The following is a 57,671-nucleotide window of genomic DNA, read 5'->3' as shown; positions in this document are numbered from 1 at the left end:
AACTGCAGTAGCAATCACTTTATTGTTTTTCACAATGGAGATTTTTGCACCGTTTGCATTTGATTTTACTATAATTTTACCGTTTTTAAGGTAAGCACCATTATATTTAAAATTGGTTCCTGTTTTAAGTTTTTTATCTACACTCTGTTTGAGGGTAATTTTTGCATTGTATGTTTTGGTGTTGAAGTTGGATGTTACTTTTTTAGTGATAACTGGGGTTTTTCCTTCTGGATATGATTTAACGGTACTTTTTGCGGGGTTTACGCCAGATGTCACTTTGACAGTGTTTTTGATGATTTGGCCTGCATATGTAGCGGTTAATGTGTAAGTTCCACTCTTAAGGCTGTCAGGTATTGTTAGAACAGCATAGCCGTCACTGTCTGTTTTTACATCATAAGTTTTTCCATTCAGTCTGATGGATACGGTCTCGTCTGCACCTACTGGATTTCCGTCATCCCCATGCACGAGAACTTTAAAGCTTGACCCGTCGCCTTGGCGCATGTTCACATCTGAATTTTCGCTAAATCTTGAAACTACGTTAATTATGATGAATGTTTCTTCAAGGGTATCCGGATTTTCTAAAAATAGAGCATGCTCTCCGATGGATAAATCTGACAGGTCAAGGGAGAGGATTCCTTTGTTGTCAGTAGTTCCAGAGAAAGATTCTCCATCAAGTTCATATATTACGGTAGTGTTGGATAATTCATCCTCAAACATGTCAAGGAATTCAGCTTCAATAGGGGTTTGCACATTAAATCCTATTGTAATGTAGTCATCAAGTTCAATGGAATCCAATATTTCAAACCATTCCAGAATGTCGTCATCATCGTCATATGGAGTATCAACGCTGTAGGTTCCGGGTTCCAAATCCAAATCGAATATTGCTTCACCATTAGTTACGGTTGCACTGCCAAGTATTTTATTGTCCTTGACAATTGAAATTATTTTTCCGTTGGCATTTGATTTGACGGTCACTTTGTTGTTTTTTGTATTATAGTGTGCTTTTGTTTTTCCAGGATTTGGGTTTGTAAAGGTGTATGCCTTAATACATGCTGTGATGCCTGAAGGTCCCAAATCTTCATAGCCGCCGTCGATATAGTAGGCAACACTTTTTTCTTTTTCGAAATGAATTCTGGTGTCTTCAAGTAATGGCATGGCCTTTGCTTTTATTTCCACTGAAAATTCATGGTCTTGGTTAACCGCAATCTGCTTGTTCAGGTCGATTGTTGAAAATCCTCCATGTGTGGATTTTCCGCTTTGGCTGTAAACTGTTTTTCCGTCAACATAAATAGTTATCTTGTATTTTTCATTGGCTTTTTCAAAGTAGGTTCCTATGGCTGATATAATTTCGTTGTCAATTGCAGTATAGGTATTGACGAAGCGGATATCATCGCCAGTTTTTTCCGCATAGTAGCGTGTCATTCTGCCAATGTCATATTGATATGCTCTCTCATATGATTCGGTGTTGTTGATTATATAACCCACGGAGGTGGTTTTCATCGCAAAAGTGGTATCGTAGTAGGATACATAGAAGTATCCGTCTTCACCCCATTCGCTTCCCCAGCTGTTTTTACAAATCCATGCACCGTTTCCCTTAGGAGTTATGATGAAATTCTTTTTAGAATAATTGTCATCCCAGCCCACTAATGTAACAAAGTGGTTTCCTGGACTTTTGCCGTTATAATATTGTGCATGTGTGTTCTCATTATAATACTCATTATTCGCTGATGCTCCATAGAGATGAACAGTCAGTCCGCCATATTTTATCAGCGCATCTTTTAATTTTGCATTGTCAAGAGCATTTGCACGTTCAGGTATTATGATGGTATCCTGGATGTGATAGGAATCCTCTGCGAAAGCGGTTAATGTTATTTTACCAAGCTCATCATAAGTGTCATAATTTACAGGCAGGGTTCCTAACCAGGCCAGGAAAAGGCCCATTGCAGAAGTTGAATATCCTGATTCGAAAATACTGTCAGTACCGAAGGTTCCATAGTGTAATGCTGAATTCTGAATGTTGTTTTCTGAGATATCCAGCAGGATTCCTGTTGCTTTTAGGAATGCGGATTCAAGTGCTCCGGTTGCGGCAAATGCCCAGCATGATCCGTCGAAGCCCTGATCTTTTACAACTCCGGCCAAATTATATTTACGCAAATCAAATTTGGAACTTTTTGCAGTTTCTTTAACTTTTACAGGGTCTAAAATGATTTTTTCACCGGCATAGTCAACTACTGAGGTGTATTCAACCTGATTTAATAATGTTTTTCCTCCGTTCATTTCATTATTTTTTAAGGATGATCCCTTTCTGTCAAAATAACTCACAATAACATTATAATTGTTCTTTGCAAAATTTGAGTTTTTGATTTCATATTGACTGGAATAGAGGTAAACTCCGCTTCCTTCGGTTCCTACAATATTGTTGAGAACATCACAGGAAGCAATTATGACTTTACTGTCATCAATGTATGCTGCCCCTCCATAAAATTGATTTGCCTTATTTCTGTTAAGTTCTGCATTGCTGATTGTTGCGGTTGTATTTGAAAGGTATATGGCTCCTCCGGAATATTCGGCCACATTCTTTTTAAAATTAGTATCAATAATTTTTAACTGTCCTCCTAACTGAACGTATGCTCCGCCAAATTCGGAAGAGCATTTTTCAAACAGGGAATTTTTCACAGTCACGCCATATTTATAATTAACGTTATCCTCGTTAATGTCGGCATAAACTGCACCTCCGTTTTTACCTGAGGAAACATTAACGAATCTGCAGCCATCAATATTTACTGAAAGAGTGCTTTTAACTCCGATAGCTCCTGCGGTGTTTTTTGCAAATAGATTAATGAATCTGGAGTTTAAAACGTTAAGTTTGTTTTCTTGACAGAATATTGCAGTGGCATATTTTGAGGTCATGTTTGCAAAAACGGTATTTTTCACTGTTGTAATGGAATTTTTTGTATAAATTAAACCCCATTGGAGTTCTTTAGCATTGACAAATGTGGAACGGTCAATTTCAACTATACTGTTTTGGCCAAATATTGATGCTCCCATTTTAGCGTCATTGTTGATGAATTTGTCTTTTGTGCTGTAGTAATTGCTGCCGTATGAATATACTGCAGCACCTCCTTCTGAATCATAATTGTTTTCAAATGTCACATTCTTTGTGTATAATATGCAGTTGTTTAAAATTATTGAAGAGCGGTCAGCGTTAATCAGTTTAAGGTTGTTGATATAGACAGTCCCGTTGGTAAATTTAAAAATGCCTGCCTGATTGTTTGCATTGATTACATGATTGTGTCCTTCGATTATATATTCCGAATTGTCCTCAACGGTTAAAGATATTCCATTCTTTAAATTTTCATCCTTAGTAGGGTTGAATTTATAGTCTGATTGGACGTTGAACCCTGTTTCGGGTGATTTTGAAATATCATTTAACAGACCGGTATATGATTTGACTGTGCCGGCAGAGAGGATATCCGAATCAGAAATTTCCAAATTATCTTCTGTCTGATTAATTTCTTCAGCATGCACTGCACTGATACCTATTATTAAAAATAGCAGTACAGTAATTGCAAATATTTTCTTGTTCAAAACTTTTTCCTCCAATTTCTATAACAATAATAATTCTTTTTTTAATTATTATTAAAGTATATCATTTTTTACATAGGGAAGATTAATCATCATCAGTACATATTAGTCTTGATATTAAAAGGAGATAAATCGTTGCTCTGATTAACTTTCATTGAATATCTTAATATACAATTAACTTAAATATAATTATTAATAACAAAAATGAGGTATTTAACATGAAAAAATTTTTAAGCATTAATGATATTGAAATTTGCGTGGATGATACAGAACATGGTGAAAATTCATTATTATTGATTCATGGGCTGACCGGAGATAAATCAACAATGTATCCAATAAGAGACATGTTTAAAGATGAGTATCGTGTAATTACAGTTGATACAAGAGGGCATGGTGAATCAACACGTCCTGAAAATTATACTCTTGACGATCATGCAATTGATATACATGGAATCATTCAGGAACTGAATCTGGAAAAGGCTGACATTCTCGGATATTCCATGGGCTCATACATTGCCCTTAGGGCGGCTGAAGTTAAATGTGATGATATTAACAATCTTATTTTGGTCTGCACAAAGCCGAATGGCAAAACTTCATCAGTTGCAAGGATTCTAAAGGAGGCAAATCTTGACATAACCCAGGTAACACAGGAGGAAATGATGGGAGTTATATTAAAAGCCAGCGTTGCCCCTCAATCATTTGAAAAGATAGTCAGTGGTGAACTGGATGTTGAGGGATTGCTAAAAGGGGATGGTCAGGAATTAAGTGAAGAGGAAAAGGCTGCAGAAGATGCATCCCTTGCCAACTTTGACAATTCAAAAGATTATGATAATGTGGCCTGTTCCACATTGGTTATAGGCGCGGAATATGATGGCATTAATCCGCCGGAATTGGGCCGTGAAGTGGCTGATGGGATAAAAGATGCTAAATTTGAATTGATTAAAGATGCGGGACATCTGGCAGTTATAGAGAAGCCTGATGAATTTCAAAATATTGTCAGAGACTTCTTAAATGATTGATCGAGTTAAAAAATCTCAGCTATTTGATTTAAAACAAAAAAAGCAATTTTGAACTTCACTTGGACATTGGGGCGTATTGTCAATTTCTAAATATTTTTGATTTCGATGAGCCCCACATATTACTCAAAGCATCCTCTCTTCTAAAAACTTTATATCGCAGTTCTTTCGAAAACGGTATTCTGTGTCCCGTTCTTTAAGTGAAATAGCACAGAACGTGCAAATCTGTGCTTCTTTATTTTTTTCTTTTAAACTTTACAACATGGGGGCAATGCTTTTTCCATTTTAGCCATACGCCCTATAATCTTTGCTTAATTCCATATTATCCAAATCAATGTCATATACTGCAGTCTTACCATCGCCCATATCAAAACGAGCAATAACAGATATTTCATCATTAAATATGAAATCAAATCTGTTGGCGTCTAATTGCGCTCCGTAGCCTCCATCACATTCTTTAAATGTAAATCCGGTTTGGTTTTCTGTGTCTTTAATTAATTTTTTGAATGATTCATTCATAAGCAATTTATCATGGTTGTGTGTTATTCCAAAATCTTCAAAGATTCTTGCAGAACCCAGAACATACTCACAGATATATCTTGTTTTAAAGTATTTGTGTTCTTTTTCAAATATGAAATCAATACCGTAAGTGCTTTCATTAATTTCAACTAATCTGCAATCGTTTGATTCCATTAATAATATTGATCTATAAACTAATTTATCTATTTCAGATTCATCGTAAATTTTATTGCTTAAAAAATTGGAGAGTTCTTCTGCGAGTTCATCTGCTGATTTGCGGGCAGGTTCCGTTAATGGATTTCCACATTTGATGCAGCAATTATAATCAGTAGGATATACGCAATCGCAATCCTCGCATATTTTTACTGAATAGCTGTTGTTTATGATAAATTGAGTGGCTTCCTGATAATATTTGCCATGGTTGTTTATTAGCTTACAGCATAGCTCAGTAATCCAGTTCTGATTAAATGGATTGTTCCTTACTTGTGATTTTTCAAAATTATTCATCTTTCCATAAATCCTGAAAGAGGAATCAAGAAAAGGGAATGCAGTTTCATAGTTGTTCATATTATAAAAGTCCCGTGCATTGTTTATGTTGTATTTGAAATCATCAACAATATCTTCTTGGGATGATTCGTCATCATCTTTTAAATAATCCATATAGGGGATATCCGGAACACCAATATCATTTCCGTCCCCAACCGGGTCGCCTACTTGCCATTCCCTCATGTCATTTGCCTTCTTTTACATCTGATTTTTTTTTGATTAAATGTTTGTAGTAACAGGTTTATCTAATTAATGCAGAAATGCCCGGAATTCAACTAGTCAGGTTGAATTGCACAAAAATGTGAATTCCAAAAAATTAATTAAGTATTCAAAATATATTAACATTATAGAAAAAGTTGAGGGTATATCGATAAGAATATTATCTTTTCGGTAGGATAAAATGATTCTTAAGGTAAAAAATATTTCAGACATAGGCGGTGAGGTAAAAGCACCTCCTTCTAAAAGCTATTCGCACAGAGCCATTATTTTAGCCAGTTTAGCTAGGGGAACTTCCAAATTATATGACATGCTGTATTCAGAGGATACCTTGGCATCAATAAGGGTTTGTGAATCTTTAGGTGCTCAAATCAATAGGGATGATGATTATCTGGAGGTTATTGGAACTGGTGGAAAGCTCCATAATTCATGTGAAAATCCGATTGATTTGGCTAATTCCGGAACTACCTTGAGACTGATGACATCAGTTTCTGCTTTAAGCGATAATGAGGTTATTTTAACCGGTGATGAATCATTGCAGACCAGGCCTATGGGCTTATTGATGGATGCCTTAAAGCCTTTGGGCATTGAAACGGAATCATTAAATGACAATGAAAAGGCACCGATATTAATCCGGCCGGGTTATGTTGGTGGCGAAACCAATATCTACGGCAATGTCAGTTCACAATTCATTTCATCAATTGTGTTGTCTTCACCTCTATCCGAAAGGGGCGTTACATTGTATGTATTGCCGGAATTCAAGTCAAAACCTTATGTTAACATGACCTTGGACATTATGAGGAAATTCGGAGTCAAGGTTTTAAAAGGATATTATTTGAAGCATGAAACCTGCAATCAGGAACATCAAAGTTGCAGAATTGATGAGTTTAAAGTGAAAAAACAGGATTATATTGCTTGTGATTATACTGTTGAAGGGGATTATTCATCAGCATCTTATCTGCTGGCACTGATAGCCATTAATGGCGGTAAAGCCAAAATTAAAAATTTATTCAGAGATTCAAAGCAGGGTGACAAATTTATTCTGGATATACTCCAGAAAATGGGAGCGACTATTGTCAGGGGTGAAGATTATGTTGAGATTGCTTCGGAAGGTAAACTTACAGCTATTGATGTTGATTTATCCAACGCTCCTGATTTACTGATTACTGTTGCGGTTTTGGCCGCAATGGCTGAAGGAACAACAAATATTTCAGGAGTCGCCCATGCAAGGGTAAAGGAAACTGACAGGATTGATACAACCTGTCGTGAACTTGAAAAATTAGGATGCAAGCTGACTGAAAGGGAAGACGGAATGAGCATAACTGGTGGTGTCACATCAGGCGTTGTTGATTCTCATGGAGACCACAGACTTGCAATGGCATTTTCACTGATTGGCCTAAAACATGATATTGAAATAACAAATGGGGAGGTCTTTGACGTATCGTTCCCGAATTTCATTGAAGCTATGGCAGAACTTGGATTTGAATTGGAGTTGGTATGATGGATAAGGAAGAAAGAGTCATTGAATTGATAAATCAGCTGGAAAACACTTTTGAGATAAGGACATTTCTCGACCATGATCCATACAAGGTACTGGTTAGAACAATTTTATCTCAAAGGACTCGTGATGAAAATACTGACCAGGCCACTGATAATCTATTTGCCAAATATAAGGACATATATGAAGTTGTTGATGCTCCGATTGATGATGTAAAGGAACTGATTAAGCCTGCAGGCTTTTATAATGTCAAGGCGGCCAGGATTCAGGAAGTTTCACAGATTTTAATAGACCAATATGGTGGTGAAGTTCCGGATACTGTTGAAGAGCTTGTCAAGCTTCCGGGTGTTGGTCGTAAGACTGCCAATTGCGTAATGGTTTTTGCTTTTGAGCTTCCGGCAATTCCGGTTGATACTCATGTGCACAGGATTTCAAATAGGTTGGGTTTGGTTGATACCAAAGACCCTGAAGATACTGAGGTTGAATTGTGCAAAATCGCTCCAGAGGAGTTATGGATTAAATTAAATGATTTGATGGTTCAATTCGGTCAGAATATCTGCAAACCGATTTCTCCTCAATGTGAAATTTGTCCATGCACTGAGATTTGCGACTATTTTAGGGGTAATGTTTAATTTTTAGTTATACCAAAACATTTATAAGCTAAAACATTGTTATATAACAATAGTTATAATAACACATGTTATAACTTTAAAAATAATTTTTAATATCAAAATAGAAATATAATTTAGGAGATAAAAATATGGCAAATATACCAGAATTAAAAAGAGGGGTATTGGACAGCATTACAGATGCTATAGGAAATACTCCGATTGTAAGATTAAATAATTTAACAGAAGGACTAGAAGCTGAAGTTGATGTAAAAATAGAATCATTCAATCCTACTGGCAGTGTAAAAGACCGTGTTGCAGTAGCAATGATTGAAGATGCGGAAGAAAAGGGTTTGTTAAAGCCGGGCGCAACCATCATTGAACCAACAAGTGGAAACACAGGAATCGGTCTTGCATTTGCGGCTGCCGCTAAAGGTTATAAATTAATTTTAACCATGCCTGACACCATGTCTATTGAAAGAAGAAAGTTCTTAAGTGTTCTTGGTGCGGAATTGGTATTGACTCCGGGAGCTAACGGAATGGGCGGAGCTATTGCAAAAGCCAAAGAGCTTAATGAAGAAACTCCAGGATCCATTATTTTAGGTCAGTTTGATAACCCTGCCAATGTGGAGATTCATGCCAAAACCACTGCTCAGGAAATTTTAAGAGACACTGAAGGCAATGTTGACATTGTTATTGCAGGTGTCGGAACAGGGGGAACTATTACCGGAATAGGTAAAGTCCTAAAAGAGGAAGTTCCAGGTGTTAAAATTGTGGCGGTAGAGCCAAAAGACTCCCAGACTTTAGGTAAAGGTGAAAAAGGACCTCATAAAATCCAAGGTATTGGTGCAGGTTTTGTTCCGTCAATATATGATGATAGTGTAATCGATGAAATTGTTCCGGTAGAAAATGAGGATGCTGGAAAGACTTTAATCGCACTTGCTAAAAAAGAAGGTATCTTTTCAGGCATTTCATCAGGAGCAGCAACTTGGGCAGCATTAGAATTTGCTAAAAAAGAAGAAAACAAAGGTAAAAGAATAATTGCTATCTTACCTGATAATGGTGAAAGATATCTCTCCGTAGAATGGTTATTTGATTAAGATAAACTATTTATACTATATGTTATATTATATTAATGTATAGTAACCTTGGAGATTTTAAATGTTTGATAGTTTGAAAAGTGAGATTAACACTTTTAAAGAAAAAGACCCTGCGATGCGTTCATCTATTGAGATATTCCTTTGCTATCCGGGGTTTTATGCATTGGTTTTCCATAGAATCAGTCACTGGTTTTGGAATCATTCTTTAAAATTGTTAGCTCGTATTTTATCAACTATCTCTCGTTTTCTCACAGGTATTGAAATCCACCCTGGTGCACAGTTTGGTAAGAGAGTTTTTATAGATCACGGAATGGGAATTGTTGTTGGTGAAACAACTATTGTCGGGGATGATGTATTGATTTATCAGGGTGTTGTGCTTGGTGGTACTACAACCAGTAAGGGTAAAAGGCACCCAACTATTGAAAATGGTGTTATCATTGGTGCTGGTGCAAAAGTGATGGGTAACATTACTATCGGGGAATACGCCAAAATTGGTACAGGTGCTGTAGTTCTTAAAGATGTTCCTCCGGAATCAACCTGTGTCGGTGTTCCTGGCAGAATAGTCAAATGTAGAAACACTAGTCATGTTGTTGATTTGGAACATAATAAATTGCCGGACCCTGTTGCAGCAGCAATAAGATCATTAGAAAAGCAAATTGAAGAAAATGAGAAGCTTATTCAAATTTTACTGGATAAGAATGGAATTTGCTTGACAGATGAAAAATCCAATGATAAAATCGAATTTGGAGACTTATTTAAAGAGAATAGTGATTAAAATGAAACCCCCTTGTGAAATCGTTGTATGGTATGTAATACCAGCTATTAGGTCTGAATTGGCTAAAGAACTTTTAAATCTAGGTATGAAGCAGAAAGATGTTTCTGAACTTATGGATATCACTCAACCAGCCGTATCCCAGTACATTACCGATAAACGTGGTAGCGGCATTAAGCTTGACGATGATGTTCGAGAAGGAATTAAAGAATTTGCCCGTGAGTTGTCCGATGGTAAAGCAACCAAGGCGGATTTAATTTCAAGAACATGCAAGATTTGCCATAATGTGGAGATATCTGATGTGCTGGAACAACTCAACATTGATAAGTCTGAACTTGGTGATGATTGTCAATCTTGTTTAGGTTCTGAAGCAAATTAATGAAATATTGGAAATAATAGTAAAGTATTTAAACTATCAATAACCAATATTTTATTATACTTTAATATTAAGTGGCAAGTTTACCGAGTGGCTTAGGTGTGTGGCTGCAGACCATAATACGGGGGTTCAAATCCCTCACTTGCCTTTTAAATTACTATTTTTCTGAGGTTATTTTTATGGACGTCTATTCAACTTTAACTCGCAGTAAAGAGAATTTTGTGACTATTAATAAAAATAGAGTTAACTTATTTGTTTGCGGTCCAACTGTTTATGATGATGCTCATATTGGACATGGAAGGACTTACATCTCTTTTGATACAATAAAAAGATATTTGGAATTCAAGGGATATGCTGTATTTTATATCCAAAATATCACTGACATTGATGACAAGATTATTAACCGATCAAAAGAGAGTGGAATTCCTGCAGGAGAGTTAGCTCGCAAGTTTGAGAAAAGATATATTGAAGACATGAATAAATTAAATGTTAATGGAGTTAACTTATTTGCAAGAGCAACTGATCATGTTGATGAAATTTTAGACCAGATTCAAAGATTGATTGATAAGGGTTTTGCTTATGAAACCGAGGATGGGGTTTACTTTGAAATAGATAAATTCCCTGAATTCGGTAAATTGTCCAACAGAAATGTTGAAGAACTGGAATCTCATAGGGATTTGGCTGATACAACCAAGAAAAATCCGCAGGACTTTGCCTTATGGAAAAAACGTGAAGGCGTTGATGAACCAACATGGCCATCCCCATGGGGAGACGGAAGACCTGGCTGGCACATTGAGGATACTGCAATTACAGAATACTACTTCGGCCCGCAATATGACGCTCACGGAGGAGGTCTTGATTTGATTTTCCCACACCACGAAGCGGAAATCACTCAAATGGAAGCTGTAAGTGGAAAGGCTCCAATGGTAAAATTCTGGTTGCACACTGGATTTTTAAACGTTAATGGAGAGAAAATGTCAAAATCCTTAAATAACTTTATCACAATCCGTGATTTGCTTAAGGATTATGAGGCAGAAACTTTCAGGTTCTTTGTTTTGTCAACCCACTACAGAAGTCCGATTGACTTTTCCAAGGATTCACTTCACCAGTCCGCTAAAAGTTTAGACAGAATCAGAAAGTACTATGAACTTTTAGATGTTGAAGTTACAGAAGAATTTGAATCTGACTATGAAGTGTTGGATAAATGGAAGAAGGAATTCTTTGACAGTATGGATGATGACTTCAACACTCCAAAGGCTATTGCAGCTATTTTTGGATTAATTAATGATTCCAAAAATGAATTGGATAATTTAAGTGCTGAAGATAAGATAGCTATTAAAGCATTCCTTGATGATGCTGCTCATATATTCGGCGTTAGCTTTGAAGTTGAAGAGGTCAATGCAGGTTCTGATGATTTACTTGACTTGATTTCTGAAGTAAGATCTGAACTTAGAGCTAACAAACAGTATGATTTGTCAGATAAGATTCGAGATAACCTGCAAGCTTTAGGTTACGAAATTAATGATTAGGGAGATTTCCCTCTTTTCTTTTTTTTTTACTTTCTTTTTAATTTTTGAATTTTAAATTTTGCTTTGTGTTTTTGATATTTGTGTGTTTTTCAATAGAGGATAGTTTAATACTTTGGCATATTATTAATTAGATGATTATTTATACTAAATAAATTTGATTAAGATTTCGAGTAATAAGGTTGGATAAGTTTAGTAAGAAAAGAAAGAACCTCTATTTTATAAAATAGAAAGTTATTTAAATATTAGTTTAGATATTGTTAAATAAATTTTACTTTGTATTGCTGGAGGTTTTTTTTTCAATGGATGCATATAAGTTTTCTGTTCTTGTAGCGTTTTTATTTTTTTTAGTTTTAGGTTCTGTTTCTGCAGCTGATGATAACTCTAGTTTTGAACCTTTAAATGATAGTTTTCTCAATAATGAGTTTGAAGTTATAGATGAATATTCATCTAATTTTAATAATATTTCAGACGATGACTTTAATTATTCTGCAGAAGATTTAAAAAATGATAGTGAGTATTTGAATTCATCATTGGATGACAGGGGAGGGGGTGATTCTCCATTATCCCTTATCCAAACTACTATTACTGCTTTTGATTTGGAAATGTATTATCGTGATGGTTCTGTTGTATATGCTACTTTAAAAGATAGCAACGATAATCCCTTAGTTAATAAGACTGTGATTTATATTTTTGCTGGTCAAAATTATATTCGCATTACGAATGGTATTGGTCGTGTTGCAATGGGAATTTATGCAAGACCAGGCAATTATACAGTTAACATCACATTCCAGGAAACAGGATATGCTTCTTCAAGTAAAACGGTGTATGTAACGGTTAATGAGATGCCTACTGGTTTGTTTGCTAGTGATTTGGTTATGTTTTATCGTGATGGTTCTGCTTTGGCGGTTGATTTGAGGGATGTGTATAATAGTCCTTTGGTTAATAAGACTATTGTTTTTAATTTGGTTGGGCATGATTATACTCGTGTTTCTAATAGTAATGGTCGTGTGGGTTTTGGTATTTTTGCAAGGCCTGGTAATTATACGATTTATATTACATTTGAGGGTATTGGTTATGTTTCTTCAAGTAAAACGGTGTATGTAACGGTTAATGAGATGCCTACTGGTTTGTTTGCTAGTGATTTGGTTATGTTTTATCGTGATGGTTCTGCTTTGGCGGTTGATTTGAGGGATGTGTATAATAGTCCTTTGGTTAATAAGACTATTGTTTTTAATTTGGTTGGGCATGATTATACTCGTGTTTCTAATAGTAATGGTCGTGTGGGTTTTGGTATTTTTGCAAGGCCTGGTAATTATACGATTTATATTACATTTGAGGGTATTGGTTATGTTTCTTCAAGTAAAACGGTTTTTGTTGTGGTTAATGAGATGCCTACTACCATTGTTGCAAGCAACCTTATTATGGAATATGGAGATAACTTTGGGTTATATGCTTACTTAAAAGACATAAACGATAATCCTTTAGTTAATAAAACCATGGATTTCAACATTAACGGACAAAATTGTTCTCGAATTAGTAATGGTGATGGTAGTGCAAATGTTGAAATCAACCTTTGGCCGGGTTTATATAATGCAACAATATCATTCACACAAATAGGATACATTCCATCAGTTGAAACGGTACAAATAACTGTAACTATAAATGGAATTTTACCGCCTACTATTAATCTTTTTAGTGGTTTTTATGATAGTGATTATTTATTAGTTAATTTTAGTGGGTATGCACAGGATTATATTATTTATTATAGTTTTGATGGGGGTATTCATTGGGCTTATGATAATAATTATGTTTGCTTTAACTTAACAAGTGGAAATTGGTCTATCAAATATTTTTCTTCTTATCAAAATCAAAATAGTAGTATATTAACTGTTAACTATTTAATTGATGGGTCTGCTCCGATATGTTGGGCGAGTCATGGATCAGGAATATACTCAGAAGATATAACTGTGAATTTAACAAGTGTTGATTTTTTCGATGAAAATCCTATGATATATTACACAACTGATGGGGAGAATCCTACATTAAATAGTGAAATTTATCAAAATCCAATTTTCATTCAGGATAACACTAATCTGCGTTTTTTTGCTAGAGATTCTTTTAATCATATTAGTGAAGTAATTAGCATTTATTATTTCATTGGTGAAAATGTTTGTAATTTAAATAATGGTAAAACATATTCTAGGATATCTGATGCAATTAGTGATCCTTTAACGATACAGGATGATGTAATTGAAGTTTCAGATGGGGTTTTTGAGGAAAATTTGACAATAAACAAGACTATCACATTGATTGGAAACAATAACTCACAGATTAAAGGTAATATATTTGTTTTAGAAAATAATGTTTCTATTTATAGCTGTAATCTAAATTCCATATTAGTGATTGTTGGGGATAATTTCAATTTGATTAATTCAAATTTAACTGCATTAAATGGTTCAATCTTGAATATTGCTGGAAGTAACTCTGTAATAACATGGTGCAATTTAAGAAATACTGGGGGTTCTGTATTTCATATAACCAATACAGCAGGTATTCTTTTTTCAGATTGTATGATTAATTCAACATCAGGTAATTATTTGTTTAATTCTACTAATTGTGTATTTTTGAATAATAGTTTTTTAAAGAATAATTATACTATCAGAGGTGAAAATAAGTTTTATCTCATTGATAGTTTTAATAATACTTTTTATGGAAATAATATTAGTTGCGGTTTGGTTTTAAATAATTCTGGTGATAATCTATTTTATAGTAATTGGATTAGTGATAATCTAAATTTTTATTTAGTTTATATTGATTCTCCTTACTTATCTAATACTTTTTATTTGAATTATATTTATAATGGTGTTTGGAAGAATAATAAACTTCAAGGTGTTTTTGTATCTAGATATAGTCATGTTGATTTATCTAATAATTGGTGGGGTTCTAGAGTTCCTAGGATTAACATTATGTATACGAGACAGTTGGATATTGTTTTAGAAGGTTTCATCACTATTAACACTTATATTGGTTCTTATCATGTGGAAAACGGTATTATCTATTCAGTTGAAGTTATTGCTGATTTGACATGTAATATACGTGGTGAAGATTTGTCTAATATTGGTTTTGTGCCTGATGGGATTTCAGTGAATTTTTACAGTGATTTTGAAAGTTTTAATTCAACAATTGTTAATGGTAAATCAAAATACATGATGAGTGTGAATTTGGATGAGAATTGCACAACCTTTTTCACCCGTTTTGCTTTGGACAGCAATAGTGTACGTGTGAATAAGATTGCTGAGGTTAATTTGCATGTTGTGAGCACTGCTTTGTGTAATGGCAGTGGTTTAGACTTTAGTTATAATTTTCCTTTAAATGGGTCTGTTAGTTGGTTTAGTTTAATTTATCGGTCATTAGATAATTTCACTTCACAAATAAACTTAGTTGTTGATGGGGAGATTGTGAAGCGGTTTGAAGTTATGAGTTCATATTATGTTTATTGTAAAAAAAGTGGTGTTTGTGATAATGTTTTAAATGCGGTTCATATGTATAATGATTGTTTGTATAATGAGTATTCTAAGATTCGTTCTGATATTGATGTGTGTAATGCGTTGGATTTTGATATTTTTGATTTGGATCAGCTTCATAGTCAGTTTAGTGAGGGTATTTATGTTCCTATGGTTTTTAGTCATGTTTTGGATTATTTTAATGTTAGTAAAGAGGATGTTTTGCTTGAGTTAATTGGTAATTATTTTAATTTGTCTATGGGTGAGTTGAATTTTGTTAGAGATTGTCATGATTTGTTTCAAGATATGTTGATGCTTAATTTTGATTATCCTGGTGATGTTGCCAAACGTTATAATGTTGATGATTTTGAACTGGAATTCATGGGAAATAACATTTATGCTTATACAGATATAACTTATATCAATGGAGCTTATACTCATTTAGATGAAACTGTTTCAAACTATAATGTTACTTGTTTCCAATATGCTCAGAATAATATCACTTATGCTGATGGATTTAATAGGGGACATCTTGTTAATTCCGATTATGACGGTTTTTTAACATTCACTTTCGTTTGTGATAAATTAAGTGATGAAGATTTAGTTTATTGGTTAAATGAAAAAAATAAAACATATACTAATGGAAGTTTGGTTTATGATGGTTTTATGAAGGCTTGTTATGGTAGTTTTTTAAATGGTTTTTTAACTTATTATTGTATTGATAAAGTTGCGGATATTTCTGCTGATAAGTTTAATGTTAGCTGGGATAGGTCAAGCCCTATTTGTGTTAGTGTTTATGATAATTGTAATGTTACTGTTTTAAGTGGTAGGTCTGATTTTCGTTTTGGTATGGATGTTTATGGTGATGATGTGGATGTTCGTGCTTTTAGGTTTGTTGTGACTTCAATGTTTTCTCAAATTGAATATTGGGTGATGAAATCTTTATTCCCAGATAATAGTCCTTATGGTTCTGTTACTATGGGTTTGGCTAATCTTTTGTTAGATGGTCCTGGGTTAGAGTTCTTTTTAGAGGATAATTTGTTGGTTATTCGGGAAAATGGTACTAATAGAAGAGTGTTAGTGTTTGAGTTGGATACTGGTATTTTTAGTGATCTTATGTTTAATGTGGGGCAAGGTTCTTATTGTTATTATGATCAGCAAACAGAATGGGCTTATTCATTAGGCTTATTTTTAGGGGTTTTTGATGATTGTTTTAATATGTTTTTTGAGGAATTTATGGAAAGTTTTGTTGATTTTTTAAATGGTAGTTCAAATTTTATTGATAGTATTGAGGATGGTATTAATAGAGGTCTTAATGATACTTTTGGTTTTTTAGATGGTGTTGATGATTTTAGTTTAGGTTTGATTGGTAGTACTGCTGTTACTGTTGGTGTGGGTTTGTTATTAGTTTCTAATCCTATAGGGTGGGGGATAGGAATTGGTGCTGGATTGTTAATAGGTGCTGGAATTGTTACTACTTATTTTGCTGATGATTTAAACAGAGGTTGGAACTATAACCGAGCGGCTCATTTTACATTTGATGTAGTGACTTCTATGATTCCTGCTGCAGGCCCTGCATCTTTCTTGGATAAAACTGCTGGAAGATTGGGTAAAATTATGTTGTATGATGGGAGTACAACATTTATTACTAAAAAATCTGTGAATGAAGGTTTTGGTAAATTTTTATTAGATTATGCAGAATATCAAGGTGGTGTTGTCCGTCAGGGTTCAAAGGCCATAGTAAAATTCGGAACCATTGAATCTATAATAAATACTATGTATTATGGAACTGGAAGCGAATCTGTATGGTTTCTTTTGAGTTTTTTTGAGGACATATACTTTGATATTATTATTAATCATATTTTTCCAAACTAATTTTTAGGGTAATGATATAATGACTTTTAAAGATAAGAGAAATAATTTAATGAAAAAGGCATTTATTGGATATTTTTTAATTTTTGCTATAATTTTTTGCATATCTTTAGTTTTAAGACAATTTGGACTTTTAATTTGCATTCTTTTAGGTTTTTATTTCTATACGGACTTCCTTATAAGTGTATATAGGAAATATTGTGATGAATATCATAAAGAATGGGTATGGTATGGATCTGTGAGTATTAAATTTATTGTACTCCTACTGTCCTTTTTCATAATTGAATCTTGCAGGGTATTTTTTTAATAGGTAGTGTTACTATAAATATTATATGTTTAAGCAGGCAATAAATAATTAAGTTTAAACGAATGATTTTTGATGAATAATTCAAAACTAGAATCTATTAGGGAGAATAAACTTCATTTATGGGTGATATGTAAATGAATTTTAAAGAAAGAATTAATCGTTTAATAATTATTTCATTCATAATTTATATTGCAATATTTATCATTTGCCTGTTAATTATCCATATATTGCAATACAAATAAATATTTAGATTTTTTTCCATTTTTTATAATGTTTGTTTTTACGTGTATATGCCTAGAATTTGATAGTTTATATTTAGAATATAACACTAGGTTGGTTACGTTTTCATATTTTTCTATAATCATTTTCCCAACCTTGATTTCGTTTATCGTCTCTGAAATTTGTTTAAGGATATTATTTAATTCAGATTTATCAATTCTTTCAATTCTTTGGGATATATTTTCAACAAATAATGCTGGGATTAAATACATAATACTAAGTTTCATTGCAATATTAATATGGTATGTGATGGGATTATCTAAAAGAAAGATAATAAATAGATTGAGCTACTTTAATCTTAGGATTTAGAATTCTTACTTCAACTGTGGATGTTAACACATACAGGAGACCATGCTATCCTACCAGTCCATGAGTGCATTAAATTTCCACCATAGACTCGGTTTGGAGTGAATGTTTTCATGGAAATATTCAAAACATGTTAACGGAGAGAAAATGTCAAAATCCTTAAATAACTTTATCACAATCCGTGATTTGCTTAATGATTATGAGGCAGAAACTTTCAGGTTCTTTGTTTTGTCAACCCACTACAGAAGTCCGATTGACTTTTCTAAAGATTCACTTCACCAGTCCGCTAAAAGTTTAGACAGAATCAGAAAGTACTATGAACTTTTAGATGTTGAAGTTACAGAAGAATTTGAATCTGACTATGAAGTGTTGGATAAATGGAAGAAGGAATTCTTTGACAGTATGGATGATGACTTCAACACTCCAAAGGCTATTGCAGCTATTTTTGGATTAATTAATGATTCCAAAAATGAATTGGATAATTTAAGTGCTGAAGATAAGATAGCTATTAAGGCATTCCTTGATGATGCTTCCCATATATTCGGCGTTAGCTTTGAAGTTGAAGAGGTCAATGCAGGTTCTGATGATTTACTCAATTTGATTTCTGAAGTAAGATCTGAACTTAGAGCTAACAAACAGTATGATTTGTCAGATAAGATTCGAGATAACCTACAAGCTTTAGGTTATGAGATAAACGATTAGGAGATCTTTTCTCCTCTTTTTTTTTAATTTTTTTCAATGAGGAATAATAATCTTTATATACTATGATAACATATGTTATAATTGTATAACGTAAGTTATAATCTATTTTTTACACAATATTTAGGCATACCAAAACCTTTATATATTAATAATAACTATTGTTATATAGTAAATATAACACGTGATATATTTTACTAAAATTCAATTATAAAGGTGATATTTAATGACAAATAAAAATTATGGATTAGCAACATTAGGTGTACGAGCAGGACAAACTCCCGACCCCGCGACAGGGGCACAAGCGGTTCCTATTTATCAAACTACTTCATATGTATTTAAAGACTCTGACGAGGCTGCAAGAAGATTCGCCCTTCAAGAATTTGGACAAATTTACTCCAGATTAACTAACCCTACCAGTGATGTATTTGAAGCAAGGATTGCTGCTATCGAAGGCGGTAACTCCGGTATTTCAACATCAAGTGGTCTTGCAGCAATTTCATATGCAATCTTGAATGTAACCGAACCTGGAGACAACATCGTTTCAGCAGACAACCTTTACGGTGGAACTTACCAATTATTCAATTACACTTTTAAAGATCTGGCTCGTGAAGTCAAGTTCGTTGACTCTCAGGACTTGGAAGCTTTTGAAAATGCTATTGACGAAAAGACCAAGGCAATCTATGTGGAGTCCATCGGAAACCCTAAACTTGACGTGCCTGACTTTGAAGCATTGGCGGAAATAGCACACTCCCATGACATTCCATTGATTGTGGACAACACTGTGGGTGTAGGATTGGTAAGGCCATTGGAACATGGCGCTGATGTAATTGCGGCATCCGCAACAAAATATGTCGGTGGTCACGGTACTGCAGTCGGAGGATACATTGTCGATTCAGGTAAATTCAACTGGGGAAACGGCAAGTTTGCAAACTTCACCAAACCTGATCCAAGTTACCATGGTATAGTATTCTGGGATTCATTCGGTGATGTTCCTGAACTTGGAAATCTTGCATTTACCGTAAGAATAAGGGCAAGACTTTTAAGGGACCTTGGAGCAACATTGGCTCCTGTGCACAGTTTCCTTTTCTTGCAAGGACTTGAAAGCTTGGATGTTCGTGTAAAAAGACACTCCGAAAACGCTTTGAAAGTAGCCAAATTTTTGGAATCACATCCTAAAGTAAAATGGGTAAACTATCCTGGATTGGAGTCACACCCGACTTACGAAATCAATAAAAAATACCTCAAGGACAACTTTGCAGGCATTTTAGGATTTGGTGTAGAAGGCGGAGAGGAAGCCGGAAGAAAAGTAATCGAAAAATTGGAATTGTTCTCAATTCTTGCAAATATCGGTGATGCAAAAAGCCTCGCAATCCACCCGGCAAGCACAACCCACCAACAGTTGACTCCGGAAGAGCAGGAAGCTACCGGTGTAACACCTGACTTCATCAGGCTTTCTATTGGTCTTGAGGATGTTAATGATTTAATTGATGATTTAAGTCAAGCTTTAGACAGTATCTGAGTAAAGTAACCCTTTACTCACTAAAATTATTTTGTATAATAAATTAAAAGACAATTGGGGGATAAAGAATGTATTTAGATAACTCAGCAACAACACAAGTTAGCGAGGAAGTTTTTGAAGAGATGAAACCATATTTCACAGAAGTGTTTGGAAATCCATCCACTCTTTATAAATTTGGTCGCGAATCAAAAAATGCATTAAATCAGGCTCGTCAAAGAGTAGCTGATGCAATTAATGCAAAGCCTGAAGAAATTATTTTTACAGGCGGGGGATCAGAATCTGATAATCTTGCCATTAAAGGAATTGCCTTTAAATTCCTTAATCAAGGAAAACATATAATCACAACAGAATTCGAGCACCCCGCCGTAAATGAAACTTTAAAGTTTTTGGAATCATTGGACTTTAAGGTTACCTATTTGCCAGTTTATGAAAACGGTATTATCAAGGTTGAAGATTTAATAGAAGCAATTACTCCCGACACAATTTTGATTACTATAATGCACGGTAATAACGAAATTGGCACTATTCAGCCGATTGAGGAAATTGGTAAAATCGCACGTGAAAAAGGCATTAAATTCCACACTGATGCCGTTCAGACTTTCGGTAAAATCCCTGTTGATGTTGAAAAGTTGAATGTGGACATGCTTTCTTTATCATCCCATAAAATTAATGGTCCTAAAGGTGTTGGAGCATTATACATTAAAAAAGGAACCCGCCTTGTTCCGCTTATACATGGTGGAGGTCAGGAAAGAGGCATCAGGGCAGGTACTGAAAACGTTGCAGGAATTGTCGGATTTGGAAAAGCATGCGAATTGGCTTACAGTCAACTTGATGAGCATTATGAAAAATTATCATCAATAAGGGATGAGCTAATTGAAAAGGTATTGAATACCATTCCGGCAGCTTATGTAAATGGTGATATGGAGCAGAGACTTCCAAATCTCGTTAACTTTAGATTCAAGGCAATTGAAGGTGAATCATTGATTCTTTTACTTGATGCTAAAGGTTATCAGGCTTCAACCGGTTCAGCATGTTCATCCAATAAGCTGGAAGCGTCTCCGGTTCTAACAGCATTAGGCCTTGACCCTGTTGATGTGCATGGTTCCTTAAGAATTTCACTTGCTCCGGAAAGTGATAAATTTGATGTTGATGAATTTGTAGAAACTCTTTCAAATGCAGTTTCAAGATTAAGAGAAATGTCTCCTCTTTGGAATCAAGAACTTGATTATGAAGGAGTAATGTGTAATAAGCATGGTGATGATTGTAGGATGTGTTAATTATGGATTATTCAGAAAAGGTAATGGATCATTTTGCAAACCCAAGAAACTGTAGAATGATGGAAGATGCAAACGGTGTCGGAACAGTCGGAAACCCGACTTGCGGTGATTTGATGACAATCTACATAAAAGTTGAGGATGACGTAATTCAGGACATCTCATTTCAGACATTCGGATGTGGGGCAGCTATTGCAACAAGCAGTATGATTACTGAAATTGCAGTAGGCAAAACATTGGAGGAAGCTTTACAAATTTCCAGAAATGATGTTGCAGAAGAATTGGATGGTCTTCCACCAATTAAAATGCACTGTTCAAATCTTGCAGCCGACGGGCTTCAAGCTGCCATTGAAAATTATTATGAAACAAATCAATAGTAATAAATACTTTGAAGGTTAATATATTTATTACCTAAAAAAGGAGATGTATTTTTATGGCAAAAATATTAAAATGCGACGATTGCGCAAGTGTTATTCAAGTGTTGGCTGATGGAGATGAAAAAGTATGCTCCGACCACATGTTTGAATTCCCACAACAAACTGAAGGTGAAAAATCACCTAAACACAAACCTGTAGTTGAAATCGATGGTGACAAAGTAACCGTAAAAGTCGGTGAAGCAGCACACCCAATGGATGATGACCACTACATCCAATTTGTTATTGTTGAAGCTGGAAATGAACAATACGCTAAATGTTTCAAACCAGGTGATGTTGCAGAAGCAACTTTCACTGTAAACGCAGCTGATGATGTAAAAGCATTAGCATTCTGTAACTTACATGGCCTTTGGTCCAGCGAATAAGTTTAAAAGTAATTTTTAAACTTCTTTTTTTTATTTATTTTTTTGTTCATGAAAAATTTTAATAACATCTTTTTACACAAATATTATCGTGTCTAGCTATAGCAAATTAATAATTTTTATAATTGTTCTGATTTTTATTTCAGCAGCTATTGTACTGATTGATAGCTCTGTAGATAGTATGAACAAAACCATGCCGGAAATCAGTGATTTGATTGTCAGTGGTGACAAGGATTATAATGATGCCGTTGATCTTGTAAATGAAAGGAAATTCAATGAGGCAATGGCCAAAGCAAATTCGGCAGGGGATAGTTTCAATAATAGTTTGAATAAATTGAGGGATATTAAAGGCAATTATTCATCGGATATAAATGATGTTCAAACTAAGTATATTGATACTGTAATTAATGAATTGCATCTCAAACTTAGAGCTGTTGATAAGTTAAAAGAAGCAATTGAATGTTTTAAAGTTAATTCAAATTCAACAGGAACATCTTATGCTGGTGAAGCTAATGAACTGATTTATGAGGCCCTTCAGTATCAAAATCAAAGAGATTCTATAGTTAATGATAATCCGAAATTATTCAAGCAAGATTCATTCATATAAACAAGAGGTTTTAAATTTGAAGACTAAATGTCCAAAATGTAATGGTATTGGTTCAGTAGTTGTGGACTATAAGGAATGCGACGCCTGTGGAGGAACAGGCTTTGAAGAGGATGCATTTGATATCAGTAATCATTTTAAAGGTGTTAACAGCAATGCAAGAGCAAAATTTGATTTGGGTGGAGAAGAGGATATTCCATGCGAAGTATGTAACGGTAAGGGGCAGGTGGAAGTTTTTGAAGAATGCCCTCATTGCCATGGAACAGGTCAAATCAATGTATGCAGAGATTGCGGAAAATTAATTGACGAAAAATTAGATGTTTGTGAAGATTGTGAAGAAAAGAGAAAGGTTGAGAAAATGAAATATGATGAATTTGAAGCTCGCCAAAAATCTGCAAGAGATGTTTATGTTTTAGATTCCTTATGTCAGATGAAGGACATGGATAAAAACAAGTTATATAAAGGTAAAATTACAAGAATTGAAAGATATGGTGCTTTTGTTTCTCTAAACAATAATGTTTGGGGATTGATGAGGGGTGACATGTCAGAATATCATGTCGGTGAAGAGGTAATAGTATTCATCACATCAATCAAATCCAGAGAAGGCAAAATTGATTTCGCCCCAGCTTATGTTGAATCATATAACCTTAAAAGATTAACCAAATCACTTCCAAGAACTTTAATCGATCAGCTTGAGAAAAACAAGGGAAAGATTGTCAGAATCGATGGTGAAGTCCAGCAGATTCAACAGACTTCAGGACCTACAATATTCATAATCAGCGATGAGACAGGAACTACTGAAATTGCCGCATTTGATAAGGCAGGTGAGAGGTCCTATCCTGAAATTGAACTTGGCGATGCAGTCCAGGTTTTAGGTGAAGTGAACGAACATGGTGGAAAAACACAGATTGAGTCATCATCAATGATGAAACTTGGTGAAGAAAATACTCGCAAGCTACATAAATTGATAGATGATGCATTAAACAAAAAGGCTGAACCTCAACATGTCGATTTCTTGGTCAAAAGTGATGTTTTAAATAGGCTTAAACCTAAGATGAGGGAAGCCGCCAAAAAGATAAGAAGGGCAATCCTTGACGGCAGGACAATTTTAATCAGACATCACAATGATGCGGATGGAATCTGTTCGGGAGTTGCAATGGAAAAGGCTATTATTCCATTGATAGAAAAGGTTAACCCAAGCAATGACGCTCAATATTATTATTTTAAAAGGTCTCCAAGTAAAGCTCCATTTTATGAGCTTGAAGATGTAGTTAAGGATTTATCCTTTGCTCTTGAAGACCAGGAAAGGCACGGTCAAAAGCTGCCCCTTATTGTTCTTTTGGACAACGGATCAACCGAAGAGGACATTGTTGCCCTGATGCAGGCCAAGATTTATGACATTGAAGTCGTTGTGATTGACCATCACTACCCTGGTGAATTGATTACCAAGGACGAAAGGGATGGCGAAATATATGGCGCAACAGTCGCAGTTGATGAATACGTGGATACTCATGTAAATCCTTATCTGGTAGGTGGAGATTCACAATTGACCGCTGGAGCTTTGGCCAGTGAAGTTGCACATCTCATAAATCCGAACATTAAGGAATTGATTATGCATTTGCCGGCAGTTGCAGCATTAGGTGACCGCGCCGAATGCGGTGAAGTTTACCAGTACCTTGAATTGGCATCTGAAAAAGGATTTGCAAAAGAGCATTTGGCAAAAATAGCTGAATGCGTTGATTTTGAAGCATACTTTTTAAGATTTATGAACGGAAGAGGAATAATGGACACCATCCTTGCTGTAGATAACTTGGACAAGCATGAAAAAATGATAGATGCATTATATAAGGAATATCAAAAAAGAGTGGATACACAGCTCAAGGCAGCTCTTCCAAACATCAAAAAGACCCAACTGAGCAACGGTATCTATTTCAATCTAATTGATGTTGAAAAATACGCACATAAATTCACATTCCCAGCACCGGGCAAAACTTGCGGATTTGTTCATGATAGGATAATTAAGGAGTTGGGGGAAGAAAAGCCTATTGTAACATTAGGTCATGGTCCTGATTTCGGTGTATTTAGAGCAACTGATGCGGTAAATGAGCAGTACGGATTTAATGTTAATGATATTGTGGCCATAATCTCTCAAAAAGTTCCTCAGGCAGGTGTTGACGGTGGAGGCCATGAATGCGCAGGTTCCATTAAATATATTGAGGGATTGGGCAGTGAAGTATTATATAAAGTTGTTGAAGAGATACAATCATTGTCTAAAGAGTTTTAAGAGATATGCTTTCTGAGAATTATTGCAGGAAATGTGGTCATAGAATACTTCCGAATGAGCCTTACTGTGGCAATTGCGGATGCAAAACAGGATATGTTTCAAATGATGATGTTCATATTTTCACATTTCCAATACACAATATAGGATTTTTTAATTTTGACATTGACTTTTCACCGTATATAGAAAGTAAAAGAAATGATTTCAAATATGAAATCTGCTCCTGCGGATATTTGAATGATGCAAATAATGAATATTGTTATATGTGCGGTGCTAAACGAACTGAAAGCAAATTGGCCCGTATTTTGAAAAATAAATCCAAACCAGTATTTTCAATGGACAATGTATTATGCGAATGCGGCGCAGTTAATTCTAGAGAAAATGCATTTTGTGAAATGTGCGGCAAGCAACTCCATGAAGAGGTGCAGAATACAAATGATAATTACAGCAATTTCAGTTTGGAATTCAAGGATCCTATTTTCTGCATATGCGGCGCTGAAAACGAAAAGCTTTCCCAATACTGTAAAAACTGTGGGCGTCCGCTGTATAACTATGGCTTTTTAAGGGAAGTATCAATATTATGCACATGCGCCACCATAAATGAAATTTCCTCCAGTTTTTGCATAGAATGTGGAGAAAGCTTAAAGAAAGAGAATTTTTTGATTGCATGCGTTTGCGGACATAAAAATCCGATTGATTCTAAATTTTGTCAGAATTGTCGAAGGCCATTGAATCCTCAAAGAGTAGTAAAATCAAGAATACTCTGTTCCTGTGGTGAAATTCTTGATTGGGATACTGATTTTTGTCACAAGTGCGGTAAAAATATCAAGAATACAATTTTGCTAAAAAATTCATTTAACAGTACTATAAAAAATATTAAAGGCATGTTCAGGTAGTGGTTTTGTTGAAATTATGCGATATCTGTGGAACTTACAATCTTAAAGAAAATAATTATTGCATTCATTGCGGAAATAGGATGATAACTGTACATTTCTGCCCGCACTGCAATGAAATCAATTCTGATTACGCTACATACTGCATAAAATGCGGGAAACAAATTAATCCCATATCCATTGATGATTTTGATGATTTATTCACAGAATACAATCAAAATCTGTTGTTAAATGCCACTATCAGCAATGAAGAGTATAATAAATTATTGCAGGAAGTGTTTTTGAGGGCAGAATATTTTGATATGCGTGGAGATACAATAAAAGATAAGATTTTAAATTTTGCAAGCATATTTACACATTGTTATCCCAAATCAAGAGGATATGAAAGGGGATTCATATTTTTGGGAAATTCCATTCATTACGATGACCGGTTGGATGATTCAGTTCAGATAGCCACAATCATTCACGAATTGGCTCATTATCTTCTGTTTAATATAATAGAATTGTGGTTATGCAAGATATTTGATGTTGAAACTTCATCCACTCTACAAAGTTTCGTATGGTACTTTTTAACATTGCCTGAATTTGAAATAATGAATGAATACTGTGCACACACTGTTGAAGGGAGATTTATTCCATATGGCTATCAGAATTACGGGTCTTTCAAAATCCTGGTTGAAAATGCCAAAATGGATGAGGAATCCATTTATACCATGAAGAAGTACGGAAACACATTTGCAAATGAGTTGGTCGTCTATTTGGAAAAGTATATTGATGAAGACCTCCGGGAGGAAATCAAAGTACAGTATAAAATAGATTTAAAAGATCCTAATTATGATTCAATATTTATAGAAACAGATGATTGTTTTCCTTTGAGTTTTAAAAATAGTACAATATTAAGGGTTTTGCAGGATGTTTTTATTGAAGCATCCAGTTTTGAAGTTCGCCAGGAATTAGAAATTATTAAAGAAGGTATAGAAATAGATTAGTTACTTTCCTTCTCCTCTTTGTCTTTAATAGTTTCTAACACATCTTTTCCTGTGTCGGTCAAACGGTAAAGCCTTCCTTTACGGGCTTCCTCGTTAATGCATTCTACAATGTCTTTGCTTTTTAGTTCACTTAGAACTTTTGAAATATGATTAGTTCTGATACCACTGTCCTTCGCAATATTAGTAGGTATTTTAACTTCATCACCAATTGATTTCAATGTTTTTTCTCGGTATTTAGAAATTTGAACATAGGATGTTAGTTTCAAAAGTTCATCGTTTTCTTTTACCATAATTAACTATTATATAATTTATACTATAAAATGTTTTATAACATCTTATTATTTAGATACACTTATTTTAGACACTTTTTTGGTTTGTATAAATTTACCAATAATTTATTATGCATGTTTACACATAATATAACATAACTATTCATTTAGGCATGAGTTTTTATGAAATGTGAAAAATGTGGTTTTGAAAATAAAGATGAGGCAAAATTTTGCACTAAATGTGGAAGTTCATTGAATGTTGTAGTTAACGACAATACATCCCAAAATTCAAATAGCATGAAATATATTATTATTGCGTTAATTATAATCATCTTGCTTTTGGTCGGAATCCTGGCTTATTCCTCACTGGCAACCAATTCTAGTGATGATAAGGTCGAACAGAAAAACGCTACCTCTGAAGTCGATTCTTCACAGGAATCCAGTGGTGAGTCATCCTCAACAAAAACTGTTTCATCCCAGTCATCCCCATCCAAGTCATGGGTAGCCATAGGCAGTTATTCAGGTTCAGGTTCTGGTTCACAGGTAATTGAAGTTCCTGCAGGTGAAATAAGAGTGGATCTTTCAGCATTTCCAATAAAGAACTATGCTACAAATCATTTGTATGTTACAGGTTCAAATGGAAAGTCCGGTGGTGTCGATTGGGGTTCATCAAGTGCTGTTGAAACAAGATCTGATTCATTCTCATACACTTCTTCGTCACCTCAAACATTTACAATTGAATATTATGAAACTGTAAGTTGGGAAGTTACTTTTTACAGATACCAATAATTTCCCATTTTTTTTTTTAAAAAATTATTAATATGTAAAATAATAAAGTATCTACTATGTTTTTTGATTTAAACATTAAAGGAAGCGGCTTGGAAAACAATATTAAAATAGCTGACGAAGCTGCTAAATATGGTTGGAGCCATATTAATTTTTCATACAATCAAAATGATTTCTCACATGCGCTTGATTTTAAAGATGAATTGGAAAACAGCCTGGAAAATGTGATTTCTTTTGATTATACATTGGAAATTGATTCAACAAACATTAATGAAATAAGAAAGGTTTCCAATAAATTCAGAAAAAAATCTTCATGCATAAGTGTTGTCGGCGGGGACTTGAAGGTTAATCGTGCGGTTTTGGAAAATATCAGAATTGATGTTTTGTCAAGGCCTTATTTGAGAAGATATGACAGTGGATTGAACCATGTTCTTGCAAAAGAGGCGTTAAAGAATAATGTTGCAATAGAATTATGCTTTAAAGACATTTTAAGAAGCTATTTGTCCCCCAGGGCAAAAGTGCTCTCTAATTTTAAGGATATCTATACATTATACAGAAAATTTGATTTTCCATTGGTTTTATCGTCAAGAGCAGAATCCGTTTTTGACATCAGGACAACCCAGGATTTCACCAGTTTTTTCAGACAGACTGGCTTGAGTGATGCTGAAATTTCAAGGTCCTTTGAAACCGCAGGAGAGATTCTGGAATTCAATGAAAACAGGCATCAGATGATATTTAAGGGAGTTCGGAGGGTTGATGATGAAGCTTAAGGTATTGCCTCCTACACTCAGGAAAAACTACAGGTATCTGACTGTTGAAATCAAAAGCGAATCAATAATCTCCAAGGATAATCTTGTTACAATCATGTGGGATGCATGCATCCGTTTCCAGGGAGAACTTAAAACCGCTGATTTTGATTTATGGGTTATGAAATTTTTTGAAATGGAAAACGAGGATGATTATTATAGTTATAAGGCAATCGTAAGATGTCAAAGAGGTTTTGTTGATGAGGTCAGGACATCATTTGCATTGTCAAACATGTATAATGGCGGCAGGATTTCCATGACCACAATCGGCCTTTCAGGTACCATCAAGGCATCAGAAAAATTCATTTAATTACTTTTTGTTATTATAAAATAGAAAACTTTATAAATAATATATTAATATAAATATCAATTGGATTTATGGAAAAAAGAATAAAAAATCATTTTAATTTCTAAGATTTAGTAATTAAAATTTAAATTTGCCTTTTCATGGAGATTTGGTTTTATTTTTTTACGCAGTCGAATTTGAAATTTATAAATTAGTTATTAAAATGTGAGGTATTATTATGCAACCTTTACAAAATGCTGGATATGATAGGGCAATTACTGTATTTAGCCCAGATGGAAGACTTTTCCAAGTAGAATATGCAAGAGAAGCTGTTAAAAGAGGAACTACATCTATTGGTGTAAAAAGTTCCGAAGGTATTGTTTTAGCTGTTGACAAAAGAACTACTTCTAGTTTAGTTGAAGCATCATCTATTGAAAAAATATTCAAGATAGATGAACATATCGGGGCCGCTACTTCAGGTCTCGTTGCTGATGCAAGAGCATTGGTAGAAAGGGCAAGAGTTGAAGCACAGATAAATAAAATAACTTATAGTGAACCAATTCGTGTTACTAGTCTATCAAAAAAACTATGTGACATGCTGCAGTTATACACTCAAAATGGTGGTGTAAGGCCGTTCGGTTCTGCATTGATTATCGGTGGAGTATACAATGGCAAATGCAAATTATTCGAAACTGACCCAAGTGGTGCATTAATTGAATACAAAGCAACTGCTATCGGTTCAGGAAGGTCTGCTGCTATGGAAATTTTTGAAGAAAACTATAAGGATGACTTGACTTTAGAAGATGCCATCGGTTTGGCTTTAACTGCCATTAATGGTGCAACAGATCATGAAACCACTTCAAAAAATGTTGAAATTGCAGTAATCAAAATTGAAGATGAAAAATATGAAAAACTCCCTCAAGATGAAGTTCAAAAATATATTGATGAAGTGCTTGTCGAAGAGGAAGAGGAAGAATCTGAAGAGGATTCTGAAGAAGAGTTTGATGAATAATTCTTCTCAAATTATTAGTTAGGGGATGTTTCAATGGTAAATGTTGATGAAGCTATCATCGCTAAATATGAATATTCTGGTGAACACTTTGAAATATTGGTTGATCCTGATTTAGCAGCTGATTATAGGAATCCTGATGGTCCAGATGTTGCCATTGAAGATCTTTTAGCTGTTGAAGAAATTTTTAAAGATTCTAAAAAAGGAGATAAGGCTTCTGATGAATCTATGAATAAAATTTTTGAAACTACTGATCCTATCGAAGTTTCTAAGATTATACTTGAAAAGGGAACTGTTCAATTAACTGCAGACCAAAAAAGAAAAATGCAGGAGGACAAACGAAAATTGGTTATTAATAAAATTGCTAAAGAAGCGATTAATCCTCAAAATGGTTTGCCTCATCCAGTTCAAAGAATTGAAAATGCATGCGATGAAGCAAAGGTTAAGTTTGACCCTTTCACATCAGTTGATCAGCAAGCACAATCCGCGTTAAAAGCCATCAAACCGTTAATTCCTATCCGGTTTGAGAAAGTTAAGATAGCTGTAAGACTCCCTGGAGCGGCTGCTGGAAGTGCTTATTCTGTTATTCATGGTTTTGGTGAAATTATAAATGAAGAATGGCAGCAAGACGGTTCCTGGATTGGTATTATAGAGATGCCTGGTGGTCTTCAAAATTCTTTCAATGCTAAAATGGCTGATATTTCAAGTGGAGAAGCGGAAACTAGGATTATTAAATAATTTAAGTTTATGGGATTATTATGATATATGTGGAAAATAAAGATTTAGTTATTCCTGGTCAGATTTTGGCTGACGATGAATACTATTCAGGAAGAGGTACCTTTAAAGAGAATGGTAAAGTATGCTCCTCTTTAATGGGACTTGTTTCTTTGAGGAATAAGAAACTTAGAGTTATTCCTCTTAAAAGCAAATACGTTCCTAAAAAAGGAGATGTTGTAATAGGTAAGATTAATGATGTCAGATTCTCAATGTGGGATGTAGACATTAATTCACCTTACTCCGGTATTTTACCTGCTTTTGAAGTGTTTGGTCGTGAGAAAAAAGAACTCAATAAAGTTTATGATATTGGGGATGTTCTATTTTTAAGAGTTGTCGATGTTGATGAAATCAAGAAGGCAAAACTCGGTTTGAAAGGAAGAGGAATGGGTAAATTCAAAGGAGGAATCATAGTAGATATCGCTCCAACCAAAGTTCCTAGATTAATCGGTAAAAAAGGTTCTATGATCAACATGATTAAAGACAAAACCAATTGTAAAATCGTTGTTGGTCAAAATGGTCTCGTATGGGTTAAAGGTGACGAGGACATGGAACAACTTACCAAGAACATAATTCATTTAATTGAAGCTGAAGCTCATACTTCTGGGTTAACTAATAAAATTAAAAACAAATTGTATTTAGCTATTGATGGTGAATTACCTCCTGAAGAAGTTAAAGAAGAGGAGGAAGAATTTGTTTTAGAAAAACCTAAACTTCAAAATTTTAAAGAAGAATTAGAAGAAGAGGAAAAGGAAGAAGAAGAGAAAAAAGAAAAGCAAGATAAACCCAATATAGCTAAAGTTATTGAAGAATTAAAAAGAAAAAATAAAACCAAAAAAGACGGTTCATTATCTTATGGTGAAAACTCAAATAATTCTTTTATATTAAATAATAAATAATTCTTCGCAGATTAAGAGGTTGATATGATGTCAGAATTTATTAGAAAGGATGGTAGGAAATTTGATGAGTTACGTCCTATTAAAATAGAAGCTGGAGTACTTGAACGTGCAGATGGTTCAGCTTACTTAGAAGTTGGTGGAAATAAAATTTTAGTTGCTGTTTATGGTCCTAGGGAATCATATATTAGAAGATTACTCGAACCTAATTCAGGTGTAATCAGATGCAGATACAATATGGCACCATTTTCAGTAGATGACAGGAAAAGGCCAGGACCTGACAGAAGGTCTTCTGAAATTTCTAAAATTACAGCTGATGCTTTAAGACCGGCTTTAATGTTGGAAAATTACCCTCGTTCAATGATTGATATTTATATAGAAGTAATAGAAGCTGAAGGTGGAACTCGTTGTGCTGGTATTACAGCAGCTTCTGTTGCACTTGTTGATGCAGGAATTCCTATGAAAGATATTGTTGTAGGATGTGCTGCAGGTAAAGTTAATGATGAAATTGTTCTTGACTTGTCAGAATATGAGGATAAGGAAGGACAAGCTGATGTTCCAATAGCTATGATGCCAAGAACCGGCGAAATTACATTATTGCAAAGTGACGGTAATTTAACCGAAGAGGAATTTGAAAAGGCAATCAATTTAGCTATGGAAGGATGTCTTAAAGTTAGTGAACTTCAAAAAGAAGCTTTAATGAAAAAGTATTCTACAGAATAGTGAGTGGATAATATGGATATAGTACCAGAAATTACAAGACAAAGTATTGTTAACCTTGTCAAAAACGATAAAAGAGAAGATGGCAGGGGTTTAACTGAGTATAGAGATGTTACCATTGAAACTAATGTTATTTCTAAAGCTGAAGGTTCTGCTCGCGTAAAACTTGGTGGAACTCAAGTTATGGTAGGTATCAAACCACAATTAGGAACTCCATTCCCAGACACTCCTGATTTAGGTGTATTAATGACCAATTGTGAAATGTTACCAATGGCTGATCCTAATTTCGAACCGGGACCACCTAGTGATGATTCCATTGAACTTGCACGTGTTGTTGACAGAGGTATTCGTGAAAGTGAATTGGTGGAATTGGATAAGTTATGTGTTGAGGAAGGAAAACACGTTTGGATGTTATTCATTGACTTGCACATTATCGACAACTGTGGAAACCTTTTCGATGCATGTGAATTAGCAGTTATGGCTGCACTCAAATCCACTAAATTGCCTGTTGCAGAAATTGTGGATGAAGAAGTAGTCATCAGTGAAGAAGAAACCTTTGATTTACCAATCAACAACGAATTGGCATTATGTACTTTCGTTAAAATTGGTGATAAAATGATTATTGACCCAACATTGGATGAAGAAAGAGTAGCTAGTGCTCGTTTGAATGTTGGTGTTACAAAAGATGGTCACATCTGCTCCATGCAAAAAGGTGGAAGAGAACCATTAACTAAAGATGAAATTCTCTACTGTGTAAATACTGCAGTAGTAAAAGTAAAAGAGTTAATTGAAAATCTTTAAATGTCCTCTGGACGATTAAGATTTTTAAATTCTTTTTTTTCTATTTTTTTATTATCAATCAAAACAAATTTTGCATCTATTTTTTCTATCAGTCCCTTGATATGCAAAACATCTTCATTGACCAACTCTTCAATAATCGGTATTATGCTCTTATTATAAATGGAATGTAGCGGTTCTGATGTTTTCAACTTGTCGTTAGGGTCATGATATGGTACAATTGCCTGGTAATCGTCGCTTAATTCTTCAAAAATTGATTTGACATATTTCTCGGAAACATAAGGGCTGTCGCATGGCAAAATCAGGGCATAGTCGCTGCTGATTTTTGAAAGACCTGTCATTATTCCGGGCATGGGACCTTTATTTTTTATATTATCTTCTAGAAATGTGATGGTGTATGTGTAATCATGAGGATTGATGAACTCGTTATATCTGTCAATCCTTTTTTGGTCATTTAAAACAATTAAAACTTCGTCAATTTGATGGTTTAAAGTAGAAAGAATGTGTTTTATCATAGGTTTATCTTGAATAATCATAGATCCTTTATCACGACCCATTCTTCTACTCTGTCCTCCACATAGAATAATGCAAGATTTAATATTTTCATCATTTTCAGCTGCACTACTCATATTAAATCTCCCAATGTCTATTTCACATATACGTCTGCATCTTCGTCAAAAGGATTTGTACGAATGATCAATGCAATCATGTACGGATAATGTTTGTCAAGGTATTTTAGATAGTATACCCATTCATAGACCAGCTTATCGTATACCCTTTGCATATCTCCATTCAAATGTCCAAAATCACTGTCATTGACTAAAGCTAAGTCTGTTCTGTGTTCTAATTCTTCATCCAAGTGGAGAATTGAATTTATCAATGCGGTAAATTCCTCTTTTTCAAGCAAATTAGGGTTGTTTATTAAATTAATAATGAATTCCCTTTTGGATACGAGCAATGACCTTAGGTTTTCCAGGAATTCCTCCCTTTGTTCCGGTGCAATGTCTGCGGTGAAATCAATGCTTGCATCTTTGAGTTCAGCCAGTTTGTTTTCGTAATCCTTTTGATTCCAGTTTTTAATTGATTTTAAATTTTCAGTGTTTGTTTTATATTTGTTCACTGCACTTAATTGGCTAATCAACTCATTGCCCACTTCTGAAAAGAATGTGCTCATAAGCATGTCCAATTTTTCAAGCATGGCTTCTTTTTCTTTTCTTTCGATAATTTCATCGAGTAAGAATGCCACTACAAGGATATCCACTGGGATAAATCCTAAATGGGTCCAGATATATGAAATGATATGCTCCGCATCACCTAATACAAGGTAATTTGACCCATAGATAATGATTATTAGAATAACCATCAGAATTGAAAATTTAATTTTCCAACGTTTGTGTTCATCCATTTTCTAATCTCCAGTTTTTTTTATCTTTTTTTAGCAGTTATTATGGCTATAGGGTTTTCACTCATCATTAGGATTCCACGGTCAAGAACACGTCCGTTAGAAACGTTAACTTCCATGAGTTTAGGATTGTATCCCAACTCCTTAAGCTTGTTTACTGCTTCTACTTTGGTGTCGACAAGTATAGCCGTAATGATTATTCTGCCTTTTGAATTTAATTTATCATGAACAATGTCTAAAATATTTTCAAGCTGTCTGCCGCTGCCCCCAACAACGGCAATGTCAATATTGTCAATATTTTTTATAGCATTTGCTCCGTCATCGTTAATCAATGTGACATTGTCTCCAAGACCAAATTTTTCAAGGTTTTTAGAAGTTATCTCAATAGCTTCAGGGTTTGTATCAATTGAAATTACTTCACGAGCCCTCTGGGAAAATTCGCAGGTTATTCCTCCGGTTCCACATCCGCAGTCAACAACTATGTCATCGGATGTAACATCGGATTTATAGAGGATTATGGCTCTTATAGCTTCTTTTGTAGGTCCTGGCACATCACAGGATTTGATAAAATCCTTATCTTCTAACATTTACTCCCACCTTTTAAATAGATTGTTTTCAATTTTCAATGAGTCCAGAATTTTGCCGACAATAAAGTTGATTTGGTCATCAACGCTGTCATGTGTTGAATAGAAACCGGGCATTGCAGGTAAAATTATAGCTCCTTCTTGTGATAATGTTAGCATGTTTTGCAGATGAACGCTCCTAAGAGGTGTTTCGCGAGGGACAATTACTGTAGGTCTCCTTTCCTTCAAACTCACATCGGCCACTCGTGTAATTGTATTTGATCCATATCCATTAGCTATTGATGACAAGGTTTTCATTGAACATGGTACAATTGCCAATGCATCTGCTTTAAATGAACCGCTGTTTATTGAAGCGGTCAGGTCATTGAATTCATAATAAGCGTCTGCCAATTGAATAACATCTTCGACTGAATAGTCTGTTTCGGATTCAATGACGATTTTTCCGGCATCGCTTATTACTAAGGAATTCTCAATTTTCAAATCTTTCAGAGCTTCAAGGAGTCTTATTCCATATATTACTCCGCTTGCTCCTGTAATTGCAACTACTATCATTTTATCTCCTAAAATAGTTTTATTTGGTCATAGTGAATTCCATGGAATTTTTCTCTGTCTATTTCCGGTAAGTCAAGGTAATTTTCAAGCTTGAATTTCTGGAATTTGGACTTTTCACTTTCATCAACATAAACGCTGATGTCTGGTATGTTAAATCGGGCCTTACTCAATGCGCCGATAATGTTTGAAATTTCGGTCAACGGATATAATTTTCCATCCACGTTAACTTGAGTTTTCATTTCATCAAAACGAGGATATTCAGCAATATTAATGAACACATAATCCTTATCGATTTTGTAATCTTCTGCAATCTCTTCTTCTGCTTTTCTCAATGTTTTCGCTTCAATCTTATACATTTTTTCAGGATATTTGAAATTGTCCAGTCTTATTGTCTTAACCCTTTTCATGACGTTTCTGTTATCCAGTCTGGACATGATGTCGTTTGCGAATTCATTGTCGCAGTGCCTGAATATGCCTATAATGTCTGCATCGTCATATTTGTAGATGTCCTTTTCTTTTATTATGCCTTCATCAAATACCTTTTTGAGGGCTCTTCTGAACATGGAATTGACGATTCTTGTGGTATGATGCTGGTATACGCTTGGGTACATGAAATATCTTGAAACGAGAGCCCCTTCAGCAGCTTGAACGCCTTTGATATCCAATATCAATCCATCCTCAAGTGTTAAGTTGGATATTATTCTTTCATAATCGATGATTCCATAAGCAACACCTGTATTATGTGAATCCCTTAGAAGATAATCCATTCTGTCCACATCAAGCTCTCCTGAAACGACAGGTCCCAGATAACCTCTTCCATTAATTATGTCAACAATCTCATTGACATCAAATTTTTCTTCAAGCAGGTCTCTCATTGATGTTTCGGTTATTACAAATTTGGTCAGTTCCTCATGGGGAAAGGACAGGACTCCTTCTGAGACATGTGAAAATGGACCATGTCCGATATCATGCACCAATGCGGAAGCTCTGATTAGTTCAATATCATCATTTTCCAGGCCAAGCTCTTCGGCAAGTTTGGATCCGAGGTTCATGGTTCCAATAGAATGTTCAAATCTGGTGTGTGTAGCGCCGGGATATATTAAACTTATCAAACCCAACTGTTTGATTCTTCTTAAACGCTGGAATTGGGGCATATCCATTACTCTTACTTCAAAATCATTTAAGCTTATGTCTCCATAGACACTGTCCCTGATAAACTTTTTCTTCTCAGTCATTTAATCAAACTCCATTAGTATTCCAGGTCACTCCAATCTCTGTAAGTGTAGTTTATGTACTCTATAGTGTGGTTATCAGTAGTATTCTTGGTTATATTCGTATAATTGGTTTCAATTTTTGGAAGTATTGTTGGAACTTCATCAATGTATTTCGGTTCAAATGAATCATTTTGAATAGGTATCAATTTATATGAGTCATTTTCTTCTGTAATGGTTAGACTAGCAAATGCACAGCTAATGCAGAATGAAACCACTGCAATTATTAAAAATATCATTAAATTGGCTTTTACTGAGTCTTTCATAATAACACTTATTTTTATTTTGTTTAATAGATTAAACTATACTATTATTATTTTTTTTAAAAGCTAATATTTAATATTTTCTTAAAAAATTGATTTTAAGGTCATTTTGTATATTTTTTATGGGATTTTTTTTCACTTCATTAATTCTTTCATGTAGGTGGATTATTTTTTTTACAAAAAGGTTTATATATGATATGGTTCAACTTTATTATATCGGAAGAATACTTCCGACATATTACTTCCGATAGGATTTTAATATATAAGTTATTTTAAGGTTTAGATAAAATGGATGTTTTTAGTGCTGGCGACACAGCTTGGATTCTTGTTTGTACATTACTGGTACTTTTAATGAGTATTCCGGCAGTCGCATTTTTTTATGGAGGATTAAGTAAACGTAAAAATGTTTTAAATACAATTTTTTTAACTTTCATCGCATTTTCAATTATCAGTATAATCTGGGTTATATTCGGTTACCAATTTGCGTTTGGAAGTGATGTAAACGGATTGATTGGTGCTCCTACCAATTTCTTTTTACAGGGCATAGGTCTGGATAATTTAAATGGAACAATTCCAACCTTGCTGTTTGTAATGTTTCAATGTGCATTTGCAGGGCTTACATGTGCAATCATGTCAGGTGCTCTTGTAGGTAGGATGAAAACCAGAGCATGGGTTATATTTGTTCCAATTTGGGCATGTTTAGTCTACGTCCCTATCGCCCACTGGGTATGGGGAGGAGGATGGCTGATGCAGATGGGTGCACTTGATTTTGCGGGAGGTGCAGTAGTTCACATTAACTCAGGTATTTCCGCATTGGCTGTCGCATTGGTGTTAGGTAAAAGAAAAGAAGCAAGCTTAATTCCGCATAATTTAGGATACGCAGTTTTAGGCGCTGCTCTTTTATGGTTTGGATGGATGGGATTCAATGGAGGATCCGGTCTTGCTGCAGATGGACTCGCGGCAAATGCAATCATAGTGTCAAATGTTGCAGCGGCTGTAGGGCTTGTTGTCTGGACAATCCTGGATACATATGTAGTTGGAAAACCAACTGTTTTAGGTGCAATATCCGGTGCAATTGCAGGATTGGTCGGTATCACTCCGGCAGCAGGTTTTGTTGATGTTTTTGGCGCTTTAATGATAGGTATGGTGGCTCCGATTATCTCATACTTTGCAATTTATTATTTAAAACCTAAACTTGGTTATGATGATGCTTTGGATGTATGGGGTATCCACGGAATGTCCGGTGTATGGGGAGCTATTGCAACAGGAATCTTCGCTGTACCTGCAATCGGAGGAGCAACAGGATTGCTATATGGAAATCCAGAACAGCTTGTTATACAGATTATCAGCGTAATAGCCACTATGATATATGCATTCACAATCAGCTACATATTGGCTAAAATATTAAGTAAGGCAATGAACGGAATAAGAGTTGACGAGCATGAGGAAATAGGCGGTCTGGACACACATATCCACGAGGAGTCTGCATACAACTTTAGCTAGGTGATAAAATGAAAAGTATTATTGCTATTATAAGACAGGAGAAGTTTAATGAAGTTAAAAATGCCCTTTTGGAAGTAGGTTGTGAAGGGATGAACGTTTCTGAGGTCAAAGGAAGAGGAAGCCAGAGAGGAATTCGCGAATCCTATAGAGGTTCCAGTTTCTGCATTGACCTAATTCCGAAAACCCGTGTTGAAATTGTTGTAAAGGATGAGGATGTCGATTCAATTGTCGATGCAATCAGAAATAGCGCATACACAGGAAATATCGGTGACGGAAAAATATTCATTTTCCCTGTTGAAAATGTAATCAGAATCAGAACAGGCGAAGAAGGAGATTCCGCCATTTAGATAAAAAGAATATCTGGAAATAATTCTCATTATTTCCTTTTTTTTTAATATTGAATAACCACACCATTGATGTCTGAAACATCAACCCATGTAGTGATGCCTTTAACTTCATATAAGACATTGTTAATGTATTCATAGGAAACGTTTTTATTATCACTGACTAAATAGACTTCATTGCCGTTGATGTCTGCGACCCTTTTTATTATTCCACCGTATTCATCAGAATCTGCAACAACGATGTCCCCAACGCGGATGTCATGGCTTTTGTTTATAAGAACTTTCTGCCCATCCTGCAGTGTTGGAAGCATTGAGGTGCCGTCAACATTAACAATGACAGGTATTTGGTCAGGTCCGATAGTTGAATCAACTGTGATTTTTGGGTTTTCCAATCCGTATCTATCACAGATATTTTTTATTTCGCCTTTGAGTGTATCTGCATCGGAAGTGGTGTCATTCATGATTCGTACAGTGCTGTTACAAATTTCACTGTTAAGGCCAGCGGTGTCGATGTTTGAAAATGTGTGGGTATTAACGGTTACATTTTCCCCATCAAGATAAACGTCTACTGTGTTTTGGCCTAAAAACGTAAAAGCAAAAGCTCCAACTATTAAAATAAGTATTAATAAAGCTAAAATTATTTTTTTAGCCATTTAAATCACTAATCCATTATGTTTAAATTCATATTAAGCAGTGCCTTCATAGTTTCGATATCTATTTGGCCGGGCGCTGTGGCGTCTCGTCCTGCAGCAAAAGTAATCGGTGAGTCGAATTTTGATGCCATGACTCTGGTATAACTGCCCAGATCACCCATTGAAATTGCAATTGTATCCTTGCAGTGTGAAAGAACAGCCAATATTGTCAGGGTGTCCTCCAAATTCTGTGGCATGAATGCTACTTTTGCAATGTCTCCAAGCTCATGTTCTTTTTCGACAATGTACATTATTTCATTTAAATCAGGGGTCTTTTCAAAGTCATGATAGGAAACGATTGTTGTGACACCGGTTTCTTTTATTTTGTTTATGTATTCATCATTGCTTTGAAGCTCAATATCCACATAGTCCACCAAATCACAGCATTCGTATAAAATATTGATTCTTTCCTCTTCGCTTCCGTTAAATGATCCGCCTTCGGTATTGATTCTGTTTGTAGCTATTATTGGAAAATTAATTTCTTCAATGGTTTGTCTTATCTCGCGAATATCGGGCTCTTTCAGTGCATCTATTCGAAACTCTAGAATATCGGCTCCTTTTTCAATACAGTCTTGAGCTACTTCAATTACATCTTTACAATTTTCCTGAAAAATTGGAATTGCAATTTTGGTCTGTGAATACATTATTTAGTATTTAAGTTTCTTTTTATTAATTAAATTTTCTTAAAAACTCCTAATATTTATATAAATTAAATAACAAATAATATATCAATAAAATACAATATTTTATTTATTTATAAATCAATTATTAAAGGTGTTAATTTGAAAATTACAGCTATAGGTGCAGACATATCAAGAAATGATGTGTCATGCAGTACTATGCTAGTAGAAAATATAGAACGAAACCTTTATAGGGTAAAAGAGTTAGGCGCAAAAGATGTGGCTTTAACAAATGTCACTGGTGATGATGTTGTTGTAAGTGCATTTGTTGAGGATAATCTGCTCGAATCCGTTAATGAAGGTATAGTTAATATTTTAAAGGAGAGTGCAGAAAACTTCGGAGATTTGTCTGGAATTTCACAGACTCCCGAAGGTGCTGGTGAAGGAATTTCATATGCTGAAGCAAGCATTAGGCCTGACAGGTATCCTGATGCTATTGTTTTGGGTTTTGACACCTATGGTGGAGAGCCATTTGTTGGAGATGTTGCAAATTCAGCTATTGATGCTGCAAAGGGCATGAAAAACCTGACTGATATTTCAGGTTATATAGAACCTAAAATAAGAAAGATACCTGGTGTAGGTTATGTTTCACCGGAAACGGATGATCCTGTTGTTGTCGCCACAATTGAAGATATAGAATCCGTTGGAGTAATTGCTTGTGCAATGATTGGCGCTGCACTTGGAAATAAAAATGTTTATTTAGTTAAAAGAGGAACAACTTGTAATGTATTGCCGGGTAGCGTAATATTCTCCGCTACTGCTTTTATGAATGGAAATGTAATAGATTTAGCTGTTCCGTTTGAAAATAAAACTAGAATATTGAGATAGGAGAATTAATTATGATTTTGTTAAATGAAGATACAAAATGTTTAGTTCAAGGAATAACCGGTAAACAAGGTTCATTCCACACAGAACAAATGTTAAACTATGATACAAATATTGTTGCAGGAATCACCCCTGGAAAAGGAGGACAAAAATTTTTAGACAAAGTTCCTATTTTTAATTCCATTGAAGAAGCAAAAGAAGAGGTGGACATTAACTCTTCAATTATTTTTGTTCCTGCAAAATTTGCAAAAGATGCAGCTTTTGAAGCAATAAGACACTTAGATTTGGTTGTTATTATTTCAGAGCATATTCCGGTTCATGACAGTATGCAGATTATGGCATATGCTAAAGAGATGAATACCACAATAATTGGTCCGAACACTCCTGGAATTATCTCTCCGGGCGTAGGTAAATTAGGTATCATGCCTACCCACATTTTCGCTGAAGGTAATGTCGGTGTGATTTCTAGAAGCGGTACATTAACTTATGAAATTGCAAGTGAACTTACCAATGCAGGAATAGGTCAAAGTACTGCCGTAGGTATCGGTGGAGACCCAGTAACCGGAGATAATTATGTTGATATCCTAAAAAGATTCGACAAGGATGATGACACTGATGCAGTTGTTTTGATTGGTGAAATAGGCGGAACTGCAGAGGAAAGGGCTGGTAAATATATAGCTGAAGAAATGTCAAAGCCTGTAGTTTCATATATTGCAGGAAGAACTGCACCTCCGGGCAAAAGAATGGGACATGCTGGTGCAATCATTCAAGGAAATTCCGGTACTGTTGAAAGTAAAACAAAAGCTTTGAATGAAGCTGGTGTTGAGGTGGCTATTAAACCATCTGAAATTGTAGATTTACTTAAAAAGGTTATGTAATGACAAATCAAGAAATTATTGATAAACTGCTAAATGGCGAAATGAAACTCTATCAGGTTGACAAAGAGGTTTCAGCCAAGGAAGCGACTGATATCAGAAGGGAATTTTTAGAACAGAAATTAGGCATCGAGTTAAATAACATGTCTAATTACACTCTTGACATGGAAAGGGCATCAGCCAGGAACATTGAAAATTCAATTGGCGTTCTGCAGCTTCCAATGGGTATCGCAGGCCCTTTAAAAGTTAATGGTGAATATTGTAAAAGGGAAGTCTTGGTTCCTCTTGCAACATCAGAGGGAGCATTGGTTGCATCCATAAATAGAGGTGCATCTACCATTACCGCATCAGGAGGGGCAAATGCAAGGGTGGTGTCTGACATCATGACTCGAGCACCTGCCATTAAGTGTGAAGGAGTTGGCGATGCATTAAAGATTAAACAATGGTTTATCGATAATTTTGATGAGTTAAAAGAAATTGCGGAAAGCACAACCTCCCACGGTAAATTAATTAAAATTGATCCTATCTTAATTGTTGGAAGCTATGTTTATCCTCGTTTTGTTTTCTCAACAGGTGACAGTATGGGGATGAATATGGTGACAATAGCTTCAGAAAAAATATTGAATAAGTTAGCACAGGAAACTACAGCAACACACATTGCATTAAGCGGTAACGTTTGTGTTGATAAGAAACCTGCTGCTATAAACATTGTTGAAGGAAGAGGAAAAAGCGTTATAGCAGACATTATAATTCCAAAAGACATTGTAGCCAAAAAACTCAAGACTACTGCTGAAGCAATTGTTGAGGTCAATACCGCCAAGAACTTAATAGGTTCTGCCGCTTCAGGCAGCATGGCATTCAACGCTCATTATGCCAATATGATTGCAGCAATATTCTTGGCAACAGGTCAGGACGCAGCTCATGTCGTTGAAGGATCCCTTGGTATTACTACTGCAGAGAACAGAAACGGAGACTTATATTTTTCAGTCAACTTACCTGATTTGCCTGTAGCTACAGTAGGTGGAGGAACCAGTCTTGAAGTAGCTCAAGAGGGACTGAACATTTTAGGTGTTGCAGGTTCAGGAAAAGCACGGGAATTTGCAGAAATTGTAGCATGTACCGTTTTGGCAGGTGAATTATCACTTGTAGGTGCATTGGCTGCAGGGCATTTGGCAAGAGCCCACCAGGAACTTGGTAGAGGATAACATGGATGATTTTTTAGAAAATCTCTACCCTGAAATAACCCTCGAGACTGATGATATCATAATGACTATTGCTTTGAAGAAGGATTATTCTCAAATTAAAGATTTGGATAAACGAAAAGAAGAATTTATGAAAGATTTAAGAGACTTTTTAGATGAATTCGAGCAGACTCCCGAATCTTTGGAATTTATGAGATATTATGATGATTAGTTTTTGGAATCAATTTTTTCAAAAACTTTTTTGACATTTACTTTTGTTTCAAAGCAGCCTGTTTTTTCAAGCAGAACTCCTTGCGGACAAAAATCGGAGAGCAACATCATCATCTGATTTAAATCCTCATGGCAGGCCACGCCAATGACGGCCTGGAATTTATTTTCCATAACTATTTTTTTGACAAAACTTGATCCCGGCACAATATACAGCTTGTAACCCAAAGGTTCAGCTTTTTTCTTTATAACACCTATAGAGCATAATCCACATTCAGTGCAGTTCAAACCTTCCTTTTGAAGTGTTGCGGGACAATCCTTATGTCTAAGGCAATGAGGAAGGAATATTAAAGTTTTATCGGCAGGGATTTCCCTGAATTTTTCCTTGTTGATGTCATCCCTAACCCTTATTGCAATATTGTCGATTAGATGTTCGTCAAGTTTCAATAGCTGGGCTATTGTCTTGAAGGGGGAATAGAGCGAATCGACTACAAACAATACAAATCTAGGGAATTTTATCTTATTTTTTTTAGCAAATAAAAGGCCCAATATCAAAACTACAATGAATAGTATGACAATGAGAATTACTAAAAATACTACTAACTGCCCTAAAAATGTATAAAATGATTCTAGAAACATTTTTTCAACCTAAAATTTTTCGATAGTAAAATTATCAAAATCCCTGTTTAATCTAACACCAGTGGATGTTTTAATTATTTCAAGCCCGGAAAGGCTGTCGCATGAACAGAGTACGTTCTGTTCGGGATGTGTTCCAGGGGTGATGTTGCAGTTCAGGTTTACTTCATCTCCAATTGATATTACTGTTTCTAAACGTTTTGTTGATGGATGGTCTTTATTTAAGATTACTAATGGGGATGACTCTTCACGACTTAAGTAAGCTTGTGACCTTATTGCCCTTTTGTCTTTCTTGAAATTTGACACTGCTATTATGTCGTCTGATTCCAAAAATTGCACTATTTCCTCATTGTCTTGTGTGGCTATGAACAACATCTTATCTTCGTAGGCTACTTTCACGATGCCCACCATTCCTGTTTCACCTTCAAGAAAGAGAATCTCATCATTATTGAAATCAATATTCATCAAAATCACTAAAAAATAAAAAAAGAGTAAAGGTTAAGTTTACTCTGCAAGTTCAACGTTGTCACTTTGGCAAGATGGACAAACTACTTTTTTTCCAAGACCTTTAAAGGTATTGCCACAGTCTTTACAATGGTATTTTTTTGTTTTTAATTTTTTCAAATCGATATCGGCCATTGGCCCTCCACTAGAACACATTTAAAATCACCTTTGTTATTATAATATATAATATATTATATTATTTAATATTATATTATTCTTTGAATATTTTCCATTTTTTCAAGAACCGCCCTGTCATTTGTCAAATCAAAAAGCAGTTCATAGAAATATAATGCCTGATGGAATAGATGTTCGCTGTCATATTGGTCTGCTAGTTTTGTCAATGTTTCTATAATGAATGGATTTGCATCAATTTGGATGTTTTTGCTTGTTAATATGGAGATGCATTCTTCTCTAGTCAAATCAATGTCCTGGCCTTTGGATTTGATATATTGAAGCTCCTTATACGCAAGGGGACTTAATTCATATTTCATGCTATAGTTAAAGAGTCCTGCGGCGGTTTTCAATTCGTTCTCTTCAATATAAAAATAGCCCAGATTCCTGTAGCATCTTGCAATGTCATGAGGATAGTAGGCATATTCAAGGGCTTGTGTGGTATACATGAAGAACTTGTTGAAGTCTGGAGTTTTGATTTTGTAGATTTCACATAACTCCAACAGTATTCTTGAAGAAACAGGATTGATCTTCAATGCCTTCTTGAGATTTGCTTCACTTTCAGCCAATTTGTTTGACTCTAAAAGTAAAAATCCATAAGCATAATACAAATCAAGCAAAGGTTGGTTGTCTGGTATATATCTAACTACCTTTTTTGCACCAATATATTTATTAAAAATCTCTTCCTCAAGGGGGTTGGTGAAATAGTGGTACTCACTCACCTTATCATCTTCAAACATCGGTGTGAAGGTATTCATGAATTTAGTGAGAATTTCCAGTGCATGTTCATATTCTCCATTTTCAATAAAGGGATAGCTTTCCTCCAACACATCAATTATGGGAGTTTCGTTTTCAGAAATCTCAATGAATTGCGCTTTTTCTTCTTCACTTAAACAATCCCACATCATACGTGAGATTTCCTTGATAATCTCCTCGTTATATGGGTGGTCCTTGTACTTTTCAATCTGTGTTGACAGATATTTCCTGTTCAGCTCGTTGTTTTCCCCTAAATTCAGTTTAATCTCTTTAATTATTTCCTCATACATTAAAACACCAAAAGTTAGTTTAATAAGTAATCTTTTTATATAACCTCTAACTCATATTATATATGTATAAAAACTTAGTTTTATATTATTTTATTAAAAAAATTTAAAGGTGATTATTAAATGGCAAATCAACCAATTTTTATTCTTCCTGAAGGAACAGAAAGATATTCAAAAAGAGATGCTTTAAGAATGAATATCACTGCAGCAAAAGTTTTATCAGGTATTGTTAGAACTACTTTAGGTCCTAAAGGTATGGATAAAATGTTAGTTAATTCTTTAGGAGATGTAACAGTAACCAATGACGGTGCAACCATCATGAGTGAAATGGATATTGCACAGCCTGCAGCTAGAATGCTTGTGGAAACAGCTAAAAAACAAGAAGATATTGTTGGAGACGGAACCACTTCCGTAGTTGTTATTGCAGGAGAGTTATTGGCAAAAGCTGAAGAATTATTAGAAGACGGTATCGCAACCTCTGTTGTTGTAAAAGGATATAGAAATGCAACCGAAAAAGCAGTTGAACTCTTAAACGGAATAGCTATTGATGCTGATGATAAGGAAACTCTTAAAAAAGTAGCCGTCACTGCGATGAGCGGTAAAGGATCTGATTATGCAAAAGAACACTTAGCAGATCTTGTTGTTGAAGCTGCATTAAGAATTAAAGAGGACGGAAAATCTGATATCGACAATATTAACATTCAAAGAGTATCCGGAGATTCTGTTGAAGATTCATTCTTGGCTGAAGGAATTGTTATTGATAAAGCTCCAGTATCCAAAAACATGCCTAAAGATGTTAAAGATGCTAAAATTGCTATCATGAAATATCCTATTGAATTAAAAGATATGAATACCTCTTCCAAAATTGATATTACAAGTCCTGAACAATTTGAATTATTCTTAAATAATGAAGAACAAATGATTAAGGATTTAGTTCAAAAAGTCATTGATTCCGGTGCAAATGTATTATTCTGTCAAAAAGGTGTCGACGACATGGCAGAACATTACTTGAAAAAAGCAGGACTCATGGTTTATAAAAGAGTTAAAAAATCAGATATGGAAAGAATCGAAAAAGCTACCGGCGCAAAACTTGTAACAGACATTGAAGATTTAACCCCAGATAAGTTAGGTACCGCTGGTCACGTATATCTTGATAAAATATTCGACCATGAATTGACATTTATCGAAGAATGTGAAAACCCTAAAGCTTCTTCCATCGTATTAAGGGGAAGTACCCGTTATGTAACTGAACAAATCTCCAGAGCTATTGACGATGCTTTAGGTGTTGTTGCAGCCACTATTGAAGAAGGCAAAGTTCTTATTGGTGGTGGAGCTTGTGAAATCGATTTAGTAAAACAGTTAAGAGAATATGGTGAATCTGTAAGTGGAAGAGAGCAATTAGCTATTTTGAAATATGCTGAAGCTTTAGAAGTTATTCCAAGAACTTTAATTGAAAATGCAGGTTTAGACACTATTAACTTGATTGCTGATCTTAAGGCTGCTCACGAAAAATCCGGTCTAATTGGAATCAATGTGTTCACTGGTGAAGTTGAAGACATGAAGGAAGCTGGAGTAATTGAGCCTTTAAGAGTAAAAATCCAAGCTTTACAATCTGCAGGTGCTGCAAGTGAAATGATTTTAAGAATCGATGACATGATTGCAGCAAGAAATGCATTAAACTCAACCGGACCTGATGAGTCTGGTAATGATGATAGTGGTATGCCTCCAATGCCTGGAATGGGTGGGGGAATGCCTCCAATGATGTAAAATTGAAAAATTTTACTTCTTTTCTTTTTTTTATTTTTTCTATATAAATTGTATTAAACTTGTATATGTGTTATTATATTTACGCCAATCTGTTTAAGTTAACTTTTTCGCAGGAGGATAATTTTTTAATCTATTTTCGTTTTTCTATTATAATTGTTTATTTTCACTGATTTCGTGTTAAATGAATTGTTTTTTAGTCTAACTTTATACTAACCTATGTTTTTTAATTAAATAGCTTATAATTATATGTTATTTCATATGATAAGCATTTCAATTACTGTTTACATTTTAATAAAATTAAGTAACTTTAAATATTGTTTCATATAGTATTATTCTGTTAAAAGCTAATTCAAGTATATTTTTACTTAATATCTTATTTTCATAAAGTTTAAGCCTTATTTTTAAAAATTAAACTTATTTAAAGCTATTTAGCAAATAAAAAGGTTTATATAAGATATTTTAAATAAATATTGGTGAAGTGAGAAAATTTGCTCATGGATTTTTAAAAAATTGTTATGGAGGTAAAATATTTTGAACAAACAATTATTACTCGCTTTGCTCTTGTTATTCACTGTCTTGTTTTCAGTTAGTGCAATTTCAGCAAGTGAAGTAAGTGTTACAGATTCGCATACTGCTAGCTTAGTAGATGACACCACAGATGTCTCAGTCCCAATGGAGAAAACCGCTGATTCATCAGTACTTTCTGTATCAAGTGATTCAAATGTTGATAATGATTCATCTAAAGTTTCTCTATCAAGTGAAGAAGTTTTAGGATCTGAAAATTCAAATACTTTATCAACTAACTCGGATAGTAATTCTTTAAGCGCTACTGATGGGGTCACTACTGGTGCATCCAGTGAAAGTGATGTTTCTTCTACAGCAAACAGTATCGTATCAAAAGATATTACTAAATATTATAAGGGAAGCACTCCTTACAGCGCAACATTCTATGATGACAACGGTAATGTTTTAGCGGGTAGGAATGTTAAAATTACTGTCAATGATATTGCTTATACAGTAAAAACAAACTCAAAAGGGGTTGCTTCATTAGGAATACATGAAAAACCAGGAACATTTACTATTGTTTCAACCAATCCTGTTACTGGTTTTAAGAAAACAAACACATTTAAGATATTATCTACAATCAATGCTGAGGACATATCTAAAGTTGCTGCTGATAAAAAGAAATTCAATGCAACATTTTTAGATAGCAATGGTAAACCTCTCGCTAATCAGAAAATTTCATTTTCTATTGACGATGGTGCTGTATACAATAGGATTACCGATAGTAATGGTGTAGCTTATGTAGCTTTATCCGATCTTGAAGGCGGTTACCATAAGATTACTTTATATAATGCTGATGGTTTGACCAAAAAATATACTATTAAGGTATATAATAAAGTTGAAACCAAATTCATTACCCGTCTACACGTATTATATATTGGTGATTCCCAAGTACTCAAAACAAGGTTACTTAATGCATTTGACTATGCTCCTCCAGCAGGAAAAACTATTACTTTAACTATTAATGGAAAAACTTATACTGCAACAACTGATAGCGATGGATATGCAACATTCAAATTATCCGGTTTAACTGCAGGTACATACACAGCATCTTATAAATTTGCCGGAGGTACTCATTATAAAGCATCAACCGGTTCTAATAAGGTTTATGTTCTTCCAAGTAAAGATTTATCACTTACCGTGAAAAGTACAAAAACTTTCGGTATAGGATCAGGTTCTTCATTTAAAGTTGCTTTAACTTCAGGTGATGTTCCTTTATCAAATAAAAAGATTACTTTTACAGTTAATGGTAAATCACAAATTGTAACTACCGACAGTAATGGTATTGCATCTTTACCAATCAAATTGGCTAGCGGATCATATACCATTAAATATGCATTTAATGGTGCCACTAACTTGGCTGCTGTCAGCGGTTCAACCAAGATTACTGTAAAAGAAAGATCAGAAACCAGAATTCTTTGGAAAAGTGTAACCAAATTTACTGAAGGTACTTTAACCTTTAAAGTTGCATTAAAAACTCCAACTGGAACTCCTATTGCTAAAAAGGTTATTTCTTTAACTGTTAACGGCAAATCATATACTGCAACTACAAACGCAGATGGTCTTGCCACATTCTCTGTAAGCCTTACCCCTGGAACTTATACAGTTACTTACAAGTTTAACAGTACCGGCGATGAGAATTATGCTGGACGTACAGGTACAACACAGGTAACTGTCTCTAAAAAGTCAACTTTAACTAACGGATACGGTTATTGGCTTTTCGGTGGAGATATGAAAAGTGTTAGCTTAAGCAGTTTAGCTTCACAAGGCACAACAGATATTTTCTTGAACTTCTATGCAATTACTAAACATGGACAGTCAGCTGTCGAGTCATGGATTGCTAGTGCAAATAAATTAGGAATTAGGGTTCACATATGGATGCAGGCATTTTATGATGGATCATGGATTAATCCGGTTTCCGGTGGATCTCCGAATACTGCATATTTCACTAAAGTAATCAATGAAGCTAAGTCCTATGCAAAAATTAAAGGTGTTGCTGGAATTCACTTTGATTATTTAAGATATCCTGGTACTGCTTATAAAACTTCAGGTGGTACTGCAGCTATTACACAGTTTGTAAAACAGGCTACCAGTGCCCTTCATGGGGTCAATTCAGATCTTATAGTTTCTTGCGCTATAATGCCGGAAACAACCAGTAATGTTTACTATTATGGTCAGGACTTTGCCCAAATTAGTAAATATATGGACTTGGTTGTTCCTATGATATATAAAGGAAACTATGGTAAATCTTCCTCATGGATTACATCAACTTCAAAATGGTTTGCTGATAATTCAAATGGAGCTAAAGTATGGGCAGGATTACAAGGATACGTATCTGATGATGATGTAACAAAGTTATCACAATCTGCTATGAAAACTGATGCTCAAGCAGCATTAAGCGGTAAAGCAACCGGTGTTATAATATTCAGATGGGGTTTAACCAGTTACATTGATTTCAAATCATTATCCTCATCATCCTCTTCAAGTAGTTCTTCATCCGGTGTAACTATTGCACAAGTTGCTGCTGCAGCAAATTCATTAGTTTCATCACTCAAGTCTGTGGATTCAATTCCATCTACAGTCAGTGTTGGAGGTACCAGTTACTCTGCTCCTAGGTTCTTATATTTGATGACAAAAGCTGTCGAATATATTGATGCAGGCAAATCATCTTCTACTAAGATTTCACCTGTTTCAGCTAACGGTGCTGAAAATCCTTCCGGAATTTCAGGTACAGCTTCATTGTCTAAAGCAAATTATTTGGACGTTGCAAAAAGAGTTAGCAATTTCATTGTTTCATATGGTCAAGCACCTAATTATGCTGGTTCCACTGTAGGAAATATTAAATACCAAGCATTAGTCGCTGGTTTCGCAAGTGTTTTAGCATCTTATAATGTTAATGGCAAATTGCCTAGTACAATGACTGTTAATTCAGTTGTTAAACCTAGCCAATCTGCTTCTGAACCATCAACTCCTCAACAAGAGGAAAGTTCATCAGAAAGCAGTTCTAATGTTAAATCACTTTCTTTTAAGAATATTATTGCTGGTGCCAATACTGTTAAAACCTATTATGCAAGCAACGGTAAATTGCCTGCCTCAGTTACATTGGCTGGAATAGAATTCTCAATGCCTGAATTCTTTTACTTGATGAGTAAAGCTATCAACAATCTTGAAAACTCCAGTGCTTCAGCTGTTGCCATTATCTATGGTGTTAAAGAACCAACTTCTCCATCCGGAGATAATATTGGATCAGCTGATTTAGATAAGGATGGGTATTTCAGACTTGCAAGACTTGCAGCACATTATGTTGAAGTTAAAAATAGGCCGCCTGACTATATTTCAACAACTTTTGGAAATGTTATTTATTCAGAATTAGCTGATGCATTTTCACGTATCTTGGTATTCTATAATTCAAATGATAATTATTTACCTAACTATGTAACTCTTCGTTATTCAGACGGAACTACTCCTGTCGATCCGATTTATGTTACTGGCTCAGGTTTAAATGAGAAAAATAGAGTTACCGATTTAACTCCGTATTTGCAATCTTCAACAAATTGTCAAGTAAATAATAGTAAAATCAAGGCAGTTGTCAATACATTAACTGCTGGTTTGACCACTGATTATGATAAAGCTGTTGCTATTTATAATTATGTAAGGGATCAAATCTCATATAGTTTCTATTATGATACTAGATACGGTTCAGTTGGAACATTAGATGCTAAGACTGGTAACTGTGTTGACCAAGCACATTTAGTCATTGCTATGTACAGGACTGCAGGTTTAGCAGCCAGATATGTTCATGGAACTTGTTACTTTAGTAGTGGAAGCACATATGGACATGTATGGGCTCAAGTATTGATTGATGACATGTGGGTTGTTACAGATCCGACAAGCTCTAGAAATTCATTTGGAAAAGTAGTTAATTGGAATACTAATTCATTTAGTATACACAGTATCACTTCTGGTATTTCATTCTAATTATTCTACTTCTTATTTTATTTTTTTCATTAATTTATGTTCATTTTTAATCGCTATTTAGGTATACCAAAACTTTTTTATACTTTAATAATTAAATATTAATGTAATGAATTGATAGGTGAACATATGTCTGAGGATAAGATTAGTGATAATATTGAGGAATATTTGGAAGTTCTCTATCGTAACGGAAGTAATGGGGAACAGGTTTCAACTACTCAATTATCAAAAGATTTGGAAATTGCACCGGGCAGTGTAACTCAAATGCTAAAAAAATTAGAAAGTTTGGGTTATATTGGTTATACACCATACAAAGGAGCTACTTTAACTGAAGAAGGTATGAAAATAGCTCAAAAAATTACAAGAAAACATAGGATTTTGGAAAAGTTTTTAACTGATATTCTAAAGATTAAAGAGGAAAATGTTCACGAACAAGCTTGTGAGATGGAACACACTTTATCTGACGAAGCTGAAAGAGCATTATGTACTATGTTGAGTAATCCAGATTTATGTCCGAACAATAATATAATTCCTGCATGCGATTTTGATTTTGATAGTTGCAAGCAATGCTATTCCCAGAACGATTTCGACCAGATTATCAATAGAAAATTCAATTTGCTGTCTATTTCCGAGTTAAATTCAGATGCTGAGGGTACTATTTCATTCATTCGCGGCAGCAATGAGCTTTTGGATGACATTTCAGCTAAAGGCATTAAAGTTGGTTCAACTTTAAAGTATGAATTTAATGATAATAACGCAAGCAACTATTTTTTAGTTTCAATTGATAATAAAGAGTTAAATATTCCATTAGAAATGGCTAATAATATTTTTATTAGATTTTAACTTCTTTTTTCTTATTTTTAAAAAAATTTATATAATATTTGCTTCAAAATTATTAGCATTAAATATAATTTATTTCTTTTTGCGGTGTTTTAATGCGAGGAAAGTTATCTGAGGGTATTGTATCAATTAAGATTGAAGAAGGAAGCAAAAGACCAATAGCTCTGCATGAAAAAAGCAAGTTTGGTAAAATTGAAGCTGATTCATTAAACATTTCTTTAATTGAAGCCTGTTATTTATTGGAAAAGGGTCGTCTGGATATTTATGAGGATGATGTTGAATGCAGCATAGGTTATATTATTGACCTTTTGAAAGAGCAAGAGGCTTATGGAAAATATGTTGTATATCGTGATTTAAAAGACCGCGGATATGTAATTAAGACTGGTTTTAAATATGGATCTGATTTTAGATTGTATAATCGTGGAAAAGGTCCTGGAGAGGTTCATTCCAATTTTCTGGTTAAGGTAATATTTGAAAATTATGACATTGATGCGCTTGATTTTGCAAGCTATGTGAGAGTTTCACACGGTGTTAATAAAAAACTTCTTTTGGCAATTGTTGATGATGACTTTGACATTACCTACTATAATATTGAGTGGACAAGACCTTAATTAAAATTAAAGGAATCCATTATATTTTTATAAGATAGTTTAATTATTATAATAATGTTTAATCATAAAGTTAATTAAAAGAGATTGTTGGTGATAATGTGGCAGATTTAATAGATCCATGGGCATCATTTACCCTAGATTATGACAAGTTGGTCAATCAGTTTGGTATTGGAAAGATTTCAGATATAATAGACGACATTAAGAATCCTCAAAAGCTGATGAAGAGAGGAGTAATTTTTGGACATAGGGAATTCAATGAAATCAATAACTTAATCAATCAGAATAAGGATTTTGCGGTTGTAACAGGTATGATGCCAAGCGGTCAGATGCACATCGGCCATAAGATGGTCGTCGACCAGTTGAAATGGTATCAGGAGAAAGGTGCAATGCTGTCACTTCCTATTGCAGATTTGGAATCATATGCCGCCAGGGGAATGAGCTTCGAACAAGGCCGCCAAATTGCAGTGGACGAGTACTTAACCAATTGGATTGCATTAGGCCTTGACCTTGAAAAGGATAATGTCAACGTATATCTGCAATCTCAAAATAAGCAATTGCAAGATTTGGCTTTTATGGCTTCAAGCAAAACAAACTTCAATCAACTCAAAGCAATCTATGGATTCACTCCATCAACTAATATAGCTCATGTTCAGGCGCCTCTGGTTCAGGTTGCTGACATTTTGCTTCCTCAAATCGAAGAGTTCGGAGGTCCGAAAAAGGTTGTCGTTCCTGTTGGCATAGACCAGGACCCTCATTTAAGATTAACAAGGGACATCGCTCAGAAACTTCATGAAGATTTAGGCTTCCTGACTCCCGCATCAACTTACCACAGGTTTTTGACAGGATTAACAGGAGATAAGATGAGCAGTTCCAAGCCATCTACAGCGATTTATCTTAATGACGATACAAAAGATGCAGTCAAAAAGGTTAAATCCGCAAAGACTGGTGGAAGAGAGTCATTAAAAGAGCAGCAGGAATTGGGTGGAGAAGTTGACAAATGCGTAATCTATGAAATGCTTTTATATCACTTCATAGATGACGATGAGGAACTTGAAAAAATAAGGCAGGATTGCTTAAACGGTACTTTGCGTTGCGGCGATTGTAAAGTAAGAACTGCCGAGCTGATGGAAGAATTCATGGAAGATTTAAAGGCAAAACAGGTTGAAGCTAAAGAAATTGCACAAACATTGATATAATGTTGAATGAAGTCAAATTAGCATTCCAGGAAAATAAGCTGGCCATATGTATTTCAGCTGCTATTCTTATCATTTCCATGATTTTGGGATATCTGCTTGAGCCTTATGCATATGGTTACATGAATCCTGTCATTGAAAATTTGGCAAGGAAAGTGGAATCGGGCGCTATCCAGCTGACATTCGGAGATATATTTTTCAATAACCTTAGAATCATCTTTATGATGTTTATTTTCGGTGTGATATTTTTCTTTTCCACTGTGCTTTTAGCATTCAACGGATTTTTTGTAGGATATTATGTTGCCGCTTCTCGAAATATTCACGTGTTGCTCTATATTATACCTCATGGGATATTTGAGCTTTCTTCATGTGTTCTGGCATGTTCAAGCGGCTTTATTTTATTCAATTTTATCTATAGATTCTTCAAGACATTGCTGCATCAGGAAAACAAACCGTTTTCAGATAAACTGACAGATTCGTTTGAATCAAGCTATGATAAATTAATACAGGCTTGCATAATATTTTTAGTTTCAATAGTTTTGATGGCGATATCCGGTTTTATTGAAGCCTATCTGACAATCCCAATTGCCAAATTTGTAATATCAATTTTAAGTTAAATTTTTATAATATACGATAAAAAAATATTAAATGTGATTATATGATAAGATGTGTTTCTTGTGGAGAAGAATATGACGATGATGAAGTAATCTACACTTGCCAAAAGTGTGGATCTGTACTTGAACTCGTTAATGAAATTGATGTTTCTAAAGACATTTTTGACGGTAGAAGAGATAATTTATGGAAATTTAAAGAATGCATTCCTGTTGATGAAACAAAAATAGTTTCCCTTGATGAAGGGGGAACCCCATTCTGCAAATGTGACAAGTTAGGTGACGAGCTTGGAGTAAACCTGTATGTTAAGGTGGAAGGTTCTAATCCTACCGGAAGTTTCAAGGACAGGGGAATGACAGTTGGAATGACTAAGGCAATGGAACTTGGTGTTGACACTGTTGGTTGTGCTTCAACTGGAAATACTTCCGCATCATTATCCGCTTATGCGGCACGTGCCGGTTTAAGGTGTATCGTATTCTTGCCTTCCGGAAAAGTTGCTTTAGGAAAATTGGCTCAGGCAATGTTCCATGGGGCTGAAGTAATGTCAATCAATGGAAACTTTGATGAAGCATTAGAGGCAATGACTGCCCTTGCATTAGAAAAACATCTTTACTTATTAAATTCCATTAACCCATATAGGCTTGAAGGACAAAAAACCATAGGTTATGAAATTGTTCGTGATTTGGGATGGCAAGCTCCGGACAGGATCATTTTGCCTGTAGGAAATGCGGGAAATATTTCAGCTATCTGGAAAGGTGTTAAAGAATTCCACGATGCCGGTTTCATTAAGGATTTGCCGATGATGACAGGTATTCAAGCTGAAGGGGCATGCCCTGTAACCAACGCATTCAAAAAAGGTGATAGAAGAGTGGTTCCTGTTGAAAATCCGGAAACCATTGCAACTGCTATCCGTATTGGTGCACCTGTAAGTGATATTAAGGCATTAAATGCAATTTATGATTCCAATGGTTATTCTGAAACCGTAACCGACGAGGAAATTTTGGATGCTCAAAAATTGCTTGCAAGAACAGAAGGTATAGGTGTCGAGCCAGCTTCAGCAGCTTCAATTGCAGGACTTAAAAAACTTGTAGGCGAAGGTGTCATTGATAAAGGCGAAACAATAACATGTGTTGTTACTGGACACTTGTTGAAAGACCCTAACACTGCTATTGATGCATGTACCCAACCTACTGAGGTTGATGCTGATATAGACACTTTAAGAAAGATTCTTATGAACAAGTAGATTTAACTTAGTTAAATCTCTCTTTTTTACTTTTTTGCTTTTTAATTTTGGTTTTTTTTGATAAAATTTACACTTTTTTTATTTAACCTAACCTATGAAAAACATTTTTAAATATAGTGGTACCGGTTTTTATGTTTTAACAGTTTGCTTTTTTATGCTGAAATTTTTAAAAATCAGCTTTAATAAACCAATATATTTATATATAAGCAAATAAAAAACTATTATTACAAAATAAATGAGGTGTATAATTATGAGTGAATTACCAATTGCTCCTGTAGGAAGAATATTAAAAAATGCTGGTGCACAAAGAGTTAGTGATGACGCAAAAGTTGCTTTAACCGAAGCAATCGAAGATTACGGAAATGAAATCGCAGCTAAAGCTGTAGGCTTTGCTCGTCACGCTGGTAGAAAAACTGTAAAAGCTGATGATGTAAAATTAGCAATTAAATAGATTTGCAATTGATCATTTAGATAGTAATTTTTTACTATCTCTTTTACACTTTTATTAAAGTGTTTTTCTATTTCTTTATTTCGAAATTTATTTTTTAACTTCAAAAATTACTTATTTTGGTCTTTTTTTAAAAACATTTATATACTATACGAACCAATTTAATATTGTCTAGTTCTCTAGAATTATTTCATTAATTACTAAATTTTTATTTTTAGTTTTGCTAAAAA

General features: G+C 34.6%; 55 protein-coding genes and 1 tRNA gene (1 of these 56 running past the window's edge). 40 read left to right on the top strand and 16 right to left on the bottom strand.

Annotated elements, in window-relative coordinates; translation table 11 throughout:
• On the bottom strand, window positions 1–3,588 hold the 5' portion of the coding sequence (locus E7Z77_RS01195) for a C1 family peptidase (protein WP_292749283.1). It extends 387 nt beyond the left edge of the window; 3,588 of the gene's 3,975 nt are visible here — the first part of the coding sequence; the start codon lies at window positions 3,586–3,588; its stop codon lies off the left edge, out of view.
• 215 nt (window positions 3,589–3,803) lie between these two features.
• On the opposite strand from E7Z77_RS01195, the gene E7Z77_RS01190 reads away from it, so the two are divergent.
• Complete coding sequence (locus E7Z77_RS01190) at window positions 3,804–4,604, top strand: alpha/beta hydrolase (protein WP_292749282.1); 801 nt, start codon at window positions 3,804–3,806, stop codon at window positions 4,602–4,604.
• Window positions 4,605–4,886: 282 nt separating this feature from the next.
• On the opposite strand, the gene E7Z77_RS01185 is transcribed toward E7Z77_RS01190, so the two are convergent.
• Entirely contained in the window at window positions 4,887–5,849 is a 963-nt protein-coding gene (locus E7Z77_RS01185) for a hypothetical protein (RefSeq protein ID WP_292749281.1), read from the bottom strand.
• Window positions 5,850–6,066: 217 nt separating this feature from the next.
• Here E7Z77_RS01185 and aroA point away from each other — a divergent pair, with 217 nt between their 5' ends.
• The 8 genes from aroA (at window position 6,067) to E7Z77_RS01145 (ending at window position 17,143) form a co-directional block, all read left to right on the top strand.
• Window positions 6,067–7,383: a 3-phosphoshikimate 1-carboxyvinyltransferase gene (gene aroA / locus E7Z77_RS01180; protein ID WP_292749279.1), complete on the top strand. Its 1,317-nt coding sequence runs from the start codon at window positions 6,067–6,069 to the stop codon at window positions 7,381–7,383.
• On the top strand, window positions 7,380–8,012 hold the full coding sequence (gene nth / locus E7Z77_RS01175; RefSeq protein ID WP_292749277.1) for an endonuclease III: 633 nt from the start codon (window positions 7,380–7,382) through the stop codon (window positions 8,010–8,012). The genes aroA and nth overlap by 4 nt, the downstream gene beginning before the upstream one ends.
• 128 nt (window positions 8,013–8,140) lie before the next feature.
• On the top strand, window positions 8,141–9,088 hold the full coding sequence (cysK, locus tag E7Z77_RS01170; RefSeq protein ID WP_292749276.1) for a cysteine synthase A: 948 nt from the start codon (window positions 8,141–8,143) through the stop codon (window positions 9,086–9,088).
• 61 nt (window positions 9,089–9,149) lie between these two features.
• Complete coding sequence (gene cysE, locus E7Z77_RS01165) at window positions 9,150–9,863, top strand: serine O-acetyltransferase (protein WP_292749273.1); 714 nt, start codon at window positions 9,150–9,152, stop codon at window positions 9,861–9,863.
• A gap of 1 nt (window position 9,864) precedes the next feature.
• Window positions 9,865–10,239 carry a transcriptional regulator gene (locus E7Z77_RS01160; protein ID WP_292749271.1) on the top strand — a complete coding sequence of 125 codons (375 nt, stop codon included), beginning with the start codon at window positions 9,865–9,867 and terminating at the stop codon, window positions 10,237–10,239.
• A 73-nt stretch (window positions 10,240–10,312) separates the two neighbouring features.
• A tRNA-Cys gene (locus E7Z77_RS01155) sits at window positions 10,313–10,384 on the top strand.
• Between the two features lie 31 nt (window positions 10,385–10,415).
• Window positions 10,416–11,765 carry a cysteine--tRNA ligase gene (gene cysS / locus E7Z77_RS01150; RefSeq protein ID WP_292749268.1) on the top strand — a complete coding sequence of 450 codons (1,350 nt, stop codon included), beginning with the start codon at window positions 10,416–10,418 and terminating at the stop codon, window positions 11,763–11,765.
• A gap of 299 nt (window positions 11,766–12,064) precedes the next feature.
• A complete protein-coding gene (locus tag E7Z77_RS01145; protein ID WP_292749266.1) occupies window positions 12,065–17,143 on the top strand; it encodes a chitobiase/beta-hexosaminidase C-terminal domain-containing protein in 5,079 nt (1,692 codons plus the stop codon).
• A 516-nt stretch (window positions 17,144–17,659) separates the two neighbouring features.
• On the opposite strand, the gene E7Z77_RS01140 is transcribed toward E7Z77_RS01145, so the two are convergent.
• Window positions 17,660–17,953 (bottom strand): hypothetical protein, encoded by a 294-nt coding sequence (locus E7Z77_RS01140; RefSeq protein WP_292749264.1) that lies wholly within the window; start codon window positions 17,951–17,953, stop codon window positions 17,660–17,662.
• 184 nt (window positions 17,954–18,137) lie between these two features.
• Between E7Z77_RS01140 and E7Z77_RS01135 the strand changes: the two genes are divergently transcribed.
• The 9 genes from E7Z77_RS01135 to E7Z77_RS01095 all read left to right on the top strand — a co-directional run bounded on the left by E7Z77_RS01135 (window position 18,138) and on the right by E7Z77_RS01095 (window position 27,090).
• Window positions 18,138–18,734, top strand: a complete 597-nt coding sequence (locus tag E7Z77_RS01135) for a DALR domain-containing protein (RefSeq protein WP_292749262.1) — start codon at window positions 18,138–18,140, stop codon at window positions 18,732–18,734.
• Window positions 18,735–18,957: 223 nt separating this feature from the next.
• Window positions 18,958–20,253, top strand: coding sequence for an O-acetylhomoserine aminocarboxypropyltransferase/cysteine synthase family protein (locus E7Z77_RS01130; protein ID WP_292749260.1), 1,296 nt, complete (start codon window positions 18,958–18,960; stop codon window positions 20,251–20,253).
• Window positions 20,254–20,321: 68 nt separating this feature from the next.
• Window positions 20,322–21,530 (top strand): cysteine desulfurase NifS, encoded by a 1,209-nt coding sequence (gene nifS, locus E7Z77_RS01125; RefSeq protein WP_292749259.1) that lies wholly within the window; start codon window positions 20,322–20,324, stop codon window positions 21,528–21,530.
• Window positions 21,531–21,532: 2 nt separating this feature from the next.
• Window positions 21,533–21,904 carry a Fe-S cluster assembly scaffold protein NifU gene (gene nifU, locus E7Z77_RS01120; protein WP_292749257.1) on the top strand — a complete coding sequence of 124 codons (372 nt, stop codon included), beginning with the start codon at window positions 21,533–21,535 and terminating at the stop codon, window positions 21,902–21,904.
• A 56-nt stretch (window positions 21,905–21,960) separates the two neighbouring features.
• Window positions 21,961–22,326 (top strand): desulfoferrodoxin family protein, encoded by a 366-nt coding sequence (locus E7Z77_RS01115; RefSeq protein WP_292749254.1) that lies wholly within the window; start codon window positions 21,961–21,963, stop codon window positions 22,324–22,326.
• An 88-nt stretch (window positions 22,327–22,414) separates the two neighbouring features.
• Window positions 22,415–22,930, top strand: a complete 516-nt coding sequence (locus E7Z77_RS01110) for a hypothetical protein (RefSeq protein WP_292749252.1) — start codon at window positions 22,415–22,417, stop codon at window positions 22,928–22,930.
• A 16-nt stretch (window positions 22,931–22,946) separates the two neighbouring features.
• Complete coding sequence (locus E7Z77_RS01105; RefSeq protein ID WP_292749250.1) at window positions 22,947–25,211, top strand: DHH family phosphoesterase; 2,265 nt, start codon at window positions 22,947–22,949, stop codon at window positions 25,209–25,211.
• A 5-nt stretch (window positions 25,212–25,216) separates the two neighbouring features.
• The gene (locus E7Z77_RS01100; RefSeq protein ID WP_292749248.1) at window positions 25,217–26,104 is read left to right on the top strand and encodes a zinc ribbon domain-containing protein; all 888 of its coding nucleotides are present in this window, start codon (window positions 25,217–25,219) and stop codon (window positions 26,102–26,104) included.
• Window positions 26,105–26,112: 8 nt separating this feature from the next.
• Window positions 26,113–27,090: a zinc ribbon domain-containing protein gene (locus E7Z77_RS01095; protein WP_292749246.1), complete on the top strand. Its 978-nt coding sequence runs from the start codon at window positions 26,113–26,115 to the stop codon at window positions 27,088–27,090.
• Here E7Z77_RS01095 and E7Z77_RS01090 read toward each other — a convergent pair.
• Entirely contained in the window at window positions 27,087–27,380 is a 294-nt protein-coding gene (locus tag E7Z77_RS01090) for a winged helix-turn-helix domain-containing protein (RefSeq protein WP_292749244.1), read from the bottom strand. The two genes, E7Z77_RS01095 and E7Z77_RS01090, sit on opposite strands and share 4 nt — an antisense overlap.
• A gap of 162 nt (window positions 27,381–27,542) precedes the next feature.
• Between E7Z77_RS01090 and E7Z77_RS01085 the strand changes: the two genes are divergently transcribed.
• The 8 genes from E7Z77_RS01085 to rrp42 all read left to right on the top strand — a co-directional run bounded on the left by E7Z77_RS01085 (window position 27,543) and on the right by rrp42 (window position 33,437).
• The gene (locus tag E7Z77_RS01085; RefSeq protein ID WP_292749242.1) at window positions 27,543–28,148 is read left to right on the top strand and encodes a zinc ribbon domain-containing protein; all 606 of its coding nucleotides are present in this window, start codon (window positions 27,543–27,545) and stop codon (window positions 28,146–28,148) included.
• 56 nt (window positions 28,149–28,204) lie between these two features.
• Complete coding sequence (rnp3, locus tag E7Z77_RS01080) at window positions 28,205–28,915, top strand: ribonuclease P protein component 3 (protein ID WP_292749240.1); 711 nt, start codon at window positions 28,205–28,207, stop codon at window positions 28,913–28,915.
• On the top strand, window positions 28,905–29,261 hold the full coding sequence (locus tag E7Z77_RS01075; protein WP_292749238.1) for an Rpp14/Pop5 family protein: 357 nt from the start codon (window positions 28,905–28,907) through the stop codon (window positions 29,259–29,261). The genes rnp3 and E7Z77_RS01075 overlap by 11 nt, the downstream gene beginning before the upstream one ends.
• A 214-nt stretch (window positions 29,262–29,475) precedes the next feature.
• Window positions 29,476–30,249, top strand: coding sequence for an archaeal proteasome endopeptidase complex subunit alpha (gene psmA, locus E7Z77_RS01070; RefSeq protein ID WP_292749237.1), 774 nt, complete (start codon window positions 29,476–29,478; stop codon window positions 30,247–30,249).
• A 33-nt stretch (window positions 30,250–30,282) separates the two neighbouring features.
• The gene (locus tag E7Z77_RS01065) at window positions 30,283–30,984 is read left to right on the top strand and encodes a ribosome assembly factor SBDS (RefSeq protein WP_292749235.1); all 702 of its coding nucleotides are present in this window, start codon (window positions 30,283–30,285) and stop codon (window positions 30,982–30,984) included.
• 20 nt (window positions 30,985–31,004) lie between these two features.
• Window positions 31,005–31,919 carry an exosome complex RNA-binding protein Rrp4 gene (gene rrp4 / locus E7Z77_RS01060; protein WP_292749233.1) on the top strand — a complete coding sequence of 305 codons (915 nt, stop codon included), beginning with the start codon at window positions 31,005–31,007 and terminating at the stop codon, window positions 31,917–31,919.
• Window positions 31,920–31,943: 24 nt separating this feature from the next.
• Complete coding sequence (rrp41, locus tag E7Z77_RS01055) at window positions 31,944–32,639, top strand: exosome complex exonuclease Rrp41 (protein WP_292749230.1); 696 nt, start codon at window positions 31,944–31,946, stop codon at window positions 32,637–32,639.
• Between the two features lie 12 nt (window positions 32,640–32,651).
• Window positions 32,652–33,437, top strand: coding sequence for an exosome complex protein Rrp42 (rrp42, locus tag E7Z77_RS01050; RefSeq protein ID WP_292749228.1), 786 nt, complete (start codon window positions 32,652–32,654; stop codon window positions 33,435–33,437).
• Here rrp42 and E7Z77_RS01045 read toward each other — a convergent pair.
• From E7Z77_RS01045 to E7Z77_RS01020, 6 genes are read right to left on the bottom strand one after another with little or no spacing between them, the layout of a single operon-like run.
• Window positions 33,434–34,063, bottom strand: coding sequence for a molybdenum cofactor guanylyltransferase (locus E7Z77_RS01045; RefSeq protein ID WP_292749226.1), 630 nt, complete (start codon window positions 34,061–34,063; stop codon window positions 33,434–33,436). The two genes, rrp42 and E7Z77_RS01045, sit on opposite strands and share 4 nt — an antisense overlap.
• Window positions 34,064–34,080: 17 nt before the next feature.
• Window positions 34,081–34,839, bottom strand: coding sequence for a hypothetical protein (locus E7Z77_RS01040; protein ID WP_292749224.1), 759 nt, complete (start codon window positions 34,837–34,839; stop codon window positions 34,081–34,083).
• Between the two features lie 20 nt (window positions 34,840–34,859).
• Complete coding sequence (cbiT, locus tag E7Z77_RS01035) at window positions 34,860–35,423, bottom strand: precorrin-6Y C5,15-methyltransferase (decarboxylating) subunit CbiT (RefSeq protein WP_292749221.1); 564 nt, start codon at window positions 35,421–35,423, stop codon at window positions 34,860–34,862.
• Window positions 35,424–35,972 carry a UbiX family flavin prenyltransferase gene (locus E7Z77_RS01030; RefSeq protein ID WP_292749219.1) on the bottom strand — a complete coding sequence of 183 codons (549 nt, stop codon included), beginning with the start codon at window positions 35,970–35,972 and terminating at the stop codon, window positions 35,424–35,426.
• An 8-nt stretch (window positions 35,973–35,980) separates the two neighbouring features.
• A complete protein-coding gene (locus E7Z77_RS01025) occupies window positions 35,981–37,207 on the bottom strand; it encodes an HD domain-containing protein (RefSeq protein ID WP_292749216.1) in 1,227 nt (408 codons plus the stop codon).
• 14 nt (window positions 37,208–37,221) lie between these two features.
• Entirely contained in the window at window positions 37,222–37,509 is a 288-nt protein-coding gene (locus E7Z77_RS01020; RefSeq protein ID WP_292749213.1) for a hypothetical protein, read from the bottom strand.
• Between the two features lie 285 nt (window positions 37,510–37,794).
• Between E7Z77_RS01020 and E7Z77_RS01015 the strand changes: the two genes are divergently transcribed.
• Window positions 37,795–39,009, top strand: a complete 1,215-nt coding sequence (locus tag E7Z77_RS01015) for an ammonium transporter (protein WP_292749211.1) — start codon at window positions 37,795–37,797, stop codon at window positions 39,007–39,009.
• An 8-nt stretch (window positions 39,010–39,017) separates the two neighbouring features.
• The gene (locus tag E7Z77_RS01010) at window positions 39,018–39,356 is read left to right on the top strand and encodes a P-II family nitrogen regulator (RefSeq protein ID WP_292749208.1); all 339 of its coding nucleotides are present in this window, start codon (window positions 39,018–39,020) and stop codon (window positions 39,354–39,356) included.
• Window positions 39,357–39,400: 44 nt separating this feature from the next.
• Here E7Z77_RS01010 and E7Z77_RS01005 read toward each other — a convergent pair whose 3' ends face one another.
• Both E7Z77_RS01005 and aroD read right to left on the bottom strand, forming a co-directional pair.
• The gene (locus E7Z77_RS01005) at window positions 39,401–40,006 is read right to left on the bottom strand and encodes a S24/S26 family peptidase (RefSeq protein WP_292749205.1); all 606 of its coding nucleotides are present in this window, start codon (window positions 40,004–40,006) and stop codon (window positions 39,401–39,403) included.
• An 8-nt stretch (window positions 40,007–40,014) separates the two neighbouring features.
• Window positions 40,015–40,689, bottom strand: coding sequence for a type I 3-dehydroquinate dehydratase (aroD, locus tag E7Z77_RS01000; RefSeq protein WP_292749203.1), 675 nt, complete (start codon window positions 40,687–40,689; stop codon window positions 40,015–40,017).
• Window positions 40,690–40,827: 138 nt separating this feature from the next.
• On the opposite strand from aroD, the gene E7Z77_RS00995 reads away from it, so the two are divergent.
• From E7Z77_RS00995 to E7Z77_RS00980, 4 genes are read left to right on the top strand one after another with little or no spacing between them, the layout of a single operon-like run.
• A complete protein-coding gene (locus E7Z77_RS00995) occupies window positions 40,828–41,553 on the top strand; it encodes a hypothetical protein (protein WP_292749201.1) in 726 nt (241 codons plus the stop codon).
• A gap of 11 nt (window positions 41,554–41,564) precedes the next feature.
• Window positions 41,565–42,428: a succinate--CoA ligase subunit alpha gene (sucD, locus tag E7Z77_RS00990; protein WP_292749199.1), complete on the top strand. Its 864-nt coding sequence runs from the start codon at window positions 41,565–41,567 to the stop codon at window positions 42,426–42,428.
• A complete protein-coding gene (gene hmgA, locus E7Z77_RS00985) occupies window positions 42,428–43,630 on the top strand; it encodes a hydroxymethylglutaryl-CoA reductase (NADPH) (RefSeq protein ID WP_292749197.1) in 1,203 nt (400 codons plus the stop codon). Before sucD ends, hmgA begins: the two co-directional genes overlap by 1 nt.
• A gap of 1 nt (window position 43,631) precedes the next feature.
• Window positions 43,632–43,838 carry a hypothetical protein gene (locus tag E7Z77_RS00980; protein ID WP_292749195.1) on the top strand — a complete coding sequence of 69 codons (207 nt, stop codon included), beginning with the start codon at window positions 43,632–43,634 and terminating at the stop codon, window positions 43,836–43,838.
• On the opposite strand, the gene E7Z77_RS00975 is transcribed toward E7Z77_RS00980, so the two are convergent.
• Genes E7Z77_RS00975 through E7Z77_RS00960 form a run of 4 tightly spaced genes read right to left on the bottom strand, consistent with a single transcriptional unit; the run spans window position 43,835 to window position 46,191 of the window.
• The gene (locus tag E7Z77_RS00975; RefSeq protein WP_292749193.1) at window positions 43,835–44,473 is read right to left on the bottom strand and encodes a DUF116 domain-containing protein; all 639 of its coding nucleotides are present in this window, start codon (window positions 44,471–44,473) and stop codon (window positions 43,835–43,837) included. The genes E7Z77_RS00980 and E7Z77_RS00975 overlap by 4 nt on opposite strands.
• A gap of 9 nt (window positions 44,474–44,482) precedes the next feature.
• Window positions 44,483–44,935 (bottom strand): hypothetical protein, encoded by a 453-nt coding sequence (locus E7Z77_RS00970; protein ID WP_292749191.1) that lies wholly within the window; start codon window positions 44,933–44,935, stop codon window positions 44,483–44,485.
• 39 nt (window positions 44,936–44,974) lie between these two features.
• Complete coding sequence (locus tag E7Z77_RS00965) at window positions 44,975–45,130, bottom strand: hypothetical protein (protein WP_292749190.1); 156 nt, start codon at window positions 45,128–45,130, stop codon at window positions 44,975–44,977.
• Between the two features lie 50 nt (window positions 45,131–45,180).
• Entirely contained in the window at window positions 45,181–46,191 is a 1,011-nt protein-coding gene (locus E7Z77_RS00960; RefSeq protein ID WP_292749188.1) for a hypothetical protein, read from the bottom strand.
• A 120-nt stretch (window positions 46,192–46,311) separates the two neighbouring features.
• On the opposite strand from E7Z77_RS00960, the gene thsA reads away from it, so the two are divergent.
• The 8 genes from thsA to E7Z77_RS00920 all read left to right on the top strand — a co-directional run bounded on the left by thsA (window position 46,312) and on the right by E7Z77_RS00920 (window position 57,444).
• Window positions 46,312–47,955, top strand: coding sequence for a thermosome subunit alpha (gene thsA / locus E7Z77_RS00955; RefSeq protein WP_292749186.1), 1,644 nt, complete (start codon window positions 46,312–46,314; stop codon window positions 47,953–47,955).
• A gap of 531 nt (window positions 47,956–48,486) precedes the next feature.
• A complete protein-coding gene (locus E7Z77_RS00950) occupies window positions 48,487–52,497 on the top strand; it encodes an Ig-like domain repeat protein (protein WP_292749184.1) in 4,011 nt (1,336 codons plus the stop codon).
• Between the two features lie 126 nt (window positions 52,498–52,623).
• Window positions 52,624–53,337, top strand: coding sequence for a metal-dependent transcriptional regulator (locus tag E7Z77_RS00945; protein ID WP_292749182.1), 714 nt, complete (start codon window positions 52,624–52,626; stop codon window positions 53,335–53,337).
• Window positions 53,338–53,429: 92 nt separating this feature from the next.
• On the top strand, window positions 53,430–53,945 hold the full coding sequence (gene endA, locus E7Z77_RS00940) for a tRNA-intron lyase (RefSeq protein ID WP_292749180.1): 516 nt from the start codon (window positions 53,430–53,432) through the stop codon (window positions 53,943–53,945).
• Between the two features lie 98 nt (window positions 53,946–54,043).
• Window positions 54,044–55,141: a tryptophan--tRNA ligase gene (locus E7Z77_RS00935; RefSeq protein WP_292749178.1), complete on the top strand. Its 1,098-nt coding sequence runs from the start codon at window positions 54,044–54,046 to the stop codon at window positions 55,139–55,141.
• Complete coding sequence (locus E7Z77_RS00930; protein WP_292749175.1) at window positions 55,141–55,755, top strand: stage II sporulation protein M; 615 nt, start codon at window positions 55,141–55,143, stop codon at window positions 55,753–55,755. Before E7Z77_RS00935 ends, E7Z77_RS00930 begins: the two co-directional genes overlap by 1 nt.
• Window positions 55,756–55,796: 41 nt before the next feature.
• A complete protein-coding gene (thrC, locus tag E7Z77_RS00925; RefSeq protein ID WP_292749173.1) occupies window positions 55,797–56,993 on the top strand; it encodes a threonine synthase in 1,197 nt (398 codons plus the stop codon).
• 250 nt (window positions 56,994–57,243) lie between these two features.
• Entirely contained in the window at window positions 57,244–57,444 is a 201-nt protein-coding gene (locus E7Z77_RS00920; protein ID WP_292749171.1) for a histone family protein, read from the top strand.
• The last annotated feature ends 227 nt before the right edge of the window (window positions 57,445–57,671 follow it).

Source organism: Methanobrevibacter sp., assembly GCF_015062985.1.
Taxonomy (GTDB): Archaea; Methanobacteriota; Methanobacteria; order Methanobacteriales; family Methanobacteriaceae; genus Methanocatella.
Note: the sequence above shows the minus strand (reverse complement) of the source record. Positions and strands in the feature narration are given on the sequence as shown.

Excerpts from the sequence above, each read along its gene's own strand:
- E7Z77_RS01190 (WP_292749282.1), top strand. The coding sequence starts at position 3,804 with ATGAAAAAATTTTTAAGCATTAATGATATTGAAATTTGCGTGGATGAT.
- E7Z77_RS01185 (WP_292749281.1), bottom strand. The coding sequence starts at position 5,849 with ATGAGGGAATGGCAAGTAGGCGACCCGGTTGGGGACGGAAATGATATT.
- aroA (WP_292749279.1), top strand. The coding sequence starts at position 6,067 with ATGATTCTTAAGGTAAAAAATATTTCAGACATAGGCGGTGAGGTAAAA.
- nth (WP_292749277.1), top strand. The coding sequence starts at position 7,380 with ATGATGGATAAGGAAGAAAGAGTCATTGAATTGATAAATCAGCTGGAA.
- cysK (WP_292749276.1), top strand. The coding sequence starts at position 8,141 with ATGGCAAATATACCAGAATTAAAAAGAGGGGTATTGGACAGCATTACA.
- cysE (WP_292749273.1), top strand. The coding sequence starts at position 9,150 with ATGTTTGATAGTTTGAAAAGTGAGATTAACACTTTTAAAGAAAAAGAC.
- E7Z77_RS01160 (WP_292749271.1), top strand. The coding sequence starts at position 9,865 with ATGAAACCCCCTTGTGAAATCGTTGTATGGTATGTAATACCAGCTATT.
- cysS (WP_292749268.1), top strand. The coding sequence starts at position 10,416 with ATGGACGTCTATTCAACTTTAACTCGCAGTAAAGAGAATTTTGTGACT.
- E7Z77_RS01145 (WP_292749266.1), top strand. The coding sequence starts at position 12,065 with ATGGATGCATATAAGTTTTCTGTTCTTGTAGCGTTTTTATTTTTTTTA.
- E7Z77_RS01140 (WP_292749264.1), bottom strand. The coding sequence starts at position 17,953 with ATGAAACTTAGTATTATGTATTTAATCCCAGCATTATTTGTTGAAAAT.
- E7Z77_RS01135 (WP_292749262.1), top strand. The coding sequence starts at position 18,138 with ATGTTTTCATGGAAATATTCAAAACATGTTAACGGAGAGAAAATGTCA.
- E7Z77_RS01130 (WP_292749260.1), top strand. The coding sequence starts at position 18,958 with ATGACAAATAAAAATTATGGATTAGCAACATTAGGTGTACGAGCAGGA.
- nifS (WP_292749259.1), top strand. The coding sequence starts at position 20,322 with ATGTATTTAGATAACTCAGCAACAACACAAGTTAGCGAGGAAGTTTTT.
- nifU (WP_292749257.1), top strand. The coding sequence starts at position 21,533 with ATGGATTATTCAGAAAAGGTAATGGATCATTTTGCAAACCCAAGAAAC.
- E7Z77_RS01115 (WP_292749254.1), top strand. The coding sequence starts at position 21,961 with ATGGCAAAAATATTAAAATGCGACGATTGCGCAAGTGTTATTCAAGTG.
- E7Z77_RS01100 (WP_292749248.1), top strand. The coding sequence starts at position 25,217 with ATGCTTTCTGAGAATTATTGCAGGAAATGTGGTCATAGAATACTTCCG.
- E7Z77_RS01090 (WP_292749244.1), bottom strand. The coding sequence starts at position 27,380 with ATGGTAAAAGAAAACGATGAACTTTTGAAACTAACATCCTATGTTCAA.
- E7Z77_RS01085 (WP_292749242.1), top strand. The coding sequence starts at position 27,543 with ATGAAATGTGAAAAATGTGGTTTTGAAAATAAAGATGAGGCAAAATTT.
- rnp3 (WP_292749240.1), top strand. The coding sequence starts at position 28,205 with ATGTTTTTTGATTTAAACATTAAAGGAAGCGGCTTGGAAAACAATATT.
- E7Z77_RS01075 (WP_292749238.1), top strand. The coding sequence starts at position 28,905 with ATGAAGCTTAAGGTATTGCCTCCTACACTCAGGAAAAACTACAGGTAT.
- psmA (WP_292749237.1), top strand. The coding sequence starts at position 29,476 with ATGCAACCTTTACAAAATGCTGGATATGATAGGGCAATTACTGTATTT.
- E7Z77_RS01065 (WP_292749235.1), top strand. The coding sequence starts at position 30,283 with ATGGTAAATGTTGATGAAGCTATCATCGCTAAATATGAATATTCTGGT.
- rrp4 (WP_292749233.1), top strand. The coding sequence starts at position 31,005 with ATGATATATGTGGAAAATAAAGATTTAGTTATTCCTGGTCAGATTTTG.
- rrp41 (WP_292749230.1), top strand. The coding sequence starts at position 31,944 with ATGATGTCAGAATTTATTAGAAAGGATGGTAGGAAATTTGATGAGTTA.
- rrp42 (WP_292749228.1), top strand. The coding sequence starts at position 32,652 with ATGGATATAGTACCAGAAATTACAAGACAAAGTATTGTTAACCTTGTC.
- E7Z77_RS01045 (WP_292749226.1), bottom strand. The coding sequence starts at position 34,063 with ATGAGTAGTGCAGCTGAAAATGATGAAAATATTAAATCTTGCATTATT.
- E7Z77_RS01040 (WP_292749224.1), bottom strand. The coding sequence starts at position 34,839 with ATGGATGAACACAAACGTTGGAAAATTAAATTTTCAATTCTGATGGTT.
- cbiT (WP_292749221.1), bottom strand. The coding sequence starts at position 35,423 with ATGTTAGAAGATAAGGATTTTATCAAATCCTGTGATGTGCCAGGACCT.
- E7Z77_RS01030 (WP_292749219.1), bottom strand. The coding sequence starts at position 35,972 with ATGATAGTAGTTGCAATTACAGGAGCAAGCGGAGTAATATATGGAATA.
- E7Z77_RS01025 (WP_292749216.1), bottom strand. The coding sequence starts at position 37,207 with ATGACTGAGAAGAAAAAGTTTATCAGGGACAGTGTCTATGGAGACATA.
- E7Z77_RS01020 (WP_292749213.1), bottom strand. The coding sequence starts at position 37,509 with ATGAAAGACTCAGTAAAAGCCAATTTAATGATATTTTTAATAATTGCA.
- E7Z77_RS01015 (WP_292749211.1), top strand. The coding sequence starts at position 37,795 with ATGGATGTTTTTAGTGCTGGCGACACAGCTTGGATTCTTGTTTGTACA.
- E7Z77_RS01010 (WP_292749208.1), top strand. The coding sequence starts at position 39,018 with ATGAAAAGTATTATTGCTATTATAAGACAGGAGAAGTTTAATGAAGTT.
- E7Z77_RS01005 (WP_292749205.1), bottom strand. The coding sequence starts at position 40,006 with ATGGCTAAAAAAATAATTTTAGCTTTATTAATACTTATTTTAATAGTT.
- aroD (WP_292749203.1), bottom strand. The coding sequence starts at position 40,689 with ATGTATTCACAGACCAAAATTGCAATTCCAATTTTTCAGGAAAATTGT.
- sucD (WP_292749199.1), top strand. The coding sequence starts at position 41,565 with ATGATTTTGTTAAATGAAGATACAAAATGTTTAGTTCAAGGAATAACC.
- hmgA (WP_292749197.1), top strand. The coding sequence starts at position 42,428 with ATGACAAATCAAGAAATTATTGATAAACTGCTAAATGGCGAAATGAAA.
- E7Z77_RS00980 (WP_292749195.1), top strand. The coding sequence starts at position 43,632 with ATGGATGATTTTTTAGAAAATCTCTACCCTGAAATAACCCTCGAGACT.
- E7Z77_RS00975 (WP_292749193.1), bottom strand. The coding sequence starts at position 44,473 with ATGTTTCTAGAATCATTTTATACATTTTTAGGGCAGTTAGTAGTATTT.
- E7Z77_RS00970 (WP_292749191.1), bottom strand. The coding sequence starts at position 44,935 with ATGAATATTGATTTCAATAATGATGAGATTCTCTTTCTTGAAGGTGAA.
- E7Z77_RS00965 (WP_292749190.1), bottom strand. The coding sequence starts at position 45,130 with ATGTGTTCTAGTGGAGGGCCAATGGCCGATATCGATTTGAAAAAATTA.
- E7Z77_RS00960 (WP_292749188.1), bottom strand. The coding sequence starts at position 46,191 with ATGTATGAGGAAATAATTAAAGAGATTAAACTGAATTTAGGGGAAAAC.
- thsA (WP_292749186.1), top strand. The coding sequence starts at position 46,312 with ATGGCAAATCAACCAATTTTTATTCTTCCTGAAGGAACAGAAAGATAT.
- E7Z77_RS00945 (WP_292749182.1), top strand. The coding sequence starts at position 52,624 with ATGTCTGAGGATAAGATTAGTGATAATATTGAGGAATATTTGGAAGTT.
- endA (WP_292749180.1), top strand. The coding sequence starts at position 53,430 with ATGCGAGGAAAGTTATCTGAGGGTATTGTATCAATTAAGATTGAAGAA.
- E7Z77_RS00930 (WP_292749175.1), top strand. The coding sequence starts at position 55,141 with ATGTTGAATGAAGTCAAATTAGCATTCCAGGAAAATAAGCTGGCCATA.
- thrC (WP_292749173.1), top strand. The coding sequence starts at position 55,797 with ATGATAAGATGTGTTTCTTGTGGAGAAGAATATGACGATGATGAAGTA.
- E7Z77_RS00920 (WP_292749171.1), top strand. The coding sequence starts at position 57,244 with ATGAGTGAATTACCAATTGCTCCTGTAGGAAGAATATTAAAAAATGCT.